Below are 57,671 nucleotides of genomic sequence, written 5' to 3' on the forward strand. Positions count from 1 at the left end.
AGTCCCTCCGCGGGGCGAAGCTCTACGTTGTGCTGTTCCCGTGCAACGAGTGCGCCAAGGCCATCATCCAGTCAGGTATCAAGGAAGTAATATACCTTGATGATAAATATTCCCACGAGAAGGCTACTCTCGCATCCAAGAGGATGCTTTCGACCGCAGGCGTGAAGACCCGCCGCCTCATCCCGAGGGATGACAGCATCACCCTGAATTTTGAGAGAGAGTAGAGAAAAGGATTGGAGGAAGAAAAATGGATCTTTTGATCGTGGCACCAAAGGGCAAGATGGGCCGTCTCATCACTCAGGTGGCTTCTGAAAAGGAAGACATCCGCATCGTAGGAGGGCTTGGGCCAGCGGGAAGAGACTACATAGGAAAAGACATAGGCGCCGTTGCCGGGATCGGTAAGGAAGTCGGAGCACCCGTGTTCGACGACATCGAAAAGTGCATCGACCTCTGCGACGTGATCATCGACTTCTCCATGGTGGATGTCTCCATGGAGGTCCTCAGGGCGGCAAGAGCGCACAGAAAGGCACTGGTCTGCGGCACGACCGGCTTCAGTGACGAGCAGGCAGCCGAATTCCAGGCCGCGGCGGCCGACATCCCGGTGATGAAGGCGGGAAACACCTCCAAGATCGTAAATCTCCTGTACAAGCTGGTGGAAATGACAGCCAGGACCATCGGTGACGAGACTGACATAGAGATCCTCGACCTCCACGACCGCAACAAGCTGGATTCCCCGAGCGGCACCGCCAAGGAGATCGGCGAGGTCATCGGTGAGGCCATGGGAAAAGATGTTTTCGCTGACGCGGAGTACGGGCGTCAGGGCCGTTGCCCAAGGAAGGACGGCAACATCGCCTTCCACTCCATCAGGGGCGGAGACATCCCGACTACACATACAGTGTTCTTCATCGGCACAGGAGAGCGCCTGGAGCTGACCCACAGAGCGGACAACTGGAAGTGCTTTGCCGTGGGTGCCGTGGACGCAGCCAGATTCCTTCTCACGAAGGAGCCTGGAAGTTACTCCATGGCGGACTGCCTGGGATTCTAGGAGTCGATATTTGAATAAAAATGCTGGTACACATGGGCTGATCGCATATGTCCATGTATACCAGCATTTTTGATTTTAATATTTTTCTCCGCTCTCATTCTCCGCGGCATCAGACTTCTCATTATAGCCGGTCATCTTCGCGAAAAAGCTGATGCTTTTCCCCGTCCCGATGAACACGGCGGTCATGAGTCCCGTCATAAGGCCCATCATCAGCTTGTGGTCACTGCGGATACAGCCCCAGATCAGGACGGCCTCACAGATGGCAGCTGCGACTATGAATATCACCAGCGCTATCCTGGCGCTTTTTGCGCCTCCCCTGCCGCTGTCCCTCATGTAACGGGGTTCTTTTTTCTTCTTGCTGGATCCTCTGCTCACGGCCTAGTGCTCCTGAAATAATATCTGCTGCTTTTCCACGATCGGGACCTCGATGAGGTCACTGCCGGTCACGTCGTAGTCGCTCATCCTCACGCCCGTGATCTGGTTGTTGTCATAGGTGGTTTAATAGTAGATCATGTCGTCCATGTTGATGCAGCAGGAGTAGATGGTGTACTCAAAGGCTCCAGGGGCTACCTGGCAGCAGCCCTTCTGCTGCTCGACGGAATGGAGGATGTGGAAGAACTGCCCGACCGCATCGTTTTCGTCGTCAAATTTCGGGGAGTTCAGCTTGGTAAATGTGCACTTAACGAATCTCTCCTCAGAGGACATTCCTCCAGGCATTCCGTCCGTGCCCATTCCCCTGCTGTACTTGTCCAGAGAATATCCGTTGCCGAAGGTGTCCTCCGGATCTGCGGCAGACAGCTTGCGGTAGTTGTTCAGGTTGAAAAGCTGCTTGTCGAACGTAGGGTTGTTGGTCATGACACCTACAGGGTTTTCGTAGACCTTCAGTCCGTCCTTCACGGATTCGAGAACGATGGAGTCACGCCCATCCGACACCATCCAGTGCAGTGTGGATGATGGCATCTCAGGGCTGAAATCGATGTCTGCAACGTTCATCTTCTTCACCAGGGCCTTCACCTCATCCATGGTGGAGCAGTTGCAGAGGATCCACGGCACCACTTCGAAGGAAGCGATATTATCCTTTCCCTCCTTGCACTCGTGATAGTATGCGTTGCCAGGAAAGTTCAGGCCTGCCGCACCGATGCCCTTGTCATTAGCCCCCTCGAAATAAAGAGGGAATCCGTCCATAACGATGGCCATGCCCATGATAGCCGGATGTTTCTCTATCGTCCCCATCTTCCTGAAACGGAATGGATAGCCGGAAGGCGTGATGACAGGATGCTGACCGTAGGCGATCTCAAGGTCGAGGTTACGTCCGAAATAGTTCTTTCCGCTGAAAAAATCGATCGCAGTACACATTTTTCTTGCCCTTTCTTTCAACTTCTTCTGCCGCCGGGGATGCCGCAGGCGTGCGGAGGCCCGGCATTTACCTTTTATATTATTATGCACCTCGTCTTTGTAGATTGTATAAAATCCCGCGACCGATCTGCGATTTGTTTCCGCGGGCATCTATTCTGTTGCGCCGGCGGGACATCAAAATATATAATATTCACGCGGTCAGGGGACATTTCATTTCATGACAGACTCATGCATTGCCGCTGCCTGCCGCAGAACAAAGAAAGAAGGAGTGTGTTTTTTTATGATGCAGCACGAAGAAATAAGCCTGGGCAAGGGCCGGGTCCCGAAGTACGACGGAGATCTGAGAGCCTTTTCGCTCCGGGTGCCCGAGGTCATCCACAAGGCAAGCGGTATCGTTATTTTCGGGAGGAGGATCAAGTCGCTCGTGTTCTCCACGGACGTCAGCATCATCCGGAACGTGAACGCTGATGCGGTCCTTGCTGTTTACCCTTTCACACCTCAGCCCATCATCACCCAGTCGATACTCATGGCCTCTGAGGCACCTGTTTTTGCCGGTGTAGGCGGAGGACTGACGAAAGGACAGCGCGTGACCAACCTGGCTGTCACCACCGAATCCCAGGGAGCCTTCGGCCTTGTCCTGAACGCCCCTACGTCGAACGACAGCATCAGGGCCGTCGGAGAGGCGGTGGATCTGCCGATCGTGATCACGGTGGCCAGCGGAGGTGGCGACTACGGCGCCAGGCTTGAGGCTGGCGCTGACATTTTCAACGTATCCTGTGCAGGAAAAACACCTGAGGTCGTGCGTGAGATCCGCAGCCAGTTCCCCGACGTACCGATCATAGCCACGGGAGGCAAGACTGAAGAGTCAATACTGGAGACCATCGATGCGGGAGCCAACGCAATAACATGGATACCGCCGACGAGCGCAGCGGTGTTCAGGACGATCATGGATGCGTACAGAGAAGACAAGGCACATCCGCACAAATAAGCAGGTAAAGCAAGAGGAACTGTTCACATCATGGACAGCTCCTCTTTTGATGTATTCCGTGTAAAGTATTGCCCGGCGCCCGTTCGTCTGCTCCGGGCGCTTCCTAAGCTCCGAGGAACGGAAGCAAGATGTAGGCTGCGGCGGTCATGAGGATGATCACCATGATCGACATCTTCCAGCCCTGGCTGAACATGTACTTAGGACTCAGGCCGTATCCGACAGGGATGGCCCTGATGGAAGTAGGGAGCATGTAGGACAGGTTCACTCCTATGGATGCCACGTATATGTACGGGATCGGATCCAGTCCCATGCCGTTGCAGATGGATATCACGATCGGCATGGCCACTGAAGCGGTCGCGGTGTTCGATGTCACGTCAGACAGCAGCAGCGTAACGGTCACGATGATGAATACCATGAAGAGCGTGTTGCTCAGGTTCATCTTTGACACCATCTTTCCGATGTCCTCTGCCGCACCTGAGTCGTTGATGAGTGTTCCGAGTGCAAGGCCTCCGGCGAACACGTACATGAGCCCCCAAACGATCTTTCCCTGGATCTTGTTCCAGCGTATGAGGCGAACGCCGTTTTCTTTCACGATCAGGAATGCGATCACAGCACAGATAATGAAAACGTAGGCAGGTGTCAGCCCAGGAAGCAGATCCTGATAGAACTGTCTTGTGAATGACAGGATCACAGCCACCACAAACAGCCCGAGAGACCACTTTTCCTCCTTGCTCATAGGAGGCATCTTCTTGAACTCGCCCTGAAGATACTCGCGGGATCCCTCCAGCTTTTCATCCCTTGAGACTCCGTGGAGCATGAATATGATGTTGCTCACCAGGAGTATGATCATTATCGGCAGGAAGCGCACTACCCAGTCGGAATACGCATATTCCTCCCCGGTCACCTGCTGGATGGCGCTTACAGTCACCAGGTTCATGGCACCACCGAGAGGTGTGGCCAGACCGCCCATTCCCGCGGCATACGCGATAGTCAGGAGAAGCTTCGATCCTTTTTTGCTGCTCCCGATATCTCCCTCGCCGATGTAGGAAAGCATCGCCACTGCGATAGGAGTGATCGTGGCGCACACTACAGCATTAGGAAGAACAGCAGACAGCACAGCGGACAGCAGGAACCAGAATATTATCTGCGTCCTGAAATTGTTGCCGACCATGCTCAACACGCCAAGGGCTATCCTCTTGTCAAGCCCTGTCTCCTCCCAGGTCACCGTTAGGATGGATGCCCCCAGCAGAAGCATTATCGTCTCCGACGCGTAGTTAGCGATGAGGGTGGACATATCCACCATCGGATACAGCGCGTTTACCGCGATCGGTATGAATGCCGTCACCGCATAGTCCACCGGGCCTGCCACCCACCAGATGGCCATCCAGGCTACTATTCCCAGTGCCATTCTGGACTGGGACGTGGCGAAAACTCCGTGCGGCAGCAGCAGAAAACATACCATTGCGGCGGCCGGGCCCAGAAGAAGATACAAGACTCTCTTCCTGCTCATAAAAAACTCCCCTCTGATAAATGAATAAATACAAAAAGATTAAGATATTCTTAAGACAATACCGGTTTATAGTACAAAAAATTGCGTTCCTTGTCCAAATGCTTTTTTGTAGTTTTCGTAAAAAATCAAAAAAGCTGAAAATAATACACCGGTGAGATCACTCTCCCGGTGCTCTGAATCTTGAAATTATCTTCTCTGCGGCCTTCAGCCCGTCACAGGCGGCAGACGTTATCCCTCCTGCATATCCGGCTCCTTCTCCAGCCGGATATATGCCGGAAACGGCGCTTTCCATCTCCCGGTCTCTGAGTATCCTCACGGGCGATGAGCTCCTCGTCTCCACCGCCGTCACCACGGCATCGTCACGGTCGAAGCCTTTTATCTTTTTCCCGAAGAACGGGACCGCCTCACGGATGGCATCCACCGCGAATCCCGGAAGCGAGTCCACCACCGGGGCACCTGCCCCATCACCGGTCATGAATTCCTTCATGGATGACCTTGGCGGCCTGTAATCGGAGCCTCCGTTCCTGAAGCAGAGCTCTTCGTAACGGCGCTGGAACTCTACACCGGCGAGCACATCGTCAGACGGGAAATCCTGGGTCTTCACATCACACAATATGCCGCTGTTGGCGGTGCCGCTGTCACGTCTGCTGTTGCTCATGCCGTTGACACACAGCCTGCCCGGCTCCGATGCGCAGGGTATCACCTGCCCTCCCGGGCACATGCAGAAGGAATAGACGCCGCGGCCGTTGCTGGCCTTGTAGCTCAGCTTGTAGTCGGCGGGAGGCAGCCTCTTCTCGTCTCCGTATTGAGCCCTGTCTATCATCTCCTGAGGGTGCTCCATCCTGACACCTATGGAAAAAGGCTTCTGCTCCATAGGGAGGCCCTTGTCGCGGACCAGCCTGAAGGTATCTCTGGCGCTGTGGCCGATGGCAAGCACCAGGACAGAAGTCCTTATGTAATACGTCTCGCCATCAGGACCGGTCACTTCCACGCCTGCGAGCTTACCGTCCTCGATATCCAGGTCGGTGACTCTTGAATCAAAGCGTATCTCCCCTCCGAGGGACTGGATCTCCTTTCTCAGGTTGACCACCACCCTCCTGAGGACGTCGGTCCCTATGTGCGGTTTGTGCAGGATGGTTATCTCCGGGTCCGCTCCAGCCCTGGCAAAAGTCTCCAGTACCCTGGAAACGTGACCGTCACTGATGCCGCTGGTGAGCTTTCCGTCCGAGAACGTCCCTGCCCCTCCCTCGCCAAAGAGGACGTTCGATTCCGGATCCAGCTTTCCATGGGAGTGAAAGGCCGAGACGTCTTTCACCCTCTTTTCCATCGAGGATCCCCTTTCCAGGACGATGGGCCTGTAGCCCTCCTGAGCGAGCCTCAGGGCACAAAAAATACCGCAGGGCCCGAATCCTGCGATCACGGGCCTGCCTGTCATCTCATCCTCACCCGGGACCACGGCAGGAAGCTTTTTCTCCTCCAGCGGTCTCAGGCTGTTCTTTCTGCTTTTTCTGACCTGATGCTTAAGCACAACGTCCACCGTATACACAATGCGGATGTTTTCCTTCTTCCGGGCATCGATGGACTTTCTTCTGATCTCGTAATACCCGAGCCTTCCGGGAGACTGGATGGTCCCGAGATCTCCGCGGCGGAATCCCGCCTTTTTCTCGACCCCAGCAGTGATCTCCTCCTGGGAAGCACCTATGTCTGTTCTTATCTCGTTTATCCTGTATTTATATGTCATTACGTTCTATTCTTCTGATCTCATTACCGCCTTGCCGGCGCTTTCTCCGGCCGCCATGCCGGTGAGCCACGCGAAATTCAGATTGTACCCGCCGCATGGTCCATCGTAATCAAGGACCTCTCCTGTGAAGTACACTCCCGGGACGATAAGGGACTGGCATGTCTCGTCGTCCACCTGGAACCTGTCCACTCCTCCCGCAGTGCACTGGGCATCCTTCCATCCCTTGAGCTTCTTCGGCTTGAACCTAAGGTCCGTTACCGCTGCGATTATGGCATTACGCTCTGCCTTGGTGAGCGATGATATCTTCTTGTCTGGATCCACGCCGCTCCTTCCGATGACATAGCGGGCGAGATTCGGCTTCAGCAGAGACCTGAGCATGTCAACGGCCTTCTGTCCGGAATCGAGATCCTTCGAATGGAACGCAACCGCCTCTATGTAGTCGTCGATGTCGAAATCGCTGCACAGGTTTATGCCTATCCCGAAGTCGCTCATGCTCTCACCTTCTCCGAAAAGCATGTGCCTCGTCATGTTGAACACGCAGATCCCCGAAAGGCCTGTCCTGGTGAACTGGATCTCTCCAGGCTCCTCGAAAACCCTTCTGCCCTTTTTATAGAGGATCACGCTGCCTCTGGCCCTGATGCCAGACAGCTGGTCGATATCGTCCTCCACCACTTCGATGGCAGTCAGCACAGGCACCTGTCTGATGATGTTGTGTCCCATGGAAGCCGCCAGCTTAGCCCCGTCTCCCTTTGTGCCGAAGGCCGGACCCGCCTTTCCACCGGCGGATATGATGAGTTCGTCTGCGCTTACCTGTATGTTGCCAAGATCCTGAGAGACCGCTTCTATGACCTTGCTGCTGCCGGCAGATCCCTCCGGATCATCTCCGCTGTCATATTCATCGGATATTTTCACGGACGTGACTTCTGTGGACGTCAGGAGCTTCACTCCCAGATCTTCCATCCTCGAGGCCAGAAGTTCCGCAACGTCTGCGGCAGATTCTGAATAGGGATACACGAGCCCGTTCGGATACTCCCGTATGGCAAGCCCTATATCGCTGAAGAAGCGCAGGGTCTTCAGATACTCTCTGGCCTTGGTATTAGTCAGGTTACACCGGCCGTTTCCCGTAGCCCGGATCTTTCTCCCAGGGATCCCGTTCTTCTCCAGGACCAGGACTTCTGCCTGCCTGTTCGCCCTCTTGGCCTGGATCGCCGCTGTCATGCCGGAAGCTCCGGCACCTATGATGCAAATGTCACACTGGAACTTTCTCATGCTAAACTCCATCCTGCATGTGACCCGCAGACCGCATGCCCGCCGCAATGACACAAATCTGTTTTTCCGAGTCCTAAGTATATCATATCTTCGTACGGCGACACACAAAAAAGCGAAAGAGCAGCTCCATCGGAACTGCTCCTCCGCCGTTAGTCAGCCGTTATAGCGCGATAAATTCATTTTTTACAGATGGGCGGCCTTCCTGAGGTTCTCGGCCATGTCGGTCTCCTCCCACTTTACGCCCAATGTGGTCCTGCCGAAGTGTCCATATGCGGCAAGCTTCCTGTAGATAGGCTTCCTCAGGTCCAGCTTGTCGATGATGGCGGCCGGACGCATGTCGAAGTTGTCTCTTACGATCTTCACGATCTCATCGTCGCTGATCTTTCCTGTACCGAACGAATCAACAAATACAGAAACCGGCTCTGCGACGCCGATGGCGTATGCCAGCTGGATTTCGCACTTGGAAGCTATCCCGGATGCGACGATGTTCTTTGCGATGTATCTCGCCATGTAGGCGCCGCTCCTGTCGACCTTCGTCGGGTCTTTTCCGGAAAAGGCTCCGCCGCCGTGACGTGCGTATCCGCCGTAGGTGTCGACGATGATCTTCCTTCCGGTGAGTCCGGAGTCTCCCTGTGGTCCGCCGATCACGAAACGGCCTGTAGGGTTAACGAAAAATCTCGTGTCGTCGTCGATGAGTTCGGCAGGTACTACAGGTTTGATCACGTATTTGATCATGTCTTCTCTGATCTGCTCCAGAGAAACATCGGGGTCGTGCTGTGTGGAAACGACTACGGTGTCGACTCTTACCACCTTGTCGTCGTCGTACTCAACTGTGACCTGGGTCTTTCCGTCAGGACGGAGATAGCTGAGAGTTCCGTCTTTCCTGACCTCTGCAAGTTTCAGGGCCATCATGTGGGCCAGAACGATCGGCATCGGCATGAGCTCATCAGTCTCATCGCAGGCGAATCCGAACATCATTCCCTGGTCTCCGGCGCCGATGTCCGCGAACTTGTCGCCTTCCTTGCCTTCCTTTTTCTCAAGGGCCTCATCTACGCCCATGGCGATATCGCCGGACTGGTTCTCTATGCACACCAGAACGGCACAGGTGTTTCCATCGAAGCACACGTCGCTGCAGTTGTATCCGATGTCTGTAACGACCTTTCTCACGATGCCCTCGATGTCTGCAGTGCAGGACGTGGATATCTCCCCGAATACCATGACATAGCCGGTTTTGGTAGCCGTCTCGCAGGCTACGCGGCAGTCAGGGTCCTCAGCTATAATAGCATCCAGAATCGCGTCTGAGATCTGGTCGCATACCTTATCAGGATGACCTTCAGTCACCGATTCGGATGTAAATAAATGTCTCATCTATGGTGTCCTCCTTAATTATACCTTCAACGGACCTCACTGAATCAAGCGAAAAAAAATCTCCCCATGCAAGATGAAGAGTCGTTGCTTCTCCTCATCTTCCGGAACAGAGTTCCGTGGGAATTGGCACCGGACACCCGTTATCGGTGTGGTTGCCGCGAGATCGACGGGCCCATTCCCTCCCTCGCTCTAAATAAGGTTTCGCTAGAAGTTATTATATTCAAGAACAGGCCCATGTCAATATGAATCGTGGTCAGTTTTTGAAATTTCTGTACTTATTTGGTAGTGTCAGCGTGAAACGGCCGCGGTTGGCATACCGGAGGCATGCCCGGGACACCATAAAAAAACCGGCGCCCTCTCAAGCGCCGGATGTTCGCCCTAGTCAGGCAGGTTGGATTCCTCGTATCCTTCCTCGATAAACGCCTCGATGATCTTCACAGAGCCTCTGATGCCGGCCCTGCTGGTGTTGATCAGAAGATCGTATGTGTCTCTTGCGCCCCAGCGCATGTCGGTGTAGTACTCGTAGAACCTGCGGCGCTGCTTGTCTCTCTGCCTGATGGTCTTCTCCATCATGGCCTCCGTGATCTCCTCCTTTGCCTTTTCGTCCAGGAGGGCCATCTTTCTCCTTATCCTGTCTTCCATCGGTGCGAACAGGAACACGCTCACGTGTCTCCTGTCCCTCAGGATGTAATCCGCAGCCCTGCCTACGATAACTGCGCTCTCGTTGTCGGCGATATCCTCGATGATCTTTCTGACCTCGGCCTGGATCTTATCATACGGGGACGGCTGATAATACTCCATGCCGGAGAACAGTGGACCGGCTGCGAACTCAGGAGCCTTCTCATCGTTGCTGCGGACATAGTCCTCGTGATATCCGGTCTTGGCGACAGCCATCTCCAGCAGCTCTGTATCATAAAATGCAATGCCCAGATCCTTGGCCAGTCTCTTTCCGATCTCGTGCCCGCCGCTTCCGAACTCACGACCTATGGTCACCACAAATTTTGCATCTTTAGGTTTTGTAGTCATATTCCCACCCCTTTCATGAGGTGCCGCCCGGGTCCAGCCGTGGGCAGCTTCGAATCTTCTTCTATCTTTGTGAGTATTATATCAAAAACAGCCGCTGTATACATGACTTTAGGACATTTATTTATCGCGATCGCTTATTTTTACAGCGTCATGACTTTTCTGAAAAAAGGTCATATCGCTCCTGCGACAGCGTCCAGAAACCGCTCGATGGACCGCCGGTCAGAGAAGATCGCCCTGGCGTTGTCTGGCCTTCCGCCGCCGCGGCCTCCGAATTCCTTAGCCATGGACTTCACAAGCTCACCGCAGGCCGGAGCGCCATCTGAAAAGAGCAGCACCGTCTTTCCCTCCAGGTCCACAAGGGCCGTCAGCGGCGGCAGCTTTTCCCCGCCGTCTTTTCCGCCTTCCTTGTACAGGGCAAACCCCAGCTTGACGAGATCATCCGCCTCCAGGGCACGAAACTCCGCTGTATACAGCGGTCCGCCATCAGGTGCGAGTCCCCTGCCGCCGGCCGCCATGTCCTCAAGCATCCGCTCTTTCTCGCTTTCCATCACCACGTCCCGGAGCGCGGTCACCCGCCTGTGAAGCTCCTTCTCCTTCTCGTCCCTGGTGTCCAGCTTCTTCATGATGTCGTTGCTGCCGGTTGAGAACCTGTCCGTGATCTCCCTCAGGAGGCCCATGTCGCCGTCGATCCTCTTCATGGCCATCGATCCGGCATCAAAGAAGATCCGGGTCATGCCCTTGTTGGACTCCGCCTTGTAGATCTTCACCAGGCCCACCTGCCCCGTGGAATCCGGGTGCGTGCCGCAGCAGGCACAGCAATCGGCGGGATCGCTCCTGTCCCCTGCAGTGACCACGGAGATGCGACCCTCCGCGGTAATGGGCTTCCTCACCGGCATCACAGAAGCCGCTTCCCTGTTTTCGAAGTAATCCACCGACACCGGAAGATCCTTCCAGATCACCCGGTTCACCTCCGCCTCACCGGCCATGAGCTTTTCCTCGGTCTCGGGGCCGTGGGGAACATCCACGTCGATGGTCATGTATTCCTCGCCCATGTGGAATCCCTTGTTATTCCAGCCATACAGTCTGTGCAGCGCCCCGGACAGGAGATGCTCACCGAGGTGTCTCTGCATGTTGGCAAATCTCCTGTCCCAATCCAGCCTCACCACGACCTGGTCGCCTGGATGGAATGTCCCCGCTGGCGCGTCGGTGACGTGGAAAACATCACCTTCTAGGGAGTGATCGTACACGTCCATGATGGAAAAAGTCTTTTCATCTTCCCCGGTGTCCCGGCTGCCGGGCAGTGTCACCGTTCCGCGGTCGCACGGCTGCCCTCCGCCCGTTGGAAAGCACGGAGTCCTGTCCAGCACGAGCACCTCCAGATCCGATTTCATCTGTACCTGTTTTATTTCAGATTTTATCTCTGTTCTGTATGGGTCATACCTGTAGACCCTCTCTGTCACGTCATCTGTTTTCACTGCACCTGCCTCCGAAAAAAAGAACACCTAGTCGAAAACCTTATCAAAAATATGTGGATAACTTCCCTTGACAACCAGATTCTCAATCGTTCAGCCTTGCAATTACAGGATTACAAGTTTTCCACTTATCCACATGCCAATGTTGATAAAATTGTATACGATTTTTGAAAACCCTGTGGAAAAATCCCTCGTTGTTGAAATCATGGGAGATAGAAACTGTTGAAAATTTTTCAATAAAAGTCGAACACTAGTTGACCGATAAAATATTTTTAATGTATTTTTTTGTATATTGCCAGTGTCCGTTTTATTTGTCGTCAGGCCCCTTATCTCCAGGATCTGCTTCCGGATCTTCCACGGCTTCAGCGAAAAAAGCCCCGGGTATCTGGGCGAAGGACTGGAAGATCTGGCTGGCGGATTTATATCTTTTAACGAGGTGGATGCTCCCCGCCATCACCGAAGACATTATGTCCAGCTCCATCATGGATATGTGGAAGAGCTCCGGACTCATCACCACCAGCTCCCCCTGATGGGTGAACAGATACGCGCCATAGAGGTCGTCGTTCATCAGATACTTGTAGGAGTCCACATAGCTGTTGTCGTCATTGTATTTCACGTACATGGTGCCATTCGGCATCTGTATCGGTGTCGATGCTGACATCATGGAGAATCTGAACTGGTCCAGGTTTTCCACATCTCCGTCTATCCTGAAAAGTGTTATGTACTCGGGGCGGTCCAGCTGCATGCTGGCCTCCACAGAGGAAATGTGCATTCCCCTCGAGGACTCGCACCTCCAGACCTTCCAGACTCCTCCCTGAAGGACGAGATCGATGCCGATCTCGTAGATGAAATATCCACTCCCGGCGTCGGTGAGCGCCTCAGTTGCGACGGAGCAGTAGCGAGCGCCGTTCTCTGGCACGGGGACGTCGTCTGTCTCCGCGTCCCTTGTTTTAGCCTTTATGAGCATCTTTATCCCGCGCCCCATCAGAGGAGAAGCGAGTAGCTTCTTTTCCTCTATCGTCGAGAGGCTCATGGCGGCGTCCACGTCCCTGTCCACCATTCGCATGACGAAATAGTTAATGGTCTCCGCTTTTGAGAGCCTGTTCGGAGAAAGCTTCTTCACCACATCCGTCACGGGCCTGTCATTCTGAATCTTCCCTGTCTCTTCCAGCGCCTCCAGCATGAGCCTGATCCGGATGCATGCGACCCGGTACTCTTCCCTGTCCACGGGGTCTCCCGCTCCAGGGTCATTTTTCATCTTATTAATCGAGGCCTGCGCCAGCATGTAGAGATCCGTTGCGTCCAGATCCACCAGCGTGCCGCCGAGAGGCTGTGACATCTCCTTCCAGATGGCCCACTCGCTGTTGTTCAACCTCCTGGCCCTGTCGGGGATCACCTCGTGGTAACCGTCCGGCCCCAGCTCGGAAAAGTCCAGGTGGATGAACTGGTGTATCCTGTACCTGCTGTTCTCCAGGGACTTCCACTCCGCATGAACTGCCACCACACCCATGAGCCTGGTGTTAGTCCCCTTGCAGCTGCACAGCTCAAAGTCTCTGAAGATGTTGTAATATTCCGACAATCCCCCTTCAACTACCTTAAATGCTGACATTCTGAAACTCCTGTTACTTGCTCTTCATTATCTCGACGATCGTGTTCTCGGTCCCGACCATTCCCGGAGAAGCTATGAGCCCCATGTTCCTCATGGTCTCTTCAGGTGACCTTCCGTTTATACCGTGCTGCCATTCCACTGAAGCACCGTTCATGCCCAGCTCCACCGATCTCCACACGGTCTCGACGGCGGCTACACCCTTCATCACGCATCCGTGGTTGCCACCGTCGCATATCATGCCGGTGATGCTGCTGGCCATGTTGTTGATCACCTTTTCCATATCCTCTGCATCGCCGCCCCTCATCATGGTGAGGCCACACGCCATCCCGGTCCCGGCTGCTATGGCGCACCCGCAGAAAGCCGAGAGCTTCCCTGAATACTCCTTTATGTACATGCACACCAGGTAGCTGAGCGCAGTGGCTCTAAGGAGCATCTCCTCCGAATATCCTCTGGTCTTATATGCCCCGTACAGAGGCAGTGTTGCGATGATACCGTGAGCTCCAGAACCCGTGATGCTCATGGCCGGACGATCCAGTCCAAGCACCCTGGCCTCTATGGCACCGTTGCAAAGCAGCGAAGCCGTAAGCTCCTCGTCCTCCGAAAAGACTTCTCCTCCGTTCAGCTTCAGCAATTGATGGGCGAAGACTGTCCTCGGGCTCTTCAGGCCGTATTCGAACAGCTCCATGTTCACCCTATAGGCTTCCCTGATAAAAGAGATCTCCTCTGGATCCACGTTTTCCGCATAGTCTACAAGCTCCTTCAGACGGTACCTGTGGATGAGCGGAGCAGTCTCCTCAGCATGCACGGCGCTCTCATCTTTTTCCTCTTCTTCCCCATCGTACCCGGGTTTCTGAAAAAGTTTTTTTCCGTTTTTCGTGATGCTCACGATGTTGGTGTGGGAGTCGCGTATCGTTACGGTCGCCTCATCCTGACCTCCGTCGGCACCTTCCGCAATGACCTGTGCCTGTATGAAGATGCGGCTGGTCATCCCGCTCATCTCCACGGTCACCGCCCCGGAGGCCACCAGTTCCTCTGCAGCCCTGTCGTCCTCATGGGTGACTCCGGAAAGTGACTCGAGCTTCTTATCCGGATCTCCCGCAACAGCACCCAGGGCGGCCGAATACATGTTGCCCACGCGGGCACTGTTCGGAATGCCGCAGGTGTAGCCGTTCTTGTACATCCCGCTGTTCAGGCGCACCTTTATGGAAATGATCTTCCCTGGGGCGTATTTTCTCGCTGTGGCTACGGAAAAAGCTATGGCTCCCGGTTCTGTTACTCCCAGCGCCGGCACCATGTCACTGCGGATGAGTTTCGTAAGTTCGTTCATTGTGTTCTCCTCCCTGCTCTGCTCTTTTCCTGCTGGCTGTCATATTATCACCGGCTTTTACGCCGGGCGTTACTTTATTCCCTTCAGATAGTCTATCTCACCGGGATTGAGCTTTCTGCAGCCTCCGACCGGGAGCCTGCTGTTTATGGTTCCAATGGCCGTCCGCTCAAGGTCTGTCACCGGGTGACCGACCGCCTCCATCATGCGGCGCACCTGACGGTTTTTTCCCTCGTGTATGGTGATCTCCACCAGCGTTGAGTTCCTGTCGTGCCTTATGAGCCTGACCTGTGCAGGAGATGTGGTAAACTCCTCCAGCCTGACGCCCCTCTCAAGGATCTTAGCCTCTTTCATTGTGAGCATCCCTGTGACCCTTGCCACGTAGGTCTTTCCCATCTCGTGGGACGGGTGTGTCAGCCTGTTTGCCAGGTCTCCGTCGTTCGTGATGATCAGGAGGCCCGAGGTGTTCACGTCAAGCCTTCCCACCGGGAAAAGCCTCTCCTCCACGTCGGGGACCAGCTCCATCACCGTCGGTCTTCCCTGTGGGTCGCTGACAGTCGTCACGTATCCCACCGGCTTGTTCACCAGATAGTAGAGCTTCCTGGTCTCAGGCCTGATAAGTGTCCCGTCCACCTGGACCTCGTCCCCGGGCCGGACGTCGTATCCCTTTTCCATGAGGACCTGTCCGTTGACTTTTACCTTGCCTTCGTCTATGAGCTGATCGGCTCTGCGCCTGCTGCATATACCCGAGGCGCCGATGTACTTGTTAATTCTCACCTGGTACCTCCCCGGTCTCCGCCACCGCGTCTCCTTCTGGACCTTCAGGCTCTTCACCTTCATCCTGTTCTCCATCAAGGCCCTGGTTGAGATCCAGTGATATCTGCTGGTGCAGCTCCGGATCCTCCACCGAAAACCTGGTCTGGCGATCCTCTTCGAAATCCTGTATATCCGGAAGGTCCTTCAGTGATGAAAAGCCGAACTTCATCAGGAACTCCTGAGTTGTTCCATATGTGTAGGGCCTGCCGACAGCCTCGGACCTGCCCGTGACCTCTATCATTTTCTTGTTTATCAGATTATCTATGACCCTCTCGCTCTTTATGCCGCGGATCGAATCTATCTCTCCTCTCGTCACCGGCTGCCTGTAGGCAATTATTGCCAGCACCTCGAGAGCCGCCTGGCTGAGCCGCTTCACCCGCACGGGAGTACAGAGCTTTTCGATGAAAACATCGTTCTCCCTGGCGGTGACGAACTGGAACGAGTCCTCGATGCGACGGATGCGGATGCCGCCCGCCTTTTCCTCGTACTCATCCTGGAGCTCCGTCAGGAGCTGGAGAACCTCTTTTTTCTCCCCGTCCAGGGCCTCCGCGGCGCTGCGGACGTCGAGCGGCTCCCCTGTGACGAACATCATGGCCTCCAGGGCCGACTTGGCCATCTTCTTATTCTGCATCATGATCTTCACCTGCTTTCCTGTTTTCCCCGGCGATCCTGCGGACCGTTATCTCACCGTAGTTTTCCTTCTGCTCTGCGTCGTACCCCTGTGTCTTCATCATCTCCAGGAGCGAGGAAAAGGAAAGTATCATGTCGTAGCGGTCCGGGTGATCCGGGACCAGGTCTGAGAAGCTCACTGTTTCCTGAGTCTTCAGCTTTTCCTCCAGCACCGCGCTCATATTCTTTATGCGCTCCTCGATCGACTCCCTCGGGCTCCTCGGCCGCTGATATCTCGCGCGGACCTCTGTGATCTTCTTCCTCCTGCTGAGGAAGCTGAGAAACGCCTGGACGAACTGGTCAGAGTCCACATTGAGCACCTCCACGGGCGAGTTCAGGTACTGGGAGACGTCCTCACCCGGCTTGGTGAACACGGACTCCATATACTCCTCCCTCTCCTGGAGCATCTCCGCGATGCGCTTGGTCTTCTTGTATTCGATGAGCTTTTCCGCCAGCTCCGCCCGCGGATCCTCATCTATCACCACCTCTCCTTCCTGGTTCATCCTCGGAAGAAGCATCCTGGACTTGAGCCGTATCAGCACGGCCGCCAGGACGATGAACTCGCTCCCCACCTCTATGTCCAGGCTCTCCATCTCCTGGAGGTAGTCTATGTACTGCTGGGTTATCTCGGATATATTTATATCGTAGATGTCCATGCGAGCGTTCTCAATGAGGTAGACCATCAGGTCGAAAGGGCCCTCAAAGCTCTGTATCTTGACCTTGTACAACTACTTCCTCCCCATTATCTCCTTAAGAGAAACATCATACGGAGGGCGGATCACCCCTTTTTCGGTCACCACCGCCGTGATGTATCTGTGGTCGGTCACGTCGAAGGCCGGGTTGAAGGTCTTCACCCCCTCCGGTGCCATCGGGTGCTCATACCACATCCTGTATATCTCGCTGCCCTCTCTCTCCTCGATGACGATGTCGTCTCCCGTAGGAGTATCCATGTCGATGGTAGAGGTCGGAACGAACATGTAAAAAGGTATGCCGTATTCCTTCGCGAGTATGGCGACTGCGGAGGTACCGATCTTATTGGCCCCGTCTCCGTTGGCCGCCATCCTGTCGCAGCCCACGACGACGGCGTCGATCAGGCCTTTTTTCATCACGAGAGAAGCCATGTTGTCGCAGATAAGGGTCACGTCCACCCCCGACTTCATGAGCTCCCACGACGTGAGCCTGGCGCCCTGCAGGAGCGGCCTGGTCTCGTCTGCGAACACCTTGAATCCATATCCGCGCTCCTGTCCGAGGTGGAGTGGTGCGAGGGCCGTACCGTATCCGGCGGTGGCCAGTATCCCGGCGTTGCAATGGGTGAGAATGCCCATGCCGGGCTTCAGCAGGGAAAGGCCGTTCTCAGCCAGGCTGTAGCAGCTGTCGTAGTCCGCCTTCCTGATATCCTCCGCCTTATCTCCGAGGGCTTTTACTATATCGGCACAGGTGATGTTCTTTCCTCCCGCGCTCTCACGGATCTGCCTTGCTGTTCCGGCCATGAGCTCTGTGGCCCACGATAGATTCACCGCGGTAGGCCTGGAGGAATCGAGGTAATCCCGCGTCCGGTCTATCTCCTCGAGAAAAGTACCAATGGTATCGGGATCTCCCGCATCTTCAATGCCGTGCTCACAGGCGTAGTCTCTGGCGTGGATGTACATGCCGTATCCAGCGGCCACGCCTATGGCCGGGGCACCTCTGACCGCAAGCCTCTTTATTGCGTCCCACAGATCTTCAGCGTTTTTCACCTCGTAAAAATCATCGTGCTCCGGGAGCTTCGTCTGATCCAGGATGTATAACTTCTCATCCTGAAATCTCACCGGGATTATGTCTTCTATTGCCATTCTTCTCTCCTGTCTCTCCTGTATTTCTGTACTTATCTCAGATACTCGTCGAACCTGCTGTCAAAATATATCTCCTTGAGGTAGAGCCCCTGCGGCGGAGCGGTGAACCCGGCCTGAGCCCTGCTCCTGCTCTCTATCGTATCCTTCAGACTCTCAGGAGTCCTTTTTCCAAGCCCCACCTCTACGAGCGTTCCCGTAATGATCCGCACCATGTTATACAAAAAACCGTCTCCCGTGACCTCTATAGCCACGGTCCTGCCTCCGGGCGTAAAAGTCTCGGGGTCGGGAAGAGAGCAGCCCCACTGGCGCTCTTCGATGGAAATGCGGCTCACCGTGCGGACGGTGGATTCTCTCGGGATGCCACCCGCGGATTCAAAGCATTTGAAGTCGTGGGTCCCCTGAATGAGCTCTGCAGCCTGCCTCATGGCGTCCAGATCCAGCTCCTCGTTGAACAGGAATGCCTGGTTCCTCCGGAAGAGGCTCCCGGTCGAATCTATGAGGTACCTGTAGGTCTTTCCCCTGCAGGAAAACCTGGCATGAAAGTCCTCAGGCATCTCCCTGGCCTCGAGGATCTGTATACCACCGTTTCTGTTTGGCCGGCCGTTTCCCGCAGAACCGAACCTCCTGTTCAGTATCTGGGGGATCTTGTCCACAGGGATGTTTTTGTCCCACTTGAATGAGGCGCACTGCCCCAAGGCGTGCACCCCGCTGTCCGTACGGCTGGTCCCGTTGATAGTCACAGGTTCTCCTGCCAGATAGCTCAGGACCTCCTCTATGCTCCCCTGAACGGTGGGAGCATCCGGCTGGCGCTGCCATCCACAGTAATCCGTGCCGTCGTATTTGATCTTCAACAATATGTTGTGCTCTGTCTCACTCATAGGCCATATTATACATGAAAAGCCCCGGGATTGGAAAATGTCCGGATCCCGGGGCGGCAAATGTCTATTGTGAGCTTGTTCTAGCATATCCTCGGAAGGAGCTCTCCTGTAGGCTGAGGCAGTACGGTCTCAGTCCCCAGTTCAGTTATGAGAGTTACTACTCCAGAGTGTTCCTCTGTAACTGTACCGATGTCCGCAGCATTCTCTGTGTGCTTACATCCGTGGAGAATGTCGAGCACTCCCTCTGCGTCCTCTTCAGGGACGAACATCACCAGTCTGCCCTCGCAGGCGAGGTAGAGCGGATCCAGCCCCAGCATGCCGCAGACGCCTGCCACCTGCGGATCCACAGGAACTGAGGAGGAATCGAGCCTCACTCCCACTCCGCTCTGGTCAGCGATCTCATACAGGACAGTTCCCACTCCGCCCCTGGTGGCGTCTCTGATGACGTGGACGCCCGGATAAGTGCTGAGCACCTTGTGAACAGGTTCCCACAGTGGAGCGCAGTCGCTGGTGACATGGGCCTCCATGCCGTAGTCGTCCCTCTCAAGAAGGATGGCGGTCCCGTGACGTCCCACGTCTCCCGTGACGATCACCCTGTCTCCCGGCCTGGCATTGGCTCCTGCCGGCGAAACACCTGGCATCAGCTCCCCCACTCCGGTGGTGGTGATGAAGATGCCATCTACCTGTCCCTTACCTGCCACCTTTGTGTCTCCGGAGACTATGTGGACTCCTGCCTCTGCGGCGGTCTCCGCCATGGACTTAACTATGAGGTCCAGCTTTTCCACCGGAAAGCCCTCCTCGATGACACAGGCGCAGGAGATGTAAAGCGGCTTTGCCCCCATGCAGGACAGGTCGTTCACGGTCCCGCAGATGCTCAGTTTCCCTATGTTGCCTCCCGGAAATTCCCTTGGTGAGACGATGAAGCCGTCAGTGGACATCGCCATGGCCCCCGCCGGAGGAGCGAGCACAGCCGCGTCATCCGCTGTAAGATACGGGCTGTCGAAGTATTTCTTGAAAATGCCGTTGATCAGCTGAGAAGTCTGCTTTCCTCCGGCTCCATGAGCCATGGTGATGAATTCTTCCATTGGAATCTCCTGCCTTTCTTTCACCTTTTATCGATCTCATGGCTGACCTTCCGGCCAGCCACCTTGATCTTCTTTATTTCCTGATAAGCTCAAGAGAGCCGTATTTGTAGTATGCTGAGCACGTCCCTTCTCCCGACACCATACATGCACCCACCGGGTGCTCCGGCGTGCAGGCCCTGCCGTACAGCGGGCAATCGTACGGCTTGATCTCCCCAAGGAGGATCTCTCCGCACCTGCATCCCGGGCTTCCCTTCGCGGTCATCTTCGGTATCTGGAATTTCTTTCTCGCGTCGTATCCGCTGAACTCATCGCGGAGCCTCATGCCGGAGTCCGGTATGACTCCCAGGCCTCTCCACTCGGCATCGCAGGGCTCCATCACCCTGCCGACGATCTCCCTGGAAGGTCTGCTTCCCTCCTCCGTGACGACCCTCGGATAGCAGTTCTCTGCGAAAGGCTTCCCTTCCCCCAGCTTTACTATGATAGTAGCAAGGGCGGTGAGTATCTCGCTGGCGGTGAAACCCGTCACGGCGCCGGAGATGCCGTAGTCCCTGGCAAGCTCCCTGTACACCCCCATGCCGGTCATGGTGCTCACGTGACCCGGATACATGTAGGCGTCAGCACTCGTCCTCAGCTGGATATACGCGCTTCTCATGGTCTTGTTGGCCGTTAAAAGGGAAAAGTTTTTTATTTCCTTTTTTGCGGCGTTCTCAACGGCTATGCATGCACCGGGAGTGGTGGTCTCAAAGCCCACCGCAAGGAAAACGACTTCCCTGTCAGGGTACTTTTCTGCGATCTCCAGCGCGTCCAGCGGGGAATAAACGGTCCTGACCTGTGCTCCCTTTGCCCTGGCCTGCCACAGGCTCATCTCAGAACCGGGCACCCGGACCAGATCTCCGAAAGTGCATATCACCGCATTCTTTTCCATTGCAAGGTATACCGCCTCGTCCATAAAGGACATCGGCGTCACGCACACGGGACATCCCGGCCCTGAGATCAGCTGTATGTTCTCCGGTAAAAGCGCTCTTATCCCCAGGCGGAAGATCTCGTGGGTATGGGTGCCGCAGACTTCCATGATGCGTATGTCCGGACCGTCGTAGTTCTCGACGATGTCCCTGGCCCTGTCGATCGCACTTTTTCTGTTCTCTTCCATTGCGTTCCTCTTGTTATCAGTATAGGTTCCTAATTCAGACCCGCCATGACCTGCTCGGCCTCGTCACCGTCGTCGGATCCGATCTTCGCGATGGCAAGCCCCGCGTGTACCATAACGTAGTCACCCGGGTTCAGGTCCTCCACGAGCTCGGCCGAGATGGTCCTCTTCACTCCAGAAGCGTCTACCACGGCCATGCCGTCCCTGACTTCAGCGACCTTTGCTGGCAATCCTACGCACATTTCACTGCCTCCTCTTATTATCTTCTTCCTATTCCCGCATCTATTATATTACTTATCCGAAATCCTGTCCTGTTCCTCCAGGCGGTACATGGCGATGGCCGCCTGTCCCAGGGCGATGCCTCCATCGTTCGGCGGCACCTGGGAGTGGAGCAGCACGCGGAATCCCTCGCTCTTCAAGCCACTGTCCAGCATTTCCACCAGGAGGAGATTCTGCATCACTCCCCCGCTGAGGGCAATGGTGTTCAGGCCTGTGCTCTCCCTCGCCCGCAGGCATCCATCGATGGTCATTTCGGCGAGGAGCCTGTGGAACACGAAACCCAGACTGCCCTTCATTTCCTCCGCAAGGCCGCCTGACTGAGACGTCTCGGCAAGGACTTTTTCCCCGATCCACCGGAACAGCGCGTCGGTCCTGAGCTGAAAGAACTCCTGCGGACCTTCCGGCTCATCTGTCTCTGTGATCCTCAGCAGTCCTCCGGTCTCTTCCAGATACTTACGACACTCCTCCGCCAGCAACGCTGCCTGAGCGGAACTCCGGGCTTTTTCCCCTTGAAACTGCAGCGCCATGGATGCCTGTCCCTCAAACGTGGACCTCTGGCATATCCCAAGCACCGCGCTCACGGCGTCGAAGAGCCTGCCGCAGCTGGTGGACTTTATCGCATTGATATTATTCTTTTTCATCATGGCGATGGCACGTCTGCCCGGCCCGTCTCCCAGGTCCAGGTCCTCGGCCAGGTCCGGTCCCATGGACGCGGCGATGCGCCAGCCCTCTCTCGAGGCCACATCACCGCCGGCATGGATGAACGGAGTTATGGAACCGATGCGCCTGAATCCGTCAAAGTCGGCGATCATGAACTCTCCGCCCCAGATGGTGCCGTCCGTACCATAGCCGGTACCGTCGAATGACACCCCTATGACATTGTCAGTATACTCGTTTTCCGCCATGCAGGAAGCCACGTGGGCGTAGTGGTGCTGGACCTTCAGGAGCTGCAGGCCTTCGCCCGTCTCGCGAGCCAGCTTTTCACCGACCTCTCCCGTGTGATACCCGGGATGGAGGTCGCACACGACCGCCTCAGGCTCTATCTCCAGCAGGCGTTTCATTCTCTCCACCGCCGCCTCAAGGGCTCTTATGCTCCGGATGTCCGCCATGTCCCCGATATAGGGCGACATGTAGTACATGTCTTCCTTTGCCAGACAGAACGTGTTCTTGAGTTCGCCTCCCACGGCCAGCACCGAATGATGGATCTCACTGGGCATGATCACCGGAAGCGGGGCGTAGCCCCTGGACCGGCGGATCATGTAAGGCCTGCCCACGTAAAAGGACATCACGGTGTCGTCCGCCCTTATCCTTATCTTTCTGTTGTTTGAAAGGATCTGGTCGCAGAGGGGTGCCAGGAACTTCACGGCCTCCTGGTCGTCCATGGTGATCGGCGCACCTGAAGGATTTCCGCTGGTCATGATCAGCACATCCGTCATGTCCTCCCCGTCCGGATACTTGAAAAGCAGCATTTGCACGGGTGCGTAAGGAAGCATCACCCCTATGTTCGGATTGCCCGGTGCAGCGGCAGGAACCACCAGTCCGCCTTTTTTCTTCTCGAGAAGGAGGATCGGCTTCTGCGGTCCGGTTAGAAGGCCCTCCTCTTCCGGCGTGAACAGGCACTCTCTGGCCACCGTGTCCAGGTCTCTCATCATCACTGCAAAAGGCTTTGCGTCCCTGTGCTTCAGCCTGCGAAGCCTCTGCACGGCTGCCTCATCTCTCGCATCGCAGCAGAGGTGAAAACCTCCGATGCCTTTTACGGCCAGTATTCCTCCCTGTCTGATCACCTGCCGGGCCCTTATAATTGGTTCCCTGTTCCCCCTGCATAGCTGTTCTCCGTGCTCTCCCAGAATATACAGCTCCGGGCCGCACTCGTTGCAGCATACAGGCTGAGCATGATACCGCCTGGTGGACTGATGGGTGTACTCGTAGCTGCAGTCCGGGCACATGGGGAACTCACCCATGCTGGTCCTCTCCCTGTCGTAGGGCATGGAGTCCAATATGGTGAGCCTCGGGCCGCAGGCGGTACAATTTATAAAAGGATGCAGGTACCGGCGGTCCTTCGGATCGAAAAGCTCACTTTCGCACTGAGGGCATGTGGCGATGTCCGGTGAGACGAACACCAGGCCCTGATCCTTGCGGCTTTCGATTATGTGGAACCCCCTGTCCGGATCGCCCGGGTCGATCGGCCCGCAGGATCCCTCAGGGATCTCTTCCTCATCCATATCACGGGTCTTGAGCTTGAGGATCACCGACCTGTCCGGCGCCTTTTCCCGCAGATCTCCGAGAAAGAGTCCCATGGACTCCTCGTCTCCCAGAGCCCGGATCTCCACGTAGGAGCCGCGGTTGCACACGGTGCCCCGGATGCCCCTGTCTCTGGCCACGGTGGCCACGAATGGCCGGAACCCCACGCCCTGTACGATGCCGAATATTTTTATGAGAAGTCTTTTTTCACCGTCTGTCATATCTCAACACCAGCTCTGCGCCAGAAGTCGTCCTCCGTTTTTATCCCCGCCAGCTCTCCCGACGCCACGTAGTGTGGAAGCTCCAGGTATCTGCCATTCCATCCCGGGATGGCCCTCTTGTAGACAGGATCTCCCAGGACCACGTCGTACCTCCCTCCGAAGACCGTCTTCGTAAGGTCGCATTCCTCACGGATAACGTGATCATCTTTTTCCATGAATTCCTTCCTGGCCATGAACCATGTGGCGACGTCCACGGAAGCACCCTCTCCGAGCGCCCCACGGACGATCTCCCTCATGGAATTCGCAAAAAACTGCTGGTGGATGATCAGGACGCGGGTGCCCTTAGGGATGGCCTCCAGCTTCCGGCAGAGTTCCTGCGCTCGCCTCTCCTCGATCGGATATCCCACCGTGATCGGAATTCCGAACCTGTCCTCCAGGTACCTCGCCGGCTTGAGCCCGGACGGGGACACCACGGCGATGCGGTCCAGCGTGCCGGCCCTTCTCAGGTCTTCAAGGGAGTCCCCCCTGCCAAAGACCACACACTCCCCGCCATCCGGGAGAAGGCCCTTTTCCCTGAAAGCGACCTCCAGTGCTTCCGGGCTGTCCAGCGCCGGAATGTCGAGAGGCGTGGCCCCCAGAACGCCCAGGCGGTGCCTCACTGCGGAGCCATCTTCCTCCAGCTCGTCAGGATCAACGGTGAATGTTTTTATTAGCTGCATGTATGCCTTTTCCTGGCCCTTGTCGTATAGCTCCAGGCCGTTGGTCTCCACAGGCACCACCGGGATGCCGAAGTCCCTCTCCATGAGCTTCTTGAGTGCCCTGTAATCCGTGGCGATGACCGACGGCACCGGGGTGCCCGTGAGCGCCACGAACCTGGCGTCTGTCTTCTTAAGTGCCTTGCCCGTCTTCTCTATCAGGAGCTGATCCCGGCCGAGTATGGCGTCGAGATCCCTCAGCCCGGCGCTGAAAACGTCTGACTGCCGGCCGAGCCACCGCGGCTCATCGTAGCCGCAGACATTTCCCACGCAGCCGCCTGCGTCCATTATTATCTGAAGGCCACCGTATTCATAGAGGACAGAACTCGCGCCGCTCTGGTCCGGTGTGAACGGCGACATGAAGAGCCTCATGCCCTTCGGCAGCTTTTCCTCCGGGTCCAGATACGGATCGTATGAAGAAGGAGGGATGTCCTTCCCCTGGAGCTCTTCGTCCCAGATGACGTTGGTCTCTTTCTTCCATTCTCCGGCCAGGGCTCTTCTTATCTCTCTCGAAAAAGAGATGAATCCCGTGTATCCGAATGGCTGCGCCTCGGAGTCCCAGGGGATGTTAGGCGTGTCGGGGAAGTAGTATACCGCATCCCTTCCGATGGTCAGATCCGCCTTCTCTTCCCCACGGTAGTTCACCATGGAGGGATCCAGCGCGGCGTAAAATCTCACGTCCGGATCAAGCTCTCCCAGCTCTTTGATATAAGGAAAGTCTTCGGCCGCAGGGTTGGCGAACACGCTGCTCACCCTGATACCAAGTCTCGTCAGGGCGAGGGCCATCTCAGCAGGACTTCCGTCCACCACCTGCCCGATGGCTATCGACTTCCCTCTGCATGCTTCCTTGAGCTTCTCCGTCTCCTCACTGGCCTGAACCTCCCACTTTTCCAGGTCCACCTCTGCACCAAGTGCCCTGGCAAGGCCTCTGTACTGTTTTCCTATCCTGTCCGTCTCGTATACCCTGGACATCTCGACGAAGGGCATCCCCAGCCTCTCCTGAAGACCGGCCGCGGCCTTTCTGCCCTCAGGATGGAGGAGTATGTTGAAGTTTGCTGCGCCCATCTGGAGGAACTCGTCCAGTGTCTCGCAATCCGAGACCTGCCTGACGTCAGTGATACCCATCTGGCCCAGGACGTCGTACAGCTCGCTGTCCTTGTCCATCGAGGAAAAGAACCCCAGCAGGTTCACCATTCGCGACTTCACGGGGAGCCTCTCCAGCAGACCGTAGATGCTCTCTCTCACCGCCACCATTGGAGGGTTCTTCCCCTCTCTTGTGAGGGCGTACATATACGTCGGCACCACCCTGACTCCGGTGGTCTCCTCGGCCTTGCGGCACACTCTCTCCAAGTCCGTCCCGAGAAGAGCGTCAACACAGGTGATACATATCACGACCACCTTCGGGTCCTGCCCCCTGGATCGACAGACCTTGAGTATCTCTCTGATGACGGCGGGTATGTCGGTGAGATGGCGGCCTGTGACCAGGTCGTTCTCGTCCATCTCGAGGAAAAAGGTCCTGTGGCTGTATCCTCCCATGTCTCCCAGGATCGTGGTGTTCCGCCCGCAGCAGGCCGGGGCCACCAGGAGCATCACAGACTCAGGTATCACCAGCCCCGCTCTCTTGACTCCGAATCCCTGGGCTCCAGGAGAGTTGTAGGACAGAGTTGCAGGCGAAGAGTAGATGAGCCCCTTTCCGCTCACCATCTCCTCAGGCATTCCACCCGGCCCAGATCCGGCCAGCTCTCCGGCCGTGATGTAAAACGCTTCTCTAGTTTTTCCAGACATAGGACGATCTCCCGAAATCATTCAAACCGGCCGCCTTTGCCTGCGGCACTACTCATTCTCCCGACATTCGTGGTCCTTGAGCACCCTGTCGGCCAGGGCGAAGAAGGCGCCTGCTATCTCCGAGTCCGGAGCGCCCTCCACCACGGTCATGCCCTTATCCTCGAACTCCAGGATCTCCCTGCTCCTCGGTATCTCTCCTACCACGGGAATACCTGCGTTCTCCGCGAACTCCAGCACCTTCGCCTCTTCGTTCTCCACGTTCCTGTGGTTGAACACTATTCCCCTCACCTTGGCGTAACCTCTGTCGGCGAAATTGTCCACCGCAGTCTTGATGTTGTTTGCGGCATACAGTGCCATCTTCTCTCCCGAAGTGACGATCAGGATGTCCTCTGCGTACCCTTCTCTGATGGGTGCCGCAAAGCCTCCGCAGACCACGTCACCGAGCACGTCGTAGAGCACTATGTCAGGCTGGAACTTCTCGAAGACCCTCAGGTCGTCCAGCAGGTTGAATGTGGCGATGATGCCCCTTCCCGCACAGCCGATCCCCGGCGTAGGGCCGCCCGCCTCGACGCAGTAGACACCTCCGAAGCCCTGACGGATGATATCGTCTATACCAGGCTCCTCGTCGTACTCCCTCATGTAGTTCATAACAGGGGTCACCGGATCTCCGTGAAGGAGGTTTATGGTGGAATCAGCCTTAGGGTCGCAGCCTATCTGCATGACCTTATATCCCTTGAGGGCAAAGGCCGCGGCCAGATTGCTGGTGACAGTGGATTTGCCTATTCCGCCCTTGCCGTAAACAGCCAGCTTTATCATGTTCTCTTCCTCTCCTCGCATGCCAGACATATCAAAAACGGCGGCTTCCATGGGAAGCCGCCATTGTCTCTCGCAACTGATCTATAACTGATTGTTACTTTCAACGTCTTCCCGCTTGGATAACCTTACAGTCAGTCTTCATTGTCAGTGAATTCTATCACTGTCGGGAGACTCAAGTCAACGCGGAAAACAGGTATTCAGCGACTATAATATGTGAATACTTAGTCAATTTTCTCTTCGTTGACAAAATACGACCTCCTGATAAAATAACCCTAGCGCAGAAAACTGACAGACGATGATCAGCTCAGAGTCGGAAGTGGCCTGTACGAGGCTGCGCCCGAATACTGTTACGCAGAAACGCTGATGCTTCGCCTTGCCGCGAGGCATTTTTTTACAACCTCTGTACGACAGGAGGATTCAGGAAATGAAAAGGATCGCAATTTACGGAAAGGGCGGCATAGGAAAGTCCACAACGGTCTCAAACATGTCCGCCGCGCTGGCCTCGAAGGGCCTTACGGTGGTGCAGGTCGGCTGTGACCCCAAGGCCGATTCGACCATCAGCCTCCGCAACGGGCAGGAGCTCCGCCCGGTGCTGGACGTGTACAGAGAGAAGGTGAAGTCCATCACCCTTGAGGACATGTACATCCGCGGATATGGCGGTGTCATATGCGTAGAGGCCGGAGGTCCGACCCCGGGGATAGGCTGTGCCGGCCGCGGCGTGGCCAAGGCTCTCGAACTTCTCAAGGAAAAGGGGGCCGAGGAAAAGCTGAAGCCCGACGTGATGTTCTTCGACGTGCTGGGGGACGTGGTGTGCGGAGGCTTTTCCATGCCTCTCCGGAGGAACTACACCGATGCCGTGTATGTCATAAGCTCAGGTGAGCAGATGGCCATCCACGCCGCCATGAACCTGGGCCTTGCCATGGACAACTTCAAGAGGCGCGGCCACAACGGCCTGGAAGGCATAATCGGAAATAAGCGGAACGTCCCTGACGAGGACGAAAAGCTGCTCCAGCTCTCTGAGGACCTGGAATGTCCGATCGTCCAGATCCTCGAATACAGCGAGGTAGTCAAGAAGGCCAGCGACCAGGGCCTGACCGTATGCCAGGCTTTTCCGGGAGACCCGGTGATCGACAGCTACGTCAGTCTCGCCGAGAAGCTCATGGGACAGAAGCTGTAGCTGCTGCATCCGCACCGCTGTGAAACACTCAAGGAGGAATCACATGTTAGTAGATCTCCACGATCCGGACCCGTCAGGCGCTGAAGTCCGGGTCAGCGAAATAAATGAAACGGAACCATTCAGGGACACCCTTCAGTACACGTGTCCGTCAAGGGGAACCTGGACCATAACCCACACCGCCACCCTGGTACCGGGAGCGCACCAGATATACGTTGGAGCTTCCGCATGCCTCAGGGGCGTCGTGCTGTCCGCCGCAGAGTTCGAAGGCATGGACAGGTTCTCAATGGTCATGATCGAAGAGCGGGACATCCTCTCAGGAGACATGGAAGAGCTCTTCATCGAGGGCGTATCGGACATCATCGACAAGCTCCCGAGGCGGCCTTCAGCCGTCATGGGATACACCGGCTGCATACACCACTTCCTGGCGACCGATATAGACTACATTTACGACACTCTTAGAGAGCGGTATCCCGATATAGACTTCATCAGCTGCTACATGACCCCTACAATGGAAAAGAACGAGGTCACTCCGGAGGAGTACATCCGCCAGCAGATCTACGGCGGCCTGCGGCCGGGCGAGAAGGATCCGATGTCGGTAAACATGATCGGCAGCAACGAGGCCATCACCCCTGAGAGCGACCACATGAGGCTCCTCCAGGACAACGGATACACCGTAAGAGACATCTGCCGGTGCATGACATATCCTGAATACAAAGAAATGAACAAGGCATCCCTCAACATCTGTTCCATGAACGTGGCGAAGTTCGGTGCAGAGGATCTGAAAAACCGCCTCGGACAGGACTACATCTACATGCCGTACACCTGGGACATGGACGAGATCGACCGGGATATGAAAAGGCTGAGCGAGCGCCTCGGCGTTGCTCTGGATCCGGAGCGCCTGTCGGAAAGGCGCAGGGAGGCGATGAGCGCCCTGGAGAGTTGCAGGAAAAAGCTGGGCGACACTCCCATAGTGATAGACATGAGCAGCACGACCCGCTTCTTTTCTCTTGCGAAGCTCCTTCTGGAGAACGGGTTCAACGTCACCAGGATCTACGGAGACGTGGTCCAGCCCGACGACTGGGACGCCCTCCACTGGCTGCAGGATAACTATCCTGACCTGCCTCTCCGGGCGACCAAGAATTTCAAAAGCCGCTACCTGCCGCGAAACGACGCGGAGAAGAACGGCGGCCGCCTCCTGGCCATCGGCCAGAAGGCCGCGTATTTTTCCGGCACGACCCATTTCGTGAACATGATCGAAAACAACGGCTGGTACGGATACGAGGCCATCATCCGGCTCTGCGACGAAATGGAGGCTGCGATGGACCGGGAGGACGACGTCAAATCCATAATACAGGTCAAGGGATTCGGCTGTTCCGCATAGGGACACGGCACACGAACACGGAGGTAGAGCCTTGAAGCAGGCAGTACGAGTACTTTCAACATATTCAGCCGATCTTTTCGGCATCAATTCCGTCCTCTACGAGCTGGGGGGCATGGTGGTGATGCACGACGCCTCCGGCTGCAATTCGACATACAACACCCACGACGAGCCCCGCTGGTACACCATGGACAGCATGATCTACATCTCCCACATGATGGAAAACGACGTCATCCTGGGAAACGACGAGAAGCTCATAACGGACATCTGCGACGCGGCGGCGGAGAAAAAGCCCCGGTTCATCGCGGTGACCGCGGGCCTTATCCCCCTTTTCCTGTCCACCGACATGAAGGGGATCGCGAGGGTGATAGAACAGCGGACGGGGATACCGTCATTCGGCTTCACCACCAACGCCATGAGCACCTACGTGCTCGGGGCCAACGAGGCCCTGGACCAGCTGGTGAAGAGCTTCGCCGGCCGTTCGGAAAAGTCCTCAGGGACCGGCGACAGAATCCGGATAAACCTTCTGGGCGTGACTCCCCTCGATTTTTCCGTAGTGGGCAACGTGGAGGCCCTCCGGAAGATCTTCACCGACGCCGGGTTCGAGATCGTATCCACGATGGCAATGGGCACCACCCTCGAAGACATCTCCCGGGCGGGAGACGCCGACGTGAACGTGGTGGTCTCGTCCATCGCCAGGGATGCGGCCCTCACCATGAAAAAGAAGTTCGGCACTCCGTACGTCACCGGCATGCCGATAGGGAGATATGCCGCGGAAAAGATGGTGGCGCTGGTGCGGGATGCTGCCGCCGACGGCCGCTGCCGCAGCCTCGCAGGCGCCTCGGGATCGGACGAAGATCCTTTTTTCGATTCCCTTCTCTACCCCGACGAGGAATACAAGACCGGCCGCGACCCCCACGGCATACGGCAGGTGGCGAAGTCAGGCACCTTCGTCATCGGTGAGTCCTTTGCGGCTTCCGCCATGCGCACGTGCCTCGAAAAGGATCTCGGCATGAAGGACGTCCACCTCATCGCCACAACTGAGCTGACCTGCGGGCTCCTGAGGGACGGCGACCTCCACTCGAGGGAGGAGGACGACCTGGAAAAGGCTCTTTCCGGCGCATCGACCGTCATCGGAGATCCTCTTTTCAGCCGGATCCTCCCGGGGAACCGCGACCACAGGGCTTGGGAGGACAGCAAAGCCGCCCACGACGCCAGGGATAACCGCGACCAGAACATGGACACCCTGAAAATGGCAGCCGGCGACGGATTCCGGTTCGTGAACCTGCCCCACGAGGCCTACTCGGGCAGAATGTACCGCAGCCACATTCCGGTGTTCATAGGGCCGGATGTCCTGCCGTGGCTGGAGGAGCAGCTTAAGACTCAGCACATCATCTACAGCAACGACATCGAGATGGCCAACCGCCCGTTCGTATCACAAGCGAAATACTGACGAGCGCCGGCGGAAGTCTGGCCCCTTTATTTTTCCGGTCTCAGGTGATATAAGTAACTTAGCAGTTCAGCAGACTGGATGCACCGCGACTCAGGGGCACCGTGCTGCTGGAGAGAAAAGACGGACCTGCAAGTGATTTCTTTAAGAAAAAAGGAGAACTATCATGGATAACAGAGTTGCAATCATCGGCATCATCGCGGAGAGCACCGACAGCGCTGAGGAGATCAACGCACTGCTCCACCAGTATTCGCAGTACATTGTCGGAAGAATGGGAATACCTTACAGAGAGAGGCAGATCAACATCATCTCCGTGATCATGGATGCGCCTCAGGACGAGATCAGTTCCCTGTCCGGAAAGATCGGAAGGCTGGACAACGTGAGCTGCAAGGTCACATATTCGTCTAATTAGAGGCTGGAACACTGCATTTCTACAGAATCATAACCACCAGTTGAACTGGTGGTTTGTCCTTGCCCTAAAAGGGCCTGTTACTTGCAGGCGTCTTAAGACGCACCGAAATAGACTGCCAACCGCATCTCTATTTTCCGGCTGCGCCTAAGGGCGCTTTTTATTATGCCTTCGTATTCTTGCTACCCGTGAACGGGTCTATGTACTCCTTCAATGTTAATTGATCATTTGCGATATCTTCTTGCAGTTGGTTTCGTATGTATTCTGCGATTGCCTTTTTGTTTCTGCCAACTGTATCGACATAATAGCCACGGCACCAGAAATGCCTGTTCCCATACCGATATTTCATATTCGCATGTCTGTCGAATATCATCAGTGAGCTTTTTCCCTTCAGATATCCCATCACTTGCGATACGCTGTATTTTGGCGGAATTGATATCAGCATGTGTACATGATCAGGGCACAACTCCGCTTCTATTATTTCTATGCCTTTCTGATCACACAACTGCCTAAGTATCTTGCCAATATCCTCTTTTATTTTTCCGTAGATAATTTGTCTCCTGTACTTCGGCGCAAACACTACGTGATACTGACACCGCCACTTCGAATGTGTTAAACTATTGATGTCGGTTTTGGTAATATTACCCATCGATTTATTCCTCCTTTGTTACATGAGTGCGGTTGGAAGCCTCATTCATGATATCACAGGAGGTTTTTTCTTGAAGCTAAAGCTTCTTACTCCACCGGCTTAGCCGGTGGTTTTTTTACACTAAAGATNCAGAATCATAACCACCAGTTGAACTGGTGGTTTGTCCTTGCCCTAAAAGGGCCTGTTACTTGCAGGCGTCTTAAGACGCACCGAAATAGACTGCCAACCGCATCTCTATTTTCCGGCTGCGCCTAAGGGCGCTTTTTATTATGCCTTCGTATTCTTGCTACCCGTGAACGGGTCTATGTACTCCTTCAATGTTAATTGATCATTTGCGATATCTTCTTGCAGTTGGTTTCGTATGTATTCTGCGATTGCCTTTTTGTTTCTGCCAACTGTATCGACATAATAGCCACGGCACCAGAAATGCCTGTTCCCATACCGATATTTCATATTCGCATGTCTGTCGAATATCATCAGTGAGCTTTTTCCCTTCAGATATCCCATCACTTGCGATACGCTGTATTTTGGCGGAATTGATATCAGCATGTGTACATGATCAGGGCACAACTCCGCTTCTATTATTTCTATGCCTTTCTGATCACACAACTGCCTAAGTATCTTGCCAATATCCTCTTTTATTTTTCCGTAGATAATTTGTCTCCTGTACTTCGGCGCAAACACTACGTGATACTGACACCGCCACTTCGAATGTGTTAAACTATTGATGTCGGTTTTGGTAATATTACCCATCGATTTATTCCTCCTTTGTTACATGAGTGCGGTTGGAAGCCTCATTCATGATATCACAGGAGGTTTTTTCTTGAAGCTAAAGCTTCTTACTCCACCGGCTTAGCCGGTGGTTTTTTTACACTAAAGATCACAAAAAAAAGGTGCTCACCACGAACCAGCCACCGGAAGTCAGGCCTGAACGCCTGGCTCCTGATAGGTCGACTCGTGATGAGCACCTCTTTTTTTATCCTGTTTTCCGGAAACTACTTTCCGATGTATCTCGCCTCTATGTAGTAGCGCTTTTCGTTCGCCTCTCCCATGGAGAATGTCTTTCTAGGCAGCGCACCGTCTGCTGCTACAGCCGGGAAGAGCATGAACTTGTCCATGGCCGGGAGCATGAATCCCGCGTTGCCGTCCTTAGCGGAAAGGGTCTCGACCGCCTTCGTGCCGTGGATGTAGTCGATGTCGGCGTCTCCTCTCTCCTTGACGATGACGTCGAGGGCGTTCTGAAGAGCTCCTACCTCCAGCTTTGTGGAAGGATCCTCAACGATTATGGTGCCCTTCTTCTCACCAGTGAGGAACGGGATGGCGAATCCACCCTCTGGTGCCGCAGCACCTTCCTCGGTGATGTAAGCCTTGCCGTTCTCCTTATCCATGAGCTCAACTGTCTCGTTCACCAGATCCATGCCGGACTGGCCCTTCTTCGCGAATACGACTCTGTGGATAGGCTCGAATACGATGCCGTCGTCGTGGATGTTCTCGATCTCGCACAGAGCGTAACGTGCAGGGTGGTTCTCGGCCTCTTCAGGCGTCAAGGTCTTCTTGAGGTTCTCCCAGTTAGTCTTCGCAGTCGCCAGGGAGTGGTTTCCGTCGCCCATGGCCTGGAAGATAACGTTGCCCTCTCCGTATTTCTCAACGGCCTTGTCGAACAGGCGGGACAGGGCTTCCTTTGCTCCCTCAAGATCCTTCTCCGCAATGAAGGATCCAGTGATGTGTCCGCCGTCCATCATGAGATCTGTATCGTAGATCTGCTCCTGAGGGGCGTTTACCAGCGGCTCGATGACGCTCTTGTCAGGGTCGTCGATGAGTATCATGATGTGAGGGAGCTCTACAGGTGCGCCCTCTCTTATTCTCAGACGAGGAGGTATCCTCTCCACGACAGTCCCCTCGGTAGCCCTCGTGAGAGACTTGGATCCCTTGTTGAAATCGTAGCTCTCAAGGTCTGTGGCGATGACCAGTCCCAGGCGCGTCCTGCCCTCTGCGGTCCTCTTCACCAGCATGCATCCAGGTGCCAGAGTCCTCAGAGTGCCGTCCTTGATGTATTTATCCATAGTTGCGCGGATAGCTGAGGTCTTCTCTGCCTCTTCAGGCGAGTTCAGGAAGATCTCAGGAAGCATGAGCCTGAGTGTGGACGGGGCGTCCCCTACGATCTCCTCGACCTTTTCCCAGTACTCCGGCTCAGACGTGTACTGATCGCAGGCGACTACAGCCCACTTTTCATAGTCAGTACCCTCTGCCGGTACCATTATCTCCGGAATGTGAAAACCGAAGGTCCCCCAATCATAAGTTGCCATGGCAAACTCCTCCTTGTTTTATATATCGATCATTTCAGAGTGCCGGCGCCGAGACGCCAGCCTCATTATTATAACCTAAAGAAAGCTTTCTTGCACTGCCGATGATACATTATCAGACATTTCCAAATGCCTTTGCAGCGCTCACGGCCCTGTGCCATCCCTCGAGAGCCTTTTTCCTGTCCTCTGTGCTCATCTCCGGTTCAAACACCCTGTCCACGCTCTTGTTCTTCACGATGTCCTCTATGGAATCGTAGTATCCCGTGGCCAGTCCGGCCAGGTATGCCGCGCCGAGAGAAGTGGACTCGATATTGTCGTGTCTCACGATCTCCACGTGGGAGATGTCGGACTGGAACTGCATGAGGAAGTCGTTCCGGCAGGCACCTCCGTCCACCTTCACCCTCTCGATGCAGCCGCCTTCCTTGCTGCACTTAAGGTCGCTCTCCATGGCCCGGAGGAGATCCTCGTTCTGATATGCCATGGATTCCAGGGCTGCCCTCACGATGTGGTTCTTGCTGGTCCCCCTGGTGATGCCGAAGAAGGCCCCTCTCGCCTCGGGATCCCAGTAAGGTGCGCCGAGCCCCACGAATGCAGGGACGAAATAGACGCCATCGCTGCTCTTCACCTTGAGAGCCATGGCCTCCGTATCCTTCGCTCTCCTCACAATCCGCAGCTGATCCCTCAGCCACTGGATAGCGGCTCCGCACACGAACGCCGACCCTTCCAGGGCATAGTTCACCTCGCCGTTCAGTCCCCAGGCTATCGTTGACAGAAGGCCGTTCTGCGATACGACAGGCTGCTTTCCCGTGTTCAGCAGCAGGAACGACCCCGTGCCGTAGGTGCACTTTACGTCGCCCTCGTCGAAGCATGTCTCCCCAAAAAGCGCCGCTTGCTGGTCTCCCGCCAGCCCAGTGATCGGTATCGGTCCTCCGAAAAGCTCTTTTATGGTGTATCCGAAGTTTCCCGAGTTCTCCACGGGTTCAGGGAGCATCTGCTTCGGTATGTCGAGGAACTCAAGAATGTCGTCGTCCCACTTGAGCTCGTGGATGTTGAAAAGCATGGTCCTCGAGGCGTTCGAGTAGTCGGTGACGTGGGATCTCCCGCCGGTCATCTTCCACACCAGCCAGGTCTCGATGGTCCCGAAAAGCAGCTTTCCGGCCTCCGCCTTTTCCCTCGCTCCATCCACGTGATCCAGGATCCACTTCAGTTTGGTCGCACTGAAATAGGCGTCGATGATCAGGCCTGTCTTGTCTCTGACCACCTTTTCATAGCCCTTTTCCTTGAGCTCCGCCGCGTAGTCCGCCGTCCTCCGGCACTGCCACACGATGGCCGGACATACCGGAACTCCGGTATCCTTGTCCCACACCACTGTGGTCTCCCGCTGGTTCGTGATCCCTATGGCCTCGATGTCCCTGTACGTCAGGTTCCTCTTCAGGAGCGCCTCGTTCGCCACTCCCATCTGAGTAGACCAGATCTCCATCGCGTCGTGCTCCACCCATCCTTCATGGGGAAAATACTGTTTGAATTCAGACTGAGCATCGCTGACTATCCTGCCGCTTTTGTCGTAGATTATGCACCTGGAACTGGTGGTACCCTGATCCAGAGCCATGATGTACTTGCTCAAAGCCTCCTCCTTTCGTGAATTCATACAAAAAGTGCCATGATCCTGTTGCTTATGTCTATGCCCTTTTCCGTGAGACGCATGCCTCTCCCGTCCAGGTCGACGAATCCACTGTCCCGGAAAGCCATCAGCTCGGGCATTTCTTCTTTGTAATATCGAAAAAACCAGTCCCTCGGATCCTCATCCTCGTCCCTGCAGTCCTCAGAACGGCTGAGCTCCCGTATCTCCTGAAAAGTTATGCCGCAGGCCCTACGCAGGCCCGTGAACACCCCCTCGGAGACGTCGTCTCTCTCGCTGTTCTCGTGGACTTCCGCCGGGCGGTACTCGCCCTTTTCCAGATCGCCGCAGTATTTCTCCATGTCGCTCTCGTTCACGATCCTGAAGTTCCGCGTTCTCCCGGAAAAAGTTTTTTCTTCCGTCCCCAGTCTGCGGGGTTCCGGAAGGTATGAGCTCGCCCCCAGCCCGAGGCCCCAGTACGGAGCCATCGACCAGTACTTCGAGTTGTGCCTGGATCTCCTTCCCGGGCGCGCAAAATTCGAGATCTCGTAGTGCTCGAATCCGTGCTCTCTGAGGAAAGCGCATCCCCTGTGGTACATATCCCTGTCCACAAAGTCCGGAACCTCCCGGAGCCTGCCCTCTTCGAATTCCCGAAAGAAGGGCGTCCCCTCCACCAGCTGCAGGCTGTAGAAGGAGATGTGCTCCGGCTCCAGGGCCACCAGTCTCTCCAGATCCTTCATCACCCCGTCCACGGTGGTCCCCGGAACGGCGAAAATGAGATCCATGTTTATATTTGTGAATCCTGCCCTCCTGGCGTCCTTCACATCCTTCCGGGCCTGAGCCGCCGTGTGGACTCTCCCCAGATATCTCAGGATCTCGTCGTCCGTGCTCTGGACTCCCATGGAGAGCCTGTTGATCCCCAATGCTCTGAAAGCCGCGAGCTTTCCCGGGTCCAGTGTCGCGGGATTGGCCTCGAGAGTTATCTCGCTGTCCGGAGCAACTTCGAACACTTTCTGCACTGAATCAAGGATCCTGGAGATCTGCTCCGCAGACAATATGGAAGGTGTTCCTCCCCCGAAATAAATGGTATCCGCCCTTTCCCCGTGGCCTCTTATTCTGATCTCTCTGATGAGACAGTCCACATACCTTTCCACCCATGGCTGCATCTCCCCGGCCGGAAAGGACAGGAAGGAGCAGTAGTTGCACTTCCTCAGGCAGAAGGGGATGTGTATGTATATCCCGCCTGTCTTATTTGTCGTCATCGAATTTGAGCACCTCTGTGAATGCCTCCTGAGGAACGTCGACCTTTCCGAACTGACGCATCCTCTTCTTTCCTTCCTTCTGCTTCTCCAGAAGCTTCTTTTTTCTTGAGATGTCGCCGCCGTAACACTTGGCGATAACGTCCTTCCTGTATGCGCGTACGGTCTCTCTGGCGATGATCTTCTGTCCGACGGCCGCCTGGATCGGCACCTCGAACTGGTGCATCGGGATTATCTTCTTGAGCTTCGCGCACATCGCCCGCCCCTTGGCGTAGGCCTCGGACTCCGGCACGATGGTGCTGAAGGCGTCCACCAGATCCTTGTTGAGGAGTATATCCAGCTTGACCAGCTTCGCCTTCTGGTACTTGTAAAACTCGTAGTCCAGAGAGGCGTATCCACGCGTCCTGGATTTCAGGGCGTCGAAGAAATCGTAGATGACCTCGTTCAGCGGAAGCTCGTAGTCCAGCTGGACCCTGGTCTCCGTGAGGTATTCCATGTTGGTCATCTTGCCGCGCCGGTTCTGGCACAGGGTCATGATGGAGCCGACGTAGTCCTTCGGTGTCATTATATTCGCCTTGACTATAGGTTCCTGTATCTCCTGTATCTCTGCCGGATCAGGGAGATTGGTAGGGTTCTGTATCATCTGCACAGAACCATCCTTCATTATCACCTTGTATATTACGCTTGGAAGTGTGGTGATCACGTCCAGGTCGAACTCCCTTTCCAGCCTCTCTACTATTACGTCCATGTGGAGCAGGCCGAGGAAACCGCACCTGTATCCGAAACCCAGGGCCGTGGAGTTCTCCGGCTCGAAGGTGAAGGCGGCATCGTTGACCTGGAGCTTTTCCAGGGCGTCCTTTACGTTCTCATACTTCTCTCCCTCGGCGGGGTAGATGCCACAGTACACCATGGACTGAGCTTTCTTGTAACCTTTTAGTGGCTTTTCGGTCGGAGCCTCGGCGTGGGTGATGGTATCGCCGACTCTCGCGTCGGCTACTCTCTTGATGCTGGCGCAGATGTATCCTACCTCTCCAGCCCTCAGGCTGTCCGCAGGCTTCATTGCAGGAAGGCAGTATCCGACCTCTGTGACTTCGTACTTCTTGCCGGCGTTCATCATGAGGATGATATCGCCTTTTTTTACGGTGCCGTCGAAGATCCTGGAATAGATCACGACTCCCTTGTAGCTGTCATAATATGAATCGAAGATCAGCGCCTTCAGCTTCCCCTCAGGGTCTCCCTGTGGCGGCGGAAGCACCCGGACCAGCTTTTCAAGCATGCCGTCCACACCGTATCCGGTCTTGGCGGATATCTCAGGCGCATCCTCGGCGTCTATCCCGATGATGTCCTCTATCTCCTCCTTGCACTCCTCCGGCCTGGCGCTGTCCAGGTCCATCTTGTTCAGGACCGGAAGGATCTCCAGATCCTCGTCCATGGCCAGGTACACGTTCCCGAGGGTCTGGGCCTCTACGCCCTGGGTGGCGTCCACCACCAGCACCGCTCCATCGCAGGCGGCCAGGGATCTGGAGACCTCGTAGTTGAAGTCCACATGTCCCGGAGTGTCGATCAGGTTCAGTGTGTAAGTCTCCCCGTCGCCTGCCTTGTACTTCAGGCGGGTGGTCTGGAGCTTGATGGTTATGCCTCTCTCTCTCTCGATGTCCATGTTGTCCAGATACTGGTCCTTCATGTCGTGGGTATCCACCATGCCGGCCTTCTCTATGAGCCGGTCGGCCAGTGTGGATTTACCGTGGTCGATGTGAGCGATGATGCTGAAATTTCTTATGTACTTCAGGTAATCTTCCATGTATCGAATTTGCCTTTCTCGTGTCTATCTATCTGTATCCGGTCCTTCTGTCTCGTCTGCATCCGCAGCCAGTATCTCCGTCAGCCTCTTGCATGCCAGGCCCTGAACGTAGCTGCTCACCGCCAGCTCGAGCATGAGCGCTCTTATGTCCTGTTCCGACCTGCTCTCCTCCATCCTTCCGGAGACCTCAAGGCACTTCTCGTCCAGCAGCCGGCAGTACTGACCGTACAGATCCTTCAAGCCGTCTTCGTCGCAGGCGAGTTCCCGGAGAAAAGCCCCCGCATCCTTCGCCGGAAGGATCTGCTTGAGCATGCATATTATCGTTAGATATGCTATGTGTGAACGGTCGTATCTCTTGCCCTTTGCCCGGGGAATGAGACCGCTCTTCGCGTAATTGTTTATCATTGCAGGAGTCAGACTCTCATCAGGATCCACAGTGAATCCTATGTGCTGCCCTTCCATGATCTCTATCACCTGATCCTTGTACAGGTGGATATCCGGGATGTCCTCCCAGGTGCCGGGCCGGGTCTCCCGCAGCTCCGCCGCCAGGCGGCCGATCTCCTCGGAAACATCGGCTCCTCTTTTTTTCTTAATATCCTTTTCCATATGTAGATCCTCTGTATACGCAACTGCAAGCCTTTTCGTCAAATGCCGCAACCATGATTATAGAGGAAAACCGCGAAAAAAAACAGACGTCGCAAAAAATGGATCTGTGCTTTCCATGTTTGCAACGCTTGCATTTCATCATAAAATCATACACGCGCTTATTGACATATCAATTATCACGCAATATAATTTTCAATATCATATTAAGGAATTACGTTTATCACTTATCTGCAGTGATACATGATCCATACGGACACAGGAGGTGTTAGATGAAAGGAATCTGCGTTTTCGGAGACTCTGTGGCAAGGGGCGTGGTCTTTGACGAAGCCCGGCAGAGATACACCAACCTCAAGGAGAACTTCATATCCCTCACCGAAGAGAGGATCCACATCCCGTTCAAGAATTTTTCCGTCTTCGGAGCCACGATCTCCAAAGGCGAACAGATGATGGCCAGAAGATCAGACTCACTCGGCTCATACGAGTACTCTATACTGGAGTTCGGCGGAAACGACTGCGACCTGAACTGGAAGGAGATATCGGAATCCCCTTCCTCGGACCATCCGGCAAAGACGCCCCTCGACAAATACGAGTCCACATACAGGGAAATGATACAGTCATCTCTCTCGAGAGGCCTGAAGCCGATCCTGCTGACCCTTCCGCCACTGGATCCGGAAAGATTCTTCCAATGGGTGTCCAGGGGGCTGGACAGGGATAAGATCTACAGCTATATAGGCGGAGACGTGAACAACATCTACAGATGGCACAAGGAATACAACGACATCGTCCTGTCCCTCGGCCGTGAGTATGGTCTCCCGGTCATCGACATAAGGAGCGCCCTCGAATCCCAGGGAGACTACAGCCGGTTCCTGTGCGCCGACGGCATGCATCCAAACGCTGAAGGCCACCGCCTCATCGCAGACTGCCTGGCCAGCTCCCTCGGCAGCCTTCAGATAGCCTGATCGTCCAGCTCCAGGATAACAGGGCAGTGATCGCTTCCGTAGACATCGGTCTCGATAGACGCCCGGGAGATCTTGTTAGTCAGCCGGTCCGAAACGATAAAGTAGTCTATGCGCCATCCCGCATTGTTGGCTCTGGCGTTGAACCTGTAGGACCACCATGAATAGATCCCCGTGTCGTCAGGATGCAGCGCCCTGAACGTATCTGTGAACCCGGCTGCCAGGAGCCGGGTCATTTTTTCGCGCTCTTCATCCGAAAAGCCCGCATTTCCCCTGTTCGGTCCCGGGTTCTTAAGGTCGATCTCCTCGTGGGCCACATTGAGGTCGCCGCAGTAGATCACAGGCTTTTTCCCGTCCAGCTCAGTGAGGTAATCCCTCATCCTGTCCTCGAAGTCCATCCTGTAGTCTATCCTCTTCAGCTCGTTCTGTGAGTTCGGCGCGTAGCAGCACACGAGATAGAAGCCCGGGTACTCCAGGGTGATGACCCTGCCCTCGGGATCCTCCCCGCCGCCTATCCCCGTGGAAAAAGAAAGTGCTTTTTCCCTCGCGAACACGGCGGTGCCGGAGTAGCCTTTTTTCTCGGCGCAGCTGTAATACTCATAATATCCTTCCGGATGAAAATCTGCCTGTCCCTCCTGCATCTTCGTCTCCTGAAGACACACGAAGTCCCCGTCCACCTGATCGAAATACTCTTCAAAACCTTTTTTCAGAACGGCTCTGAAGCCGTTCACGTTCCAGGATACGAATCTCATCTTTACCTCCGCTGAAATATAACTAGATGCCCTTTATCTTGAAGCTGGCAAATGCCATGTCCTTGTAGTCCCTCATTCCCGTGACGACGGCGTACCCCGTGCCCGGTCCCGTGTTCTGAACGTAGGAGAGATAGTAATCTTTTCCTTCTTCCAGCTCTTTTCTTCCATCATATACGCTGACCTTCGGCTCCACCTTGAAGCCCATGTAGGTGGTGCTGCTGTTTTTGATCTCCACTGTGCACTTACTCATCGACTTCCTGGAGGAATCTGCCCCGTAGGCATTGTAGCCGCTGCCTGTATCCACGTACCAGAAATCCCTGTCCACGTTCCTGGTAATGCCGCTGACCTTCTCGGTGTTGCTCGCCTGCCACATTGAATAGAGATATGAATAGCTGGCCGAGGTCGCGTACTGGGCCATCCACACGTGGGTGTTTTCGCCGATGGTCACCGGATCCAGGTTCGACTGTAGAAATGAGCTGTTGCCGTACACCATGGAGTCATATCCCGCCTTTTCCACCGTCTGACAGAAGGCCAGAGCGCAGTCTGTGGCTCCAGAGGCCGTAAGACTGCCAGACGAAAAAGCCTCGCTCAGCCTGCCGCCATCCAGCAGCTCGTAGTCCATGACGAGCGGCAGATCGACCTCGTAGTCTTTCGCAAGCTTCACCAGCTCATTGGCTTCCGCCTTCGCCTCATCCGTAGTGGTGGCCTGTGAGAACCAGTAGATGCCGGTCATGAGTCCGGCGTCCTCAGCCTCCTTGATGTTGCTTGCAAAATATTCATCAACATTTCTCTTTCCGGTGTTCCCGCCGGTGTATCCGGCTCTTATTATCACGTAGTCCACCCCGGACTTCTTGACCGCCTTCCAGTCTATGTCCCCCTGAGCATACGAAACGTCGATCCCGTTCAGTATGAGATAGTTGCTGAACCGTGAATCGTGGGTGAATCCGTCCGTGGATATCCTCTCGCTTCCTCCGTACAGCCCGTGAGCTATGACGAGTATCAGGATCAGGATAAGACCGGCCACGCTCACGATGAACCGCGGGCGCTGCTCCTTCCACCACTTCTTCAGCTTTCGTTTTACTTTCTTCTTAAATCCACGCAGCCCATAGAGGATATTGTCCGTAAAATATCCTTTTCTGCGGTGCCTGTAACGCACCGGCCGGGATGATCTCCTGCCGGCAGAACGCCTGCCGCCGCTGTATTTTCTGTTTTTATTTGTATTTTTTCCGCTCATAACGGGGGTATTATAGCATACTCGTGGGTTTGAAACCGTATTATATTTGCGGGGGTTATGTTATAATGTCCATACTGATAATTGATTAACGAGCAAGGCACTTTCCCCGCCGAAAGGCCTTGACGACGGCCATCGGCATGTGTCACTCGTTATGTGTTATGGTTTTCTGAAAGGAGAGTTTATTCCAATGGTTAATCAGAAGTATTACGGCTACGGTACCGCCCCATCTGTGATCAGAGAGCTGTTTGCATATGGTCTCGAACAGGCCAAGGTCGTAGGCAAGGAGAACGTTTACGATTATTCTCTGGGAAATCCTAGCATCCCGGCTCCTGCAAAGGTAAACGAGACCATCAAGAGACTGGTCGACGAGGAAGACCCTATCCAGATCCACGGATACTCCATGGCTCCAGGATTCGAGAACGTTCGTCAGCAGATCGCAGACAACCTGAACCAGCGCTTTAACATCAACGCAAAGGCCAGCGAGCTCTTCATGACCTGCGGCTGCGCACCTGCACTGGTTTCCGTTGCTAAGGCCCTGACTACTTCTCCAGAGGACGACTTCGTTCTCATCGCCCCATACTTCCCTGAATACAACGTATTCTTCGGATGCGACGGCGCTCAGCTGAAGGTCGTTCCTGCAGACACAGAGCACTTCCAGATCAACATGGAGGAGCTGGAGAAGGCCGTTGGTCCGCACACTCTGGGCGTAGTCATCAACTCACCTAACAACCCGTCCGGCGTCGTATACACAGAAGATACCCTCAAGAAGGTAGCCAACATGCTCACAGCAAAGGGCAAGGAGTACGGTCACCCTATCTACATCATCGCGGACGAGCCATACAGAGAGCTGGTTTACGGCGGAGTTAAGGTTCCGTTCATCCCATGTGTTTACGACAACACCATCGTATGCTATTCTTGGTCCAAGTCCCTGTCCCTGCAGGGCGAGCGTATCGGATACGTGTTCGTCAGCGACAGAGTTGAGAATGGAAAAGAGATCTACGCTGCAGTGGCCGGTGCCGCCAGAGAAATCGGCTCCGTATGCCCTCCTACACTGATCCAGAGAGTTGTCGGCGAGTGTGTCGGATGCGAGCCTGACCTGAAGGCTTACGACGAGAACAGAAACCTGCTGTACAACACGCTGACAGAGTACGGCTACGAGTGCGCTAAACCAGACGGAGCGTTCTACCTCTTCGTAAAGGCTCCTAACGGTGATGCCAAGGCATTCTCCGAGAAGGCTAAGCTGGAGCACAACCTGCTGGTAGTTCCTGGAGACGGCTTCGCCTGCCCTGGATTCTTCAGACTGTCCTACTGTGTTTCAAACGACATGATCAGAAGATCCCTGCCTGCATTCAAGGCCATGATCGAGTCCTACAACTAAAGACTTATACAGCCAGTCACGCCATCAGCTCTCATGAGCTGAGGCTGGTTACCAAAAAGTCCCCTTTTCCGGCCAGTCGCCGGATGGGGACTTTTTTGATGCGTTCTGCTGCGTTTTGATGTTGTTTTTTTCATGTCATAAAGTTATTCTGTTATTGAGGTCATTCCACCTTCCACTTTGAATAAAAAACTCCCCCTTAGCCACCAGAGGAGGATCCCATGACATACAACGTTTCATTCGACATATGCGCAGTGGTGATCACTGCGCTCTGCATCGTCTCCATGCTGTTGCACAAAGACCTGAAACGCTTTGAGAACAGGGTGCTGCTCGGTATCCTGGCGCTCCACCTCATCGCGGCGGTTTTCGACATATGGAGTTCCGTCGGGAATTCTTACACGGTCAGCTATTCTTACGCTTTCAGGGATTTTCTGAATCTCGTATTTCTGCTCACACACTGCGTAGAAGCCGCATTGTTCGCATGGTATCTCATGCTCCTATTCGGTCTGGACATGGTCCACCGCAGAATCGTAAAAGCGATACTGATCTTACCCTAGCTGGCTGGCGTGGTCTTGCCACTAGCCCTGAACGGCATCTTCCGCTGGGTATTCTATTACGACGACTACGGCGTCTACACCCACGGTCCCATGATGTATACGGTATACGGGGTCTCAATATTCTACATGGTCTTCTGCTTCATCGTGGTACTTATGAACCGCAACCTGCTGACCGGCCGCCAGTGGCGTGCGATGATCGGGCTGCTTTTTACAAGTCTGGTCCCGATCCTTGTCCAGATGATCTTCATCCCTCACCAGCTCATCGAAATGTTCTTTCAGTCCATCGGATTCTACATGCTGATGACGACCGTGGACAACTTCGATGATCTCCGGAATCCGGTGACGAAGGTCTACAACAGGTACGCCTTCATCAAAGTGCTGTCCCGTCTCTCGGCAGCTGGAGCACCGGCCCGGCTGATCGTGGTCAAGCTCTCGAAAAGCCAGTATTTCAAGGCGGAGGGCTACGAGAACCTGCGGATAAACGCCCTGCTCCACTTTGCTGCGGACTGGCTGGACTCACTTGATCCCAGGATAAACGTCTATGACTGTGCCAGAGGATCTTTCGTCCTTCCAGTGATAACAGGCGATGCAATGTTCACCGCTGACCTCCGTTCAAAGATCGCCGAGCGGTTTAAGGAAAAATGGACGTACAGCGAGCTTTCACTGACATTCCCGGTTCAGCTCTGCACCATAACCATCCCTCAGGACGAACTGACCCCGGAAGAGATCCTGGAGATCATCGACATGCCTTTTGCAGAACGGGAGCCTGGGGTCACCTTCACCACCCCTTCTGAGGTAATGGCCAGCATTGCCGAATCCCCTGAGTCAGCGGCGGATACAATGGACATCCCACAGGAGCTCACGGACACCCTCGACGCCTTTCTGGCCGGAGCCGCCACACTCACTCCCGCCGAGAAAAATGTTTTCCAGTGCTACACAAGAGGCATGACCCCGTCCCAGATCTCCGAAGAGATCTTCATATCTGTAAACACCGTAAAGAAACACACTAAAAACATCTACAGGAAGCTGGAGATAAATTCCCGCAACGAACTGATCATGTACGTGGACCTGTTCCGGCGATGCAGACGGATAGATGATCTGGAAAACATCTGATTTTTTCAAGCCTTGAAGCCCCGTGGTTTCAAGGCTTTTCAAAAGTACCCACCGGGTACTATGCACGGATTCAAATACAAGATATGCTGATTACAGAACAAAACAGCGCGCAGGTTTGTATCAGAAGGCCCCATCAAAGAAATAACAAGAAGAAGATTATGATTTTAATTTAGGTAAAAAGGAGGTAATAAGATGAAGTATGAAGTTAAAAATGCACCTTTTTCAATTCTGGTGTGCCAGCTTGACGGCGGCGAAATGATGAAGTGCCAGTCAGGAGCCATGGCATGGATGACCCGTACCGTGAAGATGCAGACCAAAAGCGGCGGTCTGGGCGGCATGTTCAAGAAAGCCATATCTGGAGAATCTCTCTTCCTCAACAACTATGTTGCCGAAGCCCCGGGAGAAATCGCTTTCGGAATGAGTTTCCCGGGACACATACTGGCCGTTGATGTTACCCAGATGCCTCTTGTGGCTCAGAAAAAAGCTTTTCTTGCCTGCGAATCCACTGTCAGCATGGATGTTTTCCTGCAGAAAAAAATAGGCGCCGGCTTCTTTGGAGGCGAGGGATTCATCATGGAAAAATTCAGCGGCAGCGGATATGCGTTCCTGGAGGTAGACGGAGCCGTTGAGGAAAAAGTCCTTGGTCCCGGAGAACAGCTGGTTGTAGACAGCGGATATGTAGCAGCCATGGAGCAGTCTGTAAGCATGGACATTGAAATGGTTAAAGGCCTTGGCAACATTGCCTTCGGAGGCGAAGGTCTGTTCAACACCATCCTCACCGGACCTGGAAGAGTATGGCTCCAGACCATGCCGATTTCAGCCCTTGCCAACAGCCTTGCTCCGCTTATAGCCGCAAACAACGGAAAATAAGGAGGACACCATGAAAACAAATACCCACCGGAACATTTCCAGGTTCCTGGCCCTTTCTCTTCTGATTCTGGTTTCCGTATTGTTATTCACCGCCTGCGGAACAAGTGATGCTGAGAAGAAATTCATCGGTAAATGGGATCTTACAGAAGCATCTATGGAGGGTATCACCATGACGGGAGAACAGCTGGCTTCTTACAGCGGCACGGACACTGCAGGAACTATAGAATTCAAAAGCGGCGGTAAGTGTGCATTCAAAATTCTGGGACAGGACGGAAATGTAAAATGGAAACTGAAGGACGGAGACGATAAAACAGTGGTAGTTGAAGACGGATCAGACACCTTAACCGGCTCAATTAATGACGAAGGTAAGCTTATCCTCAATATGGAAAGCTACGGAATGACCCTCACTCTGGAAAAACAGTCATAAGGGTTAATACTTGAAACAGCAGGAGGAATCTACCATGAAAAAGAAAGGAATCATCTTAGCTCTGCTGATGGGTGCTGTAATGTTTGCTATGACAGCTTGTGGCGATAAGCAGCCTGTTTCGGTTTTCAATCCCCAGGAAGATTATGATGGATTTGAAAAACTTGCAGAACAGGATCTGGAAGGCACCGGGGACATAGACAAAATAATGCTGTTCGTCCCTGCTGAAAACACCAGTCACCACTCAACCTATGTAACCGGTTCATCTTCCGACGTCAACGCCAATATCTCCCTTGTGAACAGCAATACCATAAAAGCCAACGACAAAGATCCGGAAAAGATCCTTTCAGAAATGTCGTACATCGACAGCGACTATTTCTCCGGAGCAGAAAAGAAGGCAAGCGAGATCAAAACAGCTCAGGATGGAAAAGCAGCCTATATTTCAGACTATGAAATATACAAGTACGGCTCCGAAACATTGCAGGGATACTGCAAGACAGACTTTGTCCTGAAGCTGGATGACGACAACTTCATCTATGGAAAAGTCAACATCTCCATGACTCACGTAGATAAATACGACAAAGATATAAAGGCAATTGTAAAAGAAATGGATCAGTACTACTGCGTGAAGATCTACTACGACAAGGATAAAGTTATCAAGAGAATGGACGCCATTAAAGGCGGAGAAACCAGCTAAACATTAATTCCCAATATATCAATATATCCCCAATCATATTTCCAATATATTTCCCCAAATATATTCCCCATTGAAAAAGAGATGCGGCACAAAACGCCGCATCTCTTTTTAATCAGCTTTTCAAATCAGTGCTGAAACTATCTGTCCTACAGATCGTAACCAGCCTTGAATGCCTTCTTGTTCAGCTCTACGAACTTAGGCTTAACGTTCTTCTCGATCTGAGCATCCCAGTCAACGTGATCAAGAGTTCCGATAGCCTTTACCAGTGCTCCCAGAAGAACTACGTTCATTGCCTTAGGATTTCCCAGCTCTGTAGCGATATCTCCTGCCTTCAGAGACAGAACCTCGCACTTTGTCTTCAGATCCTCGATGATGCCATCTGGATACTCAGCCTTGCCCAGGTTAACTGGTGCAGGGTTGATCTCGAAATCGTTTGCTACGATCTTTCCGCCCTTCTTCAGGTATGGCAGCCATCTCAGAGCTTCCATTGTCTCGAATGCTACGATAACGTCAGCAGATCCCTTTCCAACGATTGGAGAAAGAACCTTGTCTCCGTATCTAACCTGAGTGCTTACGCTGCCTCCACGCTGAGACATTCCGTGGATCTCACTCATCTTTACGTCGTAACCTGCTTCCATCAGGCCGCTTGTAAGAATTTTACTTGCCAGAATAGTTCCCTGGCCGCCGACTCCTACGAGAAGGATATTCTTAACTTCGTTCATTACCTTGTCACCTCCGAAATCGCATCAAATGGGCAAACCTGCTTGCAGACTGTGCAGCCTGTGCAGCTGGTGGTGTCGATGACTACCTTTTCCTTTGAGGAAATGAGAGCCGGGCATCCGGTCCTTACGCAGGACTTGCAGTTTCTGCACTTCTCCTGGTCGATGACACACTGTGTCTTGTGAAGTGTAGGGAACTCCTCAAGATCCTGCTGGCTGAACTTCTTCAGTACGCAAGGCCATCTCGTGATGATAACGGTAGGCTCATCCTTAGCGATGCACTCGTCCAGAGCCTTGTCTACCTCGTCCAGGTGGAGAGGGTTGACAGTGTAGATGTTCTCCTTCTTAACGCCGATAGCCTCGCAGAGTGCAGGGATATCAACTTCTGGAGCTGGCTTGCCCATCAGGGTGAATCCTGTTCCAGGGTTCTGCTGGTGGCCTGTCATTCCTGTGATCCTGTTGTCCAGGATGACGCTGATGCTGCTGCTCTGGTTGTAAACAGCGTCCATCAGGCTGGTGATGCCGCTGTGGAAGAATGTGGAATCTCCCAGAACGCCTACAGCCTTTGTCTTAGCTCCTGCTACCTTGTAAGCCTGGGAAGCACCGTGTGCCATGGACAGGGAAGCTCCCATGCAGATAGCTGTGTCCAGAGCGTTCAGAGGATCGTTTGCTCCCAGCGTGTAGCATCCGATATCTCCGTTGATCATCAGACCCTTCTTCTTCTTGATGGCCTGGAAGAACCCTCTGTGAGGACATCCTGCGCACAGCGTTGGAGGCCTTACAACGGACTTCAGTTCTGACTCGTAAGACTCAGGCTTCTCTCCTGTGAGAGCCTCTCTTACCAGGTCTGTGTTCAGCTCGTCGAATACAGGAATGGTCGGCTTTCCTACGCACTCGATCCCATGTCTCTCCAGGAACTCCTGCAGATAAGGATCCATCTCTTCAACTACATAGACCTTGTCGACCTTGGAGCAGAACTCCTTGATCAGGTTCGTAGGCAGTGGGAATGTCATTCCGAGCTTCAGGTAGGAAGCCTTATCTCCGAATGTCTCCTTTGCATACTGGTAAGAGATTCCGGAAGTAACAACACCGATCTTCGTGTCGTTGTACTCAGGCTGATTGATCTCAACAGTGTTGGCAAACTCCTCCATCTTAGCCAGCTTGTCTTCCAGGTTGACTCTCATCTTCTTGGCGTTTGCAGGAGCGGATACGTACTTTGTGATCTGCTTCTTGTAAGGTACATACTCGTGCTCAACTCTGTCTCCCAGCTCTACGATGCCCTTGGAGTGGCATACACGAGTTGTAAGGTGCATGAGAACAGGTGCATCAAAACGCTCGGAAAGTTCGAAGGCCATCTTCATGAAGTCCTTGCACTCCTGGCTGCTGGATGGCTCAAGCATCAGCAGTCTTGCAGCCTTTGCGTAGTTCCTGTTATCCTGCTCATTCTGGGAGCTGTGCTGTCCAGGATCGTCTGCGGAAACGATGACAAGACCGCCTGTAACTCCAGTATATGCAACTGTGAAAACAGGGTCAGCAGCAACGTTGAGACCTACGTGCTTCATTGCGCAGAATGCTCTTACACCTGCGATGGATGCTCCGATGGCGGCCTCGGCAGCTACCTTCTCGTTTGGAGCCCACTCTGAATACACGTCATCGCTGTACTGAGGCATATTCTCCAGAATCTCCGTGCTCGGAGTACCGGGATAAGCTGAAGCGAACTGAACGCCACCTTCATAGGCGCCGCGAGCTATGGCTTCGTTGCCCGACATAATTACTTTCATCTACTTACCTCCTAAAGTTCAAGTATCTTGAAACTTATCATACGGTAAGATTATACATCCAGCCATTTTTTCCGTCAATTTGAGGAGTTTAAGGGCATTTTTCACAATTTTCTGTGGTGTGTTTGTCTCATTTCACTATTTATCTTCATTTAATAATGCATTTTCCCATCGTTTCGTTGTTTATTACAATAACATTTCAGGATTTTTTTGGTTTTTCGTGGATTTTAATAAAACTTCATCAGCGGTTTATACAGGAATTTCATGCCTGCTTTCATCCTTTGATCGTCATCGAATAAACGATTTTTTGTATTTTTTGCGGATTTCATGCACGAAAATGCAGGGTGCTGCCCGACGGCATTTTTACGCACGAAAAAAGCAGTGGGAGACACACCACTGCTTCTATGATTTTACGCATTTAACTTATGCGCATGTGGGGACGGGTGAGAATTAGTTGCCTGCCTTCAGATCGTTCAGTCTCTTGTTAAGTCTGGATACAGTTCTTGCGGCAGTGTTCTTGTGCATGGTTCCCTTCGCGGAAGCCTGCATGATCTTCTTCTCGGCTACTGCAAATGCCTTCTCGGCCTCAGCCACATCTCCGCTCTGAACAGCTGTCATGAATGCCTTCTCTGCTTCCTTGACGTGGTTCTTGATACGGATGTTGCGCGCTGTCTTCTTGTCAATAACCTTGATTCTCTTCTTTGCGGATTTAATGTTTGCCATTTTTCTACCCCACTTTATCAAAAAATTCTAAACTCGCAACGAATAGTTTATACCAGCACGATCACTCATGCAAGTGTTTTATTTGAATTTCAGCTTCTCAAACTCTCTCTTCTTCGGATAAGCGCTCGGCTTAAGCTTTGAGGACATCTCCTGTATCGCCTTCTTCTCCTTAGCACTGAGCTTAGTAGGCACCTCCACGATCACCTTTACATACAGGTCTCCATATCTGCCTGTGTGAACGTTCCTGACACCCTTGCCCTTGAGCCTGAAATTAGAACCTGTCTGCGTACCCGGAGCGATGGTATATGAATACGTCTCATTGAAGCCCGGCACCATGACCTTTGCTCCAAGTGCCGCCTCCTCAAATGTGACAGGCATGGTGAGATACAGGTCATCGCCCTTACGTCTGTACGTGCTGTGCGGCCTTACACTGATAACTACATAGAGGTCTCCCTCAGGCCCGCCGTTAACGCCAGGCTCTCCCTGGCCTCTTACCGGAATAACACTGTCGTTGTCGACTCCGGCCGGAATGTCCAGGTTGATCTTCACTCTCTTCCTCACAGATCCGGATCCATGGCATGTCGGACACGGAGTCTCTATGATCTGACCTGTGCCCCCGCACTTGCTGCAGGTGGTCACATTCTGGAACCTTCCAAATGCCGTCTGCGATACCCTTGAAACCTGTCCGGAGCCTCCGCACATGTCGCAGGTCTTCTTATGAGTCCCTGGTGCAGTGCCCTCTCCGTTACAGGTCTTGCACCTGACGTTCTTTGTCAGCTCGATCTCTTTCTTGCATCCGAAGATCGCCTCTGTGAAATCGATGGTGATGTTCTTTTGCAGATCCCGGCCCTTCTGAGGACCGTTTCTGCGGGCGCTGCTGCTTCTTCCGAAGCCGCCGCCGAACATGTCGAAGATGTCGCTGAAATCGAATCCGCCGAAGTCGCCGAAGCCGCCGGCGCCGCCGAAGCCTGCGTTCGGATCGACACCTGCATGGCCGAAGCGATCGTATTTCTCCTTTTTTTCAGGATCAGAAAGGACCGCATAGGCCTCGTTTACTTCCTTGAACTTCTCCTCTGCATCCTTGTCATCGGGGTTTCTGTCAGGGTGATACTTCATGGCCATCTTGCGGAAAGCTTTCTTTATCTCTTCATCAGAGGCGCCTTTCTGCAGGCCCAGCACCTCGTAATAATCTCTCTTTTCAGCCATTGATTTTCCCTTCTTTTACTGCTGTCTTTTTCCTGTCTTTCTGCGCCCTGTTGCGCAGTTTTCATTATCAAATATGCTGCCGGCTGAACACCGGCAGCAATTTTACACACGCTGGATAAGTTTATATGACTTATTTGTCATCGTCAACCACTTCGTAATCAGCATTTACTGTGTCTCCCGCAGGTCCCTGAGACGAACTGCTGTCAGCACCTGCCTGAGCGCCAGCTCCCGCACCCGCAGCGCCTGCGGCACCTGCGCCGGCTGCCTGCTGCTGTGCCTGAGCCTCCTGATAGATCCTTGAACTTACCGGATAGAACGCCTGTGTGAGCGCCTCAGTCTTAGCCTTGATGTCGTCGACGTCGTCTCCCTTCAGAGCCTCCTGCAGAGCCTCCTTGGCGCTGTTGATCTTGCCCTTCTCGTCGGCTGTGACCTTATCTCCCAGTTCGCCGAGCTGCTTGTCTGTCTCGAAGATCATGGCCTCGGCCTGGTTTCTGGCCTCAACGCCTTCCTTACGCTTCTTGTCTTCCTCCGCGTACATCTCGGCTTCTTTTACCTTCTGGTTGATCTCGTCTTCGGAGAGCTTCGTGGAAGATGTGATGGTGATCTTCTGCTCTTTGCCAGTGCCGAGGTCCTTTGCGCTTACGTTCACGATACCGTTGGCATCGATATCGAATGTCACCTCGATCTGTGGGATCCCGCGAGGAGCTGGTGCGATGCCTGTGAGCTGGAACCTGCCCAGAGTGATGTTATCTGCGGCCATCTCACGCTCTCCCTGCATCACGTGGATATCTACAGTCGTCTGATTGTCTGCGGCTGTGGAGAAGATCTGGCTCTTCTTCGTAGGGATGGTGGTGTTCCTCTCGATGAGCTTTGTGGCAACTCCGCCCAGAGTCTCGATGGAAAGTGACAGCGGTGTTACATCCAGCAGCAGAACGTCGTTCACCTCACCTGTGAGTACTCCGGCCTGGATAGATGCTCCGATGGCTACGCACTCATCAGGGTTGATGCCCTTGAACGGATCTTTTCCTGTAACTCTCTTAACAGCCTCCTGAACTGCAGGGATCCTTGTGGATCCTCCTACAAGGATGACCTTGCTGAGGTCGCTGGTGGTGACACCGGCATCTCTCATGGCCTTGTTCATAGGCTCGATGGTCCTCTCTACCAGGTCGCTGGTGAGCTGATCGAAACGTGCTCTGGTAAGGTCAACGTCCATGTGAAGAGGTCCGTCTGCTGTCACCGTGATGAACGGCAGGTTGATCTTCGTGCTCTGAGCGCTGGACAGCTCCTTCTTAGCCTTCTCTGCGGCTTCCTTCAGTCTCTGGAGAGCCATGTTGTCCTTTCTCAGATCAACTCCGTGCTCCTTCTGGAACTCATCCGCCAGATAGTTCATGATCTTGTTATCGAAGTCGTCGCCGCCCAGGTGAGTGTCACCGTTGGTAGCCAGTACCTCGAATACGCCGTCGCCCAGCTCCAGTACAGATACATCGAATGTACCGCCGCCCAGGTCGTAAACCAGGATCTTCTGCGATCCATCTGCCTTGTCCAGGCCATATGCCAGAGATGCTGCTGTAGGCTCGTTGATGATCCTCTTTACATCCAGTCCGGCGATCTTTCCGGCGTCCTTTGTAGCCTGCTTCTGTGCATCGGAGAAGTATGCAGGTACCGTGATGACTGCCTCTGTCACCTTGTCTCCCAGGTATGACTCAGCATCTGCCTTCAGCTTGCTGAGGATCATTGCCGAAATGTCCTGAGGTGTGTATTTCTTTCCATCGATCTCCACCGTGTAGTTCTCGCCCATGTGTCTCTTGATGGATGAAATAGTCCTGTCAGGATTTGTGATGGCCTGCCTCTTGGCGGTCTCACCTACCAGCCTCTCTCCGTCTTTTGTGAATGCAACTACAGAAGGGGTCGTTCTTGCACCCTCTGCGTTAGGGATGACCACAGGGTCACCGCCCTCAAGTACTGCCACGCAGCTGTTTGTTGTTCCCAGATCGATTCCTATTACTTTACTCATTTGTATTTCCTTCCTTTCAGAACGGCTATGCCGTTTATTTTTTTCTGATCCTATGCCCCCGGGCCTGTCAGCCCGGTGAAAATGATGTATGTCATCAGCGGTCGGATGGTTACTTGACCACTGCTACCATTGCAGCCCTGATCACCTTGTCGTTCAGCTTGTATCCTTTCTGAAGGACCTTGCTGACCTTGCCGCTTTCGTATTCCTCGGAGTCCTCCTGCATAACCGCATTGTGGAGAGTCGGATCGAACTCGGTGCCCAGAGCATCTATCTCACTGAGGCCTGCGTCTTCCAGTGCCTTTCTGAGCTGCTGGAAGATCATCTCCATGCCTTTCACGTAGTTTTCATCGATATCGTCGCTGTGCTGAAGAGATCTCTCGAAGTTATCCAGGACCTCCAGCAGCTCCTTTACTATCTTCTCGTTGGCGAAGGTCTGTATATCCTGTTTCTCCTTGGCCACTCTCTTCTTGTAGTTCTGGAACTCGGCCATCAGGCGCATATACTTTTCGTCGTCTTCTTTCTTCTGTTCATCAGCTGTTTTAGGCGCTTCTTTCTTTTCTTCTGCGCCATTGTCACCGCTGCCGTCACCGGACTTCTCCCCCGCAGACGAAGCTTCTTTCTCATCGCCGCAGACTTCCGCACCTTCCGGTTCCTTTTTTTCTTCCTTATTTTCCTTCTCTTTATCCTCATCGCCCACCGGGGCCTGACCGCCGGACGCGCTCTGATCCTCCTCCACCGGAGCATCCTTTTCCTTCTGCGCCTCCTGATCTCTGATCTCAGCCTCTGTGTTCTTCTCTTCACTCATCTTTGTCGTCCTTGTCCTTTCCGCTCACAAGCCTGAACGATCTGCTCAGATTGTCGCTTAGATATTCCATTATCGATGTGACCTCACCGTAGTTCATTCTGGTAGGGCCGATGACTCCCAGTTTGCCTACCAGCTTCCCGTCAACGTGGTAGGAAGCTGTGATGAGGGAGTAATCCTTCATGTCGTCTTCCGTGTTCTCTTCACCGATGGTGACGATCATGCCGTCATCCCTCTGGAGCATGTCCCTGGTGAACTCATCTCTCCTGCTCAGGGTCTCTATGAAGGCCCGGGCCTTGTCGATGCTGCTGTACTCAGGGATGTTGAAAATGTTCGTGAGGCCTTCCATGTAGAGGTTCACGTTCAGCATGTCCTCGAGGGTCCTTACGAAGCTCGGCATAACCGTCTTCGTAAGGGCATTCAGGGCTTCGATGTCGCTGTTGAAGTCGTCGATGAGATCGCTCCTCAGGACATCATCGATCGTCTTACCCTTGTAGTTGTAGGTCATGGTCTTGCTGAGTATCTCAAGAGCCTCCGGAGTATACGGGGTGCTCATCCTCAGGGTCGTGTTACTGATGTTTCCGCTGTCGGCTACGATCATCATCACAACTGCGGACTCGTTCACAGGTAAAAGCTTTATGAATTTAAGGGTGTCTTTGCTGTTCTCCGGTGTCATGGCGAACGACGCCAGCTTTGTGATCTCCGAGAGGAGCTCCGCGGCGTGCTTGATGGTGTCGTCGAACTCGTTGAGATCCACCGTGAGCTTCTCGTTGATGGCCTGCTTCTCACCCTTCGTGAGCGGCCTCTTCCCCATCAGTTCGTTTACGTACAGGCGATACGCCTTGTCTGAAGGGACCCGGCCAGCGGACGTGTGTGGGTGGGTAAGATATCCCATATCCTCCAGGTCTGACATCTCGTTCCTTATGGTCGCAGCGCTGACTCCAAGATCATATTTCTTGGTCAGCGTCCGGGAGCCCACCGGTTCCGCTGTGATTACATAATCGTTGATGATAGCCTGAAGGATCTTTAATTTTCTTTCACTGAGGTCCATATCTCCTCCTGTTCTCTGCAGCCAAATGGTTTTCCGCAGAAATCCTCCAATGCTTTATCTATATATATCGTCTTGTTTCTTTTATTATTAGCACTCATTTATGTGGAGTGCTAATCACTGTCATTAATATACTCTTACCCCTTCCACCTGTCAACAGGCTATTTACTGAACAATGTGTTTTTTTGGTGACGGGAAAATGTAATAAAACAAGGGCCCGAGGCCGGATATTTCCAGCCTTGAGCCCATTCTTCTCTTATGTATTTCCGCCCCTGAAAAAGGGCTGTCTTCTATTAATAGTTCTCGCTTCTGATCTCGAAGAATGCCTGAGGGTGCGCACATACAGGGCATACCTGAGGGGCCTTCGTTCCCACAACGATGTGTCCGCAGTTGCGGCATTCCCACACCTTGACTTCACTCTTCTCGAACACTTCCTGTGCTTCTACATTGTGGAGGAGAGCTCTGTAGCGTTCCTCGTGGGTCTTCTCGATAGCTGCCACCATTCTGAACTTCGCCGCCAGCTCCTTGAAGCCTTCCTTGTCTGCTGTCTCAGCAAATCCTGCATACATGTCAGTCCACTCATAGTTCTCGCCCTCGGCAGCCGAAACCAGGTTGTGCGCCGTATCGCTGATGCCGTCCAGCTCCTTGAACCAAAGCTTTGCGTGCTCCTTCTCGTTGTCGGACGTGTGCTGGAAAATTGCAGAAATCTGCTCGAATCCTTCTTTCTTCGCTACCGATGCGAAGTATCTGTACTTGTTGGTAGCCTGTGACTCTCCGGCAAATGCCGCCTGCAGGTTCTTCTCGGTCTGTGTTCCTTCGTACTTGTTGGCCATGTTTTTTTCCTCCTGATGTTCATCCCCGATAACGTACTCCCGGCCGCATCTGCGGTCGCATTTATTATATACTAAATCAGTCTGATTCTAAGTATTTTTTTCGAAAGAATATGTTCAATTTATGTTTTTTACTTTTATCAATCTCCCTTGACCTTCTTCCACTCACTGCTATACAGGGCATCTCCATCGTGACTCAGAGTCCTCAGAGAGTGGCACCTCTCCAGGGTCTCCTCCGTTGGGAAAATAGCCTCATTATTCCTTATCTCAGGGGACATTTTTTTGTAGGCGGCGGTGTTAGGGATGGTGTAGTACAGGTACTCAAAGTTCTTGTAGGCTATGTCGCCCCTGCAAAGGAAGTTGATCCACTTCATGGCGTTTGCCTTGTTCTTTGCCTCCTTCGGCACCACCCAGGCGTCGATGAAGAACTCTGTCCCCTCTTCCGGTACAGAAAACTCCGCGTTCTTGTTCAGATCCTTTATGTACTTGTATTCACCGTTCCAGACAACACCCGCTATCGCCGATCCGTCCGCTACCAGGTCTCTCGCGGAATCGTTGGCGTATTTGTACACAAGAGGCTTCTGCTCTATAAGATCTGACGTTGCTTCTTTCAGCTGCGTCGGATCCTCCGTATTGATGTCGTAGCCTCTCCTGCTGAGGGCGATCATATAATCATCCCTGAGGCTGTCCG

53 protein-coding genes and 1 riboswitch (2 of these 54 only partly in view) are annotated in these 57,671 nt (G+C 54.0%); of the genes, 14 read left to right on the forward strand and 39 right to left on the reverse strand.

Annotated features, from left to right (window positions below; genetic code table 11):
• Together BQ7382_RS05740 and dapB are read left to right on the forward strand one after the other, a co-directional pair.
• Nucleotides 1–224: the final stretch of a deoxycytidylate deaminase gene (locus BQ7382_RS05740; RefSeq protein WP_077391142.1), read on the forward strand. The gene continues 259 nt to the left of window position 1, outside the view; only the last 224 of its 483 coding nucleotides appear in the window; the start codon falls outside the window, past its left edge; the stop codon is at nucleotides 222–224.
• 23 nt (nucleotides 225–247) lie between these two features.
• Nucleotides 248–1,045: a 4-hydroxy-tetrahydrodipicolinate reductase gene (dapB, locus tag BQ7382_RS05745; protein ID WP_077391143.1), complete on the forward strand. Its 798-nt coding sequence runs from the start codon at nucleotides 248–250 to the stop codon at nucleotides 1,043–1,045.
• Nucleotides 1,046–1,120: 75 nt separating this feature from the next.
• Here dapB and BQ7382_RS05750 read toward each other — a convergent pair whose 3' ends face one another.
• Complete coding sequence (locus BQ7382_RS05750; protein ID WP_077391144.1) at nucleotides 1,121–1,420, reverse strand: hypothetical protein; 300 nt, start codon at nucleotides 1,418–1,420, stop codon at nucleotides 1,121–1,123.
• A 123-nt stretch (nucleotides 1,421–1,543) separates the two neighbouring features.
• On the reverse strand, nucleotides 1,544–2,422 hold the full coding sequence (gene bsh, locus BQ7382_RS05755) for a choloylglycine hydrolase (RefSeq protein WP_328587314.1): 879 nt from the start codon (nucleotides 2,420–2,422) through the stop codon (nucleotides 1,544–1,546).
• A gap of 259 nt (nucleotides 2,423–2,681) precedes the next feature.
• Here bsh and BQ7382_RS05760 point away from each other — a divergent pair, with 259 nt between their 5' ends.
• Complete coding sequence (locus BQ7382_RS05760) at nucleotides 2,682–3,389, forward strand: beta/alpha barrel domain-containing protein (RefSeq protein ID WP_235847957.1); 708 nt, start codon at nucleotides 2,682–2,684, stop codon at nucleotides 3,387–3,389.
• A gap of 103 nt (nucleotides 3,390–3,492) precedes the next feature.
• On the opposite strand, the gene BQ7382_RS05765 is transcribed toward BQ7382_RS05760, so the two are convergent.
• From BQ7382_RS05765 to BQ7382_RS05860, 19 genes are all read right to left on the reverse strand, one after another.
• Nucleotides 3,493–4,899, reverse strand: coding sequence for an SLC13 family permease (locus BQ7382_RS05765; protein ID WP_077391145.1), 1,407 nt, complete (start codon nucleotides 4,897–4,899; stop codon nucleotides 3,493–3,495).
• A 157-nt stretch (nucleotides 4,900–5,056) separates the two neighbouring features.
• Nucleotides 5,057–6,640: an NAD(P)/FAD-dependent oxidoreductase gene (locus tag BQ7382_RS05770; RefSeq protein ID WP_077391146.1), complete on the reverse strand. Its 1,584-nt coding sequence runs from the start codon at nucleotides 6,638–6,640 to the stop codon at nucleotides 5,057–5,059.
• A 6-nt stretch (nucleotides 6,641–6,646) separates the two neighbouring features.
• Nucleotides 6,647–7,909 (reverse strand): aminoacetone oxidase family FAD-binding enzyme, encoded by a 1,263-nt coding sequence (locus BQ7382_RS05775; RefSeq protein WP_159437240.1) that lies wholly within the window; start codon nucleotides 7,907–7,909, stop codon nucleotides 6,647–6,649.
• 183 nt (nucleotides 7,910–8,092) lie between these two features.
• Entirely contained in the window at nucleotides 8,093–9,277 is a 1,185-nt protein-coding gene (metK, locus tag BQ7382_RS05780) for a methionine adenosyltransferase (protein ID WP_077391148.1), read from the reverse strand.
• A gap of 91 nt (nucleotides 9,278–9,368) precedes the next feature.
• Nucleotides 9,369–9,477, reverse strand: a riboswitch (SAM riboswitch).
• Between the two features lie 178 nt (nucleotides 9,478–9,655).
• Entirely contained in the window at nucleotides 9,656–10,303 is a 648-nt protein-coding gene (locus tag BQ7382_RS05785; protein ID WP_077391149.1) for a cytidylate kinase-like family protein, read from the reverse strand.
• A 170-nt stretch (nucleotides 10,304–10,473) separates the two neighbouring features.
• The gene (locus BQ7382_RS05790) at nucleotides 10,474–11,778 is read right to left on the reverse strand and encodes an alanyl-tRNA editing protein (protein WP_144082089.1); all 1,305 of its coding nucleotides are present in this window, start codon (nucleotides 11,776–11,778) and stop codon (nucleotides 10,474–10,476) included.
• 304 nt (nucleotides 11,779–12,082) lie between these two features.
• On the reverse strand, nucleotides 12,083–13,384 hold the full coding sequence (locus BQ7382_RS05795; protein WP_077391151.1) for a hypothetical protein: 1,302 nt from the start codon (nucleotides 13,382–13,384) through the stop codon (nucleotides 12,083–12,085).
• Between the two features lie 13 nt (nucleotides 13,385–13,397).
• Nucleotides 13,398–14,711 (reverse strand): L-cysteine desulfidase family protein, encoded by a 1,314-nt coding sequence (locus BQ7382_RS05800; protein ID WP_077391152.1) that lies wholly within the window; start codon nucleotides 14,709–14,711, stop codon nucleotides 13,398–13,400.
• 69 nt (nucleotides 14,712–14,780) lie between these two features.
• The gene (locus BQ7382_RS05805; protein WP_235847958.1) at nucleotides 14,781–15,548 is read right to left on the reverse strand and encodes a pseudouridine synthase; all 768 of its coding nucleotides are present in this window, start codon (nucleotides 15,546–15,548) and stop codon (nucleotides 14,781–14,783) included.
• A complete protein-coding gene (gene scpB, locus BQ7382_RS05810; RefSeq protein ID WP_235847959.1) occupies nucleotides 15,475–16,158 on the reverse strand; it encodes an SMC-Scp complex subunit ScpB in 684 nt (227 codons plus the stop codon). Before scpB ends, BQ7382_RS05805 begins: the two co-directional genes overlap by 74 nt.
• Nucleotides 16,145–16,921 (reverse strand): segregation and condensation protein A, encoded by a 777-nt coding sequence (locus tag BQ7382_RS05815; protein WP_077391154.1) that lies wholly within the window; start codon nucleotides 16,919–16,921, stop codon nucleotides 16,145–16,147. Before BQ7382_RS05815 ends, scpB begins: the two co-directional genes overlap by 14 nt.
• Complete coding sequence (gene mtnA, locus BQ7382_RS05820) at nucleotides 16,922–18,025, reverse strand: S-methyl-5-thioribose-1-phosphate isomerase (RefSeq protein WP_077391155.1); 1,104 nt, start codon at nucleotides 18,023–18,025, stop codon at nucleotides 16,922–16,924.
• Nucleotides 18,026–18,057: 32 nt separating this feature from the next.
• Entirely contained in the window at nucleotides 18,058–18,903 is an 846-nt protein-coding gene (truA, locus tag BQ7382_RS05825) for a tRNA pseudouridine(38-40) synthase TruA (RefSeq protein WP_077391156.1), read from the reverse strand.
• 80 nt (nucleotides 18,904–18,983) lie between these two features.
• Complete coding sequence (hypE, locus tag BQ7382_RS05830) at nucleotides 18,984–19,988, reverse strand: hydrogenase expression/formation protein HypE (protein ID WP_077391157.1); 1,005 nt, start codon at nucleotides 19,986–19,988, stop codon at nucleotides 18,984–18,986.
• A gap of 73 nt (nucleotides 19,989–20,061) precedes the next feature.
• Nucleotides 20,062–21,138 carry a hydrogenase formation protein HypD gene (gene hypD / locus BQ7382_RS05835; protein WP_077391158.1) on the reverse strand — a complete coding sequence of 359 codons (1,077 nt, stop codon included), beginning with the start codon at nucleotides 21,136–21,138 and terminating at the stop codon, nucleotides 20,062–20,064.
• A 29-nt stretch (nucleotides 21,139–21,167) separates the two neighbouring features.
• Nucleotides 21,168–21,377 carry a HypC/HybG/HupF family hydrogenase formation chaperone gene (locus tag BQ7382_RS05840; protein ID WP_077391159.1) on the reverse strand — a complete coding sequence of 70 codons (210 nt, stop codon included), beginning with the start codon at nucleotides 21,375–21,377 and terminating at the stop codon, nucleotides 21,168–21,170.
• 48 nt (nucleotides 21,378–21,425) lie between these two features.
• A complete protein-coding gene (gene hypF, locus BQ7382_RS05845) occupies nucleotides 21,426–23,876 on the reverse strand; it encodes a carbamoyltransferase HypF (protein ID WP_077391160.1) in 2,451 nt (816 codons plus the stop codon).
• Nucleotides 23,873–26,416 carry a nitrogenase component 1 gene (locus BQ7382_RS09670; RefSeq protein WP_235847960.1) on the reverse strand — a complete coding sequence of 848 codons (2,544 nt, stop codon included), beginning with the start codon at nucleotides 26,414–26,416 and terminating at the stop codon, nucleotides 23,873–23,875. The genes hypF and BQ7382_RS09670 overlap by 4 nt, the downstream gene beginning before the upstream one ends.
• Nucleotides 26,417–26,464: 48 nt before the next feature.
• Nucleotides 26,465–27,262, reverse strand: a complete 798-nt coding sequence (locus BQ7382_RS05860) for a nitrogenase iron protein NifH (protein WP_331465915.1) — start codon at nucleotides 27,260–27,262, stop codon at nucleotides 26,465–26,467.
• Nucleotides 27,263–27,656: 394 nt separating this feature from the next.
• Here BQ7382_RS05860 and BQ7382_RS05865 point away from each other — a divergent pair, with 394 nt between their 5' ends.
• The 4 genes from BQ7382_RS05865 (at nucleotide 27,657) to BQ7382_RS05880 (ending at nucleotide 31,649) form a co-directional block, all read left to right on the forward strand.
• Entirely contained in the window at nucleotides 27,657–28,409 is a 753-nt protein-coding gene (locus BQ7382_RS05865; RefSeq protein ID WP_077391161.1) for a nucleotide-binding protein, read from the forward strand.
• A gap of 43 nt (nucleotides 28,410–28,452) precedes the next feature.
• Nucleotides 28,453–29,790 carry a nitrogenase component 1 gene (locus BQ7382_RS05870; protein ID WP_077391162.1) on the forward strand — a complete coding sequence of 446 codons (1,338 nt, stop codon included), beginning with the start codon at nucleotides 28,453–28,455 and terminating at the stop codon, nucleotides 29,788–29,790.
• A gap of 31 nt (nucleotides 29,791–29,821) precedes the next feature.
• The gene (locus BQ7382_RS05875; RefSeq protein ID WP_077391163.1) at nucleotides 29,822–31,240 is read left to right on the forward strand and encodes a nitrogenase component 1; all 1,419 of its coding nucleotides are present in this window, start codon (nucleotides 29,822–29,824) and stop codon (nucleotides 31,238–31,240) included.
• A gap of 163 nt (nucleotides 31,241–31,403) precedes the next feature.
• The gene (locus BQ7382_RS05880; RefSeq protein WP_077391164.1) at nucleotides 31,404–31,649 is read left to right on the forward strand and encodes a TM1266 family iron-only hydrogenase system putative regulator; all 246 of its coding nucleotides are present in this window, start codon (nucleotides 31,404–31,406) and stop codon (nucleotides 31,647–31,649) included.
• Nucleotides 31,650–31,809: 160 nt separating this feature from the next.
• Here BQ7382_RS05880 and tnpA (BQ7382_RS05885) read toward each other — a convergent pair whose 3' ends face one another.
• The 7 genes from tnpA (BQ7382_RS05885) to BQ7382_RS05915 form a co-directional block, all read right to left on the reverse strand.
• Nucleotides 31,810–32,295: an IS200/IS605 family transposase gene (gene tnpA, locus BQ7382_RS05885; RefSeq protein WP_077390623.1), complete on the reverse strand. Its 486-nt coding sequence runs from the start codon at nucleotides 32,293–32,295 to the stop codon at nucleotides 31,810–31,812.
• A 267-nt stretch (nucleotides 32,296–32,562) separates the two neighbouring features.
• A complete protein-coding gene (gene tnpA / locus BQ7382_RS05890) occupies nucleotides 32,563–33,048 on the reverse strand; it encodes an IS200/IS605 family transposase (protein WP_077390623.1) in 486 nt (161 codons plus the stop codon).
• A 242-nt stretch (nucleotides 33,049–33,290) separates the two neighbouring features.
• On the reverse strand, nucleotides 33,291–34,601 hold the full coding sequence (locus BQ7382_RS05895; RefSeq protein ID WP_077391165.1) for a DUF1015 domain-containing protein: 1,311 nt from the start codon (nucleotides 34,599–34,601) through the stop codon (nucleotides 33,291–33,293).
• A gap of 112 nt (nucleotides 34,602–34,713) precedes the next feature.
• Nucleotides 34,714–36,222: a glycerol kinase GlpK gene (glpK, locus tag BQ7382_RS05900; protein ID WP_077391166.1), complete on the reverse strand. Its 1,509-nt coding sequence runs from the start codon at nucleotides 36,220–36,222 to the stop codon at nucleotides 34,714–34,716.
• Between the two features lie 20 nt (nucleotides 36,223–36,242).
• A complete protein-coding gene (gene hemW, locus BQ7382_RS05905) occupies nucleotides 36,243–37,478 on the reverse strand; it encodes a radical SAM family heme chaperone HemW (RefSeq protein ID WP_077391167.1) in 1,236 nt (411 codons plus the stop codon).
• Nucleotides 37,465–39,276, reverse strand: coding sequence for a translation elongation factor 4 (lepA, locus tag BQ7382_RS05910; RefSeq protein WP_144082090.1), 1,812 nt, complete (start codon nucleotides 39,274–39,276; stop codon nucleotides 37,465–37,467). The genes hemW and lepA overlap by 14 nt, the downstream gene beginning before the upstream one ends.
• Before the next feature lie 24 nt (nucleotides 39,277–39,300).
• Entirely contained in the window at nucleotides 39,301–39,882 is a 582-nt protein-coding gene (locus BQ7382_RS05915; RefSeq protein ID WP_077391168.1) for a DUF1836 domain-containing protein, read from the reverse strand.
• Nucleotides 39,883–40,151: 269 nt separating this feature from the next.
• On the opposite strand from BQ7382_RS05915, the gene BQ7382_RS05920 reads away from it, so the two are divergent.
• Nucleotides 40,152–40,841: an SGNH/GDSL hydrolase family protein gene (locus tag BQ7382_RS05920; protein WP_077391169.1), complete on the forward strand. Its 690-nt coding sequence runs from the start codon at nucleotides 40,152–40,154 to the stop codon at nucleotides 40,839–40,841.
• Here the strand turns inward: BQ7382_RS05920 and BQ7382_RS05925 are convergent.
• On the reverse strand, nucleotides 40,829–41,590 hold the full coding sequence (locus tag BQ7382_RS05925; protein ID WP_077391170.1) for an exodeoxyribonuclease III: 762 nt from the start codon (nucleotides 41,588–41,590) through the stop codon (nucleotides 40,829–40,831). The two genes, BQ7382_RS05920 and BQ7382_RS05925, sit on opposite strands and share 13 nt — an antisense overlap.
• A gap of 22 nt (nucleotides 41,591–41,612) precedes the next feature.
• Nucleotides 41,613–42,824, reverse strand: a complete 1,212-nt coding sequence (locus BQ7382_RS05930; protein WP_077391171.1) for a glycoside hydrolase family 25 protein — start codon at nucleotides 42,822–42,824, stop codon at nucleotides 41,613–41,615.
• A gap of 187 nt (nucleotides 42,825–43,011) precedes the next feature.
• On the opposite strand from BQ7382_RS05930, the gene BQ7382_RS05935 reads away from it, so the two are divergent.
• The 6 genes from BQ7382_RS05935 (at nucleotide 43,012) to BQ7382_RS05960 (ending at nucleotide 47,860) form a co-directional block, all read left to right on the forward strand.
• Nucleotides 43,012–44,202, forward strand: coding sequence for a pyridoxal phosphate-dependent aminotransferase (locus tag BQ7382_RS05935; protein ID WP_077391172.1), 1,191 nt, complete (start codon nucleotides 43,012–43,014; stop codon nucleotides 44,200–44,202).
• A gap of 218 nt (nucleotides 44,203–44,420) precedes the next feature.
• Nucleotides 44,421–44,756, forward strand: coding sequence for a hypothetical protein (locus BQ7382_RS05940; RefSeq protein WP_077391173.1), 336 nt, complete (start codon nucleotides 44,421–44,423; stop codon nucleotides 44,754–44,756).
• A 9-nt stretch (nucleotides 44,757–44,765) separates the two neighbouring features.
• Nucleotides 44,766–45,869, forward strand: coding sequence for a helix-turn-helix transcriptional regulator (locus BQ7382_RS09590; RefSeq protein WP_235847961.1), 1,104 nt, complete (start codon nucleotides 44,766–44,768; stop codon nucleotides 45,867–45,869).
• A 192-nt stretch (nucleotides 45,870–46,061) separates the two neighbouring features.
• Nucleotides 46,062–46,739 (forward strand): TIGR00266 family protein, encoded by a 678-nt coding sequence (locus BQ7382_RS05950; RefSeq protein WP_077391174.1) that lies wholly within the window; start codon nucleotides 46,062–46,064, stop codon nucleotides 46,737–46,739.
• A 10-nt stretch (nucleotides 46,740–46,749) separates the two neighbouring features.
• Nucleotides 46,750–47,166: a hypothetical protein gene (locus BQ7382_RS05955; protein WP_077391175.1), complete on the forward strand. Its 417-nt coding sequence runs from the start codon at nucleotides 46,750–46,752 to the stop codon at nucleotides 47,164–47,166.
• A 34-nt stretch (nucleotides 47,167–47,200) separates the two neighbouring features.
• The gene (locus BQ7382_RS05960; RefSeq protein WP_077391176.1) at nucleotides 47,201–47,860 is read left to right on the forward strand and encodes a hypothetical protein; all 660 of its coding nucleotides are present in this window, start codon (nucleotides 47,201–47,203) and stop codon (nucleotides 47,858–47,860) included.
• A gap of 146 nt (nucleotides 47,861–48,006) precedes the next feature.
• Here BQ7382_RS05960 and BQ7382_RS05965 read toward each other — a convergent pair whose 3' ends face one another.
• The 9 genes from BQ7382_RS05965 to BQ7382_RS06005 all read right to left on the reverse strand — a co-directional run.
• The gene (locus tag BQ7382_RS05965) at nucleotides 48,007–48,582 is read right to left on the reverse strand and encodes an indolepyruvate oxidoreductase subunit beta (RefSeq protein ID WP_077391177.1); all 576 of its coding nucleotides are present in this window, start codon (nucleotides 48,580–48,582) and stop codon (nucleotides 48,007–48,009) included.
• Nucleotides 48,582–50,360, reverse strand: a complete 1,779-nt coding sequence (gene iorA / locus BQ7382_RS05970; protein ID WP_077391178.1) for an indolepyruvate ferredoxin oxidoreductase subunit alpha — start codon at nucleotides 50,358–50,360, stop codon at nucleotides 48,582–48,584. Before iorA ends, BQ7382_RS05965 begins: the two co-directional genes overlap by 1 nt.
• Nucleotides 50,361–50,807: 447 nt before the next feature.
• Nucleotides 50,808–51,080 (reverse strand): 30S ribosomal protein S20, encoded by a 273-nt coding sequence (gene rpsT / locus BQ7382_RS05975; protein ID WP_077391179.1) that lies wholly within the window; start codon nucleotides 51,078–51,080, stop codon nucleotides 50,808–50,810.
• Between the two features lie 78 nt (nucleotides 51,081–51,158).
• Entirely contained in the window at nucleotides 51,159–52,286 is a 1,128-nt protein-coding gene (gene dnaJ, locus BQ7382_RS05980; RefSeq protein WP_077391180.1) for a molecular chaperone DnaJ, read from the reverse strand.
• A gap of 130 nt (nucleotides 52,287–52,416) precedes the next feature.
• Nucleotides 52,417–54,300 (reverse strand): molecular chaperone DnaK, encoded by a 1,884-nt coding sequence (gene dnaK, locus BQ7382_RS05985; RefSeq protein WP_077391181.1) that lies wholly within the window; start codon nucleotides 54,298–54,300, stop codon nucleotides 52,417–52,419.
• A 109-nt stretch (nucleotides 54,301–54,409) separates the two neighbouring features.
• A complete protein-coding gene (gene grpE / locus BQ7382_RS05990) occupies nucleotides 54,410–55,105 on the reverse strand; it encodes a nucleotide exchange factor GrpE (protein WP_077391182.1) in 696 nt (231 codons plus the stop codon).
• The gene (gene hrcA / locus BQ7382_RS05995; RefSeq protein WP_077391183.1) at nucleotides 55,098–56,153 is read right to left on the reverse strand and encodes a heat-inducible transcriptional repressor HrcA; all 1,056 of its coding nucleotides are present in this window, start codon (nucleotides 56,151–56,153) and stop codon (nucleotides 55,098–55,100) included. The genes grpE and hrcA overlap by 8 nt, the downstream gene beginning before the upstream one ends.
• A gap of 290 nt (nucleotides 56,154–56,443) precedes the next feature.
• Nucleotides 56,444–56,983: a rubrerythrin gene (gene rbr, locus BQ7382_RS06000; protein ID WP_077391184.1), complete on the reverse strand. Its 540-nt coding sequence runs from the start codon at nucleotides 56,981–56,983 to the stop codon at nucleotides 56,444–56,446.
• Nucleotides 56,984–57,120: 137 nt separating this feature from the next.
• Nucleotides 57,121–57,671 carry the 3' portion of an ABC transporter substrate-binding protein gene (locus BQ7382_RS06005; RefSeq protein ID WP_077391185.1) on the reverse strand. Its footprint extends 508 nt past the window's final position, so only the last 551 of its 1,059 coding nucleotides appear in the window; its start codon lies beyond the right edge, outside the window; its stop codon occupies nucleotides 57,121–57,123.

The organism is Mobilibacterium timonense, assembly GCF_900155555.1.
Taxonomy (GTDB): Bacteria; Bacillota; Clostridia; order Peptostreptococcales; family Anaerovoracaceae; genus Allobaileyella; species Allobaileyella timonense.

Excerpts from the sequence above, each read along its gene's own strand:
- rbr (WP_077391184.1), bottom strand. The coding sequence starts at position 56,983 with ATGGCCAACAAGTACGAAGGAACACAGACCGAGAAGAACCTGCAGGCG.
- BQ7382_RS05770 (WP_077391146.1), bottom strand. The coding sequence starts at position 6,640 with ATGACATATAAATACAGGATAAACGAGATAAGAACAGACATAGGTGCT.
- mtnA (WP_077391155.1), bottom strand. The coding sequence starts at position 18,025 with ATGGCAATAGAAGACATAATCCCGGTGAGATTTCAGGATGAGAAGTTA.
- BQ7382_RS05925 (WP_077391170.1), bottom strand. The coding sequence starts at position 41,590 with ATGAGATTCGTATCCTGGAACGTGAACGGCTTCAGAGCCGTTCTGAAA.
- tnpA (WP_077390623.1), bottom strand. The coding sequence starts at position 33,048 with ATGGGTAATATTACCAAAACCGACATCAATAGTTTAACACATTCGAAG.
- BQ7382_RS05940 (WP_077391173.1), top strand. The coding sequence starts at position 44,421 with ATGACATACAACGTTTCATTCGACATATGCGCAGTGGTGATCACTGCG.
- BQ7382_RS05805 (WP_235847958.1), bottom strand. The coding sequence starts at position 15,548 with ATGAAGGTGAAGAGCCTGAAGGTCCAGAAGGAGACGCGGTGGCGGAGA.
- BQ7382_RS05775 (WP_159437240.1), bottom strand. The coding sequence starts at position 7,909 with ATGAGAAAGTTCCAGTGTGACATTTGCATCATAGGTGCCGGAGCTTCC.
- BQ7382_RS05870 (WP_077391162.1), top strand. The coding sequence starts at position 28,453 with ATGTTAGTAGATCTCCACGATCCGGACCCGTCAGGCGCTGAAGTCCGG.
- BQ7382_RS05960 (WP_077391176.1), top strand. The coding sequence starts at position 47,201 with ATGAAAAAGAAAGGAATCATCTTAGCTCTGCTGATGGGTGCTGTAATG.
- hemW (WP_077391167.1), bottom strand. The coding sequence starts at position 37,478 with ATGACGACAAATAAGACAGGCGGGATATACATACACATCCCCTTCTGC.
- scpB (WP_235847959.1), bottom strand. The coding sequence starts at position 16,158 with ATGATGCAGAATAAGAAGATGGCCAAGTCGGCCCTGGAGGCCATGATG.
- BQ7382_RS05955 (WP_077391175.1), top strand. The coding sequence starts at position 46,750 with ATGAAAACAAATACCCACCGGAACATTTCCAGGTTCCTGGCCCTTTCT.
- BQ7382_RS05915 (WP_077391168.1), bottom strand. The coding sequence starts at position 39,882 with ATGGAAAAGGATATTAAGAAAAAAAGAGGAGCCGATGTTTCCGAGGAG.
- dnaK (WP_077391181.1), bottom strand. The coding sequence starts at position 54,300 with ATGAGTAAAGTAATAGGAATCGATCTGGGAACAACAAACAGCTGCGTG.
- BQ7382_RS05800 (WP_077391152.1), bottom strand. The coding sequence starts at position 14,711 with ATGAACGAACTTACGAAACTCATCCGCAGTGACATGGTGCCGGCGCTG.
- dapB (WP_077391143.1), top strand. The coding sequence starts at position 248 with ATGGATCTTTTGATCGTGGCACCAAAGGGCAAGATGGGCCGTCTCATC.
- BQ7382_RS05785 (WP_077391149.1), bottom strand. The coding sequence starts at position 10,303 with ATGACTACAAAACCTAAAGATGCAAAATTTGTGGTGACCATAGGTCGT.
- truA (WP_077391156.1), bottom strand. The coding sequence starts at position 18,903 with ATGAGTGAGACAGAGCACAACATATTGTTGAAGATCAAATACGACGGC.
- BQ7382_RS05795 (WP_077391151.1), bottom strand. The coding sequence starts at position 13,384 with ATGTCAGCATTTAAGGTAGTTGAAGGGGGATTGTCGGAATATTACAAC.
- hypF (WP_077391160.1), bottom strand. The coding sequence starts at position 23,876 with ATGACAGACGGTGAAAAAAGACTTCTCATAAAAATATTCGGCATCGTA.
- tnpA (WP_077390623.1), bottom strand. The coding sequence starts at position 32,295 with ATGGGTAATATTACCAAAACCGACATCAATAGTTTAACACATTCGAAG.
- BQ7382_RS05760 (WP_235847957.1), top strand. The coding sequence starts at position 2,682 with ATGATGCAGCACGAAGAAATAAGCCTGGGCAAGGGCCGGGTCCCGAAG.
- BQ7382_RS05840 (WP_077391159.1), bottom strand. The coding sequence starts at position 21,377 with ATGTGCGTAGGATTGCCAGCAAAGGTCGCTGAAGTCAGGGACGGCATG.
- BQ7382_RS09670 (WP_235847960.1), bottom strand. The coding sequence starts at position 26,416 with ATGTCTGGAAAAACTAGAGAAGCGTTTTACATCACGGCCGGAGAGCTG.
- BQ7382_RS05965 (WP_077391177.1), bottom strand. The coding sequence starts at position 48,582 with ATGAACGAAGTTAAGAATATCCTTCTCGTAGGAGTCGGCGGCCAGGGA.
- BQ7382_RS05920 (WP_077391169.1), top strand. The coding sequence starts at position 40,152 with ATGAAAGGAATCTGCGTTTTCGGAGACTCTGTGGCAAGGGGCGTGGTC.
- BQ7382_RS05880 (WP_077391164.1), top strand. The coding sequence starts at position 31,404 with ATGGATAACAGAGTTGCAATCATCGGCATCATCGCGGAGAGCACCGAC.
- BQ7382_RS05895 (WP_077391165.1), bottom strand. The coding sequence starts at position 34,601 with ATGGCAACTTATGATTGGGGGACCTTCGGTTTTCACATTCCGGAGATA.
- BQ7382_RS05765 (WP_077391145.1), bottom strand. The coding sequence starts at position 4,899 with ATGAGCAGGAAGAGAGTCTTGTATCTTCTTCTGGGCCCGGCCGCCGCA.
- lepA (WP_144082090.1), bottom strand. The coding sequence starts at position 39,276 with ATGGAAGATTACCTGAAGTACATAAGAAATTTCAGCATCATCGCTCAC.
- BQ7382_RS05950 (WP_077391174.1), top strand. The coding sequence starts at position 46,062 with ATGAAGTATGAAGTTAAAAATGCACCTTTTTCAATTCTGGTGTGCCAG.
- dnaJ (WP_077391180.1), bottom strand. The coding sequence starts at position 52,286 with ATGGCTGAAAAGAGAGATTATTACGAGGTGCTGGGCCTGCAGAAAGGC.
- iorA (WP_077391178.1), bottom strand. The coding sequence starts at position 50,360 with ATGAAAGTAATTATGTCGGGCAACGAAGCCATAGCTCGCGGCGCCTAT.
- BQ7382_RS05930 (WP_077391171.1), bottom strand. The coding sequence starts at position 42,824 with ATGAGCGGAAAAAATACAAATAAAAACAGAAAATACAGCGGCGGCAGG.
- BQ7382_RS05860 (WP_331465915.1), bottom strand. The coding sequence starts at position 27,262 with ATGTCTGGCATGCGAGGAGAGGAAGAGAACATGATAAAGCTGGCTGTT.
- metK (WP_077391148.1), bottom strand. The coding sequence starts at position 9,277 with ATGAGACATTTATTTACATCCGAATCGGTGACTGAAGGTCATCCTGAT.
- grpE (WP_077391182.1), bottom strand. The coding sequence starts at position 55,105 with ATGAGTGAAGAGAAGAACACAGAGGCTGAGATCAGAGATCAGGAGGCG.
- BQ7382_RS05935 (WP_077391172.1), top strand. The coding sequence starts at position 43,012 with ATGGTTAATCAGAAGTATTACGGCTACGGTACCGCCCCATCTGTGATC.
- hrcA (WP_077391183.1), bottom strand. The coding sequence starts at position 56,153 with ATGGACCTCAGTGAAAGAAAATTAAAGATCCTTCAGGCTATCATCAAC.
- hypE (WP_077391157.1), bottom strand. The coding sequence starts at position 19,988 with ATGGAAGAATTCATCACCATGGCTCATGGAGCCGGAGGAAAGCAGACT.
- BQ7382_RS05865 (WP_077391161.1), top strand. The coding sequence starts at position 27,657 with ATGAAAAGGATCGCAATTTACGGAAAGGGCGGCATAGGAAAGTCCACA.
- rpsT (WP_077391179.1), bottom strand. The coding sequence starts at position 51,080 with ATGGCAAACATTAAATCCGCAAAGAAGAGAATCAAGGTTATTGACAAG.
- hypD (WP_077391158.1), bottom strand. The coding sequence starts at position 21,138 with ATGGAAGAGAACAGAAAAAGTGCGATCGACAGGGCCAGGGACATCGTC.